General features: G+C 43.3%; 52 protein-coding genes. 33 read left to right on the top strand and 19 right to left on the bottom strand.

What is annotated here, in order from left to right:
- The first annotated feature begins 133 nt into the window (after positions 1–133).
- Positions 134–1,222 (top strand): rod shape-determining protein RodA, encoded by a 1,089-nt coding sequence (rodA, locus tag FN961_RS20805; protein WP_244950673.1) that lies wholly within the window; start codon positions 134–136, stop codon positions 1,220–1,222.
- Positions 1,223–1,311: 89 nt separating this feature from the next.
- Here the strand turns inward: rodA and FN961_RS20800 are convergent, their stop codons facing one another.
- Together FN961_RS20800 and FN961_RS20795 are read right to left on the bottom strand one after the other, a co-directional pair.
- Positions 1,312–3,174, bottom strand: a complete 1,863-nt coding sequence (locus tag FN961_RS20800) for a sensor histidine kinase (RefSeq protein WP_144042090.1) — start codon at positions 3,172–3,174, stop codon at positions 1,312–1,314.
- On the bottom strand, positions 3,164–3,859 hold the full coding sequence (locus tag FN961_RS20795) for a response regulator transcription factor (RefSeq protein WP_185972862.1): 696 nt from the start codon (positions 3,857–3,859) through the stop codon (positions 3,164–3,166). Before FN961_RS20795 ends, FN961_RS20800 begins: the two co-directional genes overlap by 11 nt.
- Before the next feature lie 210 nt (positions 3,860–4,069).
- Between FN961_RS20795 and FN961_RS20790 the strand changes: the two genes are divergently transcribed.
- The 4 genes from FN961_RS20790 to FN961_RS20775 all read left to right on the top strand — a co-directional run bounded on the left by FN961_RS20790 (position 4,070) and on the right by FN961_RS20775 (position 9,703).
- A complete protein-coding gene (locus FN961_RS20790; protein ID WP_144042089.1) occupies positions 4,070–5,020 on the top strand; it encodes an alpha/beta hydrolase in 951 nt (316 codons plus the stop codon).
- A gap of 72 nt (positions 5,021–5,092) precedes the next feature.
- Positions 5,093–6,349: an efflux RND transporter periplasmic adaptor subunit gene (locus FN961_RS20785; protein ID WP_144042088.1), complete on the top strand. Its 1,257-nt coding sequence runs from the start codon at positions 5,093–5,095 to the stop codon at positions 6,347–6,349.
- 19 nt (positions 6,350–6,368) lie between these two features.
- Complete coding sequence (locus FN961_RS20780) at positions 6,369–7,154, top strand: ABC transporter ATP-binding protein (RefSeq protein ID WP_144042087.1); 786 nt, start codon at positions 6,369–6,371, stop codon at positions 7,152–7,154.
- A gap of 47 nt (positions 7,155–7,201) precedes the next feature.
- On the top strand, positions 7,202–9,703 hold the full coding sequence (locus FN961_RS20775; protein WP_144042086.1) for an ABC transporter permease: 2,502 nt from the start codon (positions 7,202–7,204) through the stop codon (positions 9,701–9,703).
- Between the two features lie 1,104 nt (positions 9,704–10,807).
- Here FN961_RS20775 and FN961_RS20770 read toward each other — a convergent pair.
- Positions 10,808–12,070, bottom strand: coding sequence for a valine--pyruvate transaminase (locus tag FN961_RS20770; RefSeq protein ID WP_144042085.1), 1,263 nt, complete (start codon positions 12,068–12,070; stop codon positions 10,808–10,810).
- Between the two features lie 720 nt (positions 12,071–12,790).
- Here FN961_RS20770 and FN961_RS20765 point away from each other — a divergent pair.
- The 4 genes from FN961_RS20765 (at position 12,791) to FN961_RS20750 (ending at position 21,149) form a co-directional block, all read left to right on the top strand.
- Entirely contained in the window at positions 12,791–14,740 is a 1,950-nt protein-coding gene (locus FN961_RS20765; RefSeq protein WP_144042084.1) for a TonB-dependent receptor plug domain-containing protein, read from the top strand.
- A gap of 609 nt (positions 14,741–15,349) precedes the next feature.
- Positions 15,350–16,495, top strand: coding sequence for an exonuclease SbcCD subunit D (locus FN961_RS20760; RefSeq protein ID WP_144042083.1), 1,146 nt, complete (start codon positions 15,350–15,352; stop codon positions 16,493–16,495).
- The gene (locus tag FN961_RS20755; protein ID WP_144042082.1) at positions 16,492–19,548 is read left to right on the top strand and encodes an AAA family ATPase; all 3,057 of its coding nucleotides are present in this window, start codon (positions 16,492–16,494) and stop codon (positions 19,546–19,548) included. The genes FN961_RS20760 and FN961_RS20755 overlap by 4 nt, the downstream gene beginning before the upstream one ends.
- Before the next feature lie 329 nt (positions 19,549–19,877).
- Positions 19,878–21,149 (top strand): peptidoglycan DD-metalloendopeptidase family protein, encoded by a 1,272-nt coding sequence (locus FN961_RS20750; protein ID WP_185972863.1) that lies wholly within the window; start codon positions 19,878–19,880, stop codon positions 21,147–21,149.
- 339 nt (positions 21,150–21,488) lie between these two features.
- Here FN961_RS20750 and FN961_RS20745 read toward each other — a convergent pair whose 3' ends face one another.
- Both FN961_RS20745 and FN961_RS20740 read right to left on the bottom strand, forming a co-directional pair.
- A complete protein-coding gene (locus tag FN961_RS20745) occupies positions 21,489–21,995 on the bottom strand; it encodes a M48 metallopeptidase family protein (RefSeq protein WP_144042080.1) in 507 nt (168 codons plus the stop codon).
- 91 nt (positions 21,996–22,086) lie between these two features.
- Positions 22,087–22,533 (bottom strand): DUF3010 family protein, encoded by a 447-nt coding sequence (locus FN961_RS20740; protein ID WP_144042079.1) that lies wholly within the window; start codon positions 22,531–22,533, stop codon positions 22,087–22,089.
- Positions 22,534–23,002: 469 nt separating this feature from the next.
- Here FN961_RS20740 and FN961_RS20735 point away from each other — a divergent pair, with 469 nt between their 5' ends.
- Positions 23,003–23,455 (top strand): YHS domain-containing (seleno)protein, encoded by a 453-nt coding sequence (locus FN961_RS20735; RefSeq protein WP_229814759.1) that lies wholly within the window; start codon positions 23,003–23,005, stop codon positions 23,453–23,455.
- 73 nt (positions 23,456–23,528) lie between these two features.
- Here the strand turns inward: FN961_RS20735 and FN961_RS20730 are convergent, their stop codons facing one another.
- Positions 23,529–24,869, bottom strand: coding sequence for a DEAD/DEAH box helicase (locus FN961_RS20730; protein ID WP_144042078.1), 1,341 nt, complete (start codon positions 24,867–24,869; stop codon positions 23,529–23,531).
- 172 nt (positions 24,870–25,041) lie between these two features.
- On the opposite strand from FN961_RS20730, the gene rssA reads away from it, so the two are divergent.
- Together rssA and FN961_RS20720 are read left to right on the top strand one after the other, a co-directional pair.
- A complete protein-coding gene (rssA, locus tag FN961_RS20725) occupies positions 25,042–25,977 on the top strand; it encodes a patatin-like phospholipase RssA (RefSeq protein WP_144042077.1) in 936 nt (311 codons plus the stop codon).
- 226 nt (positions 25,978–26,203) lie between these two features.
- Complete coding sequence (locus FN961_RS20720; RefSeq protein WP_144042076.1) at positions 26,204–26,917, top strand: hypothetical protein; 714 nt, start codon at positions 26,204–26,206, stop codon at positions 26,915–26,917.
- Between the two features lie 83 nt (positions 26,918–27,000).
- Here the strand turns inward: FN961_RS20720 and FN961_RS25890 are convergent, their stop codons facing one another.
- Entirely contained in the window at positions 27,001–27,165 is a 165-nt protein-coding gene (locus FN961_RS25890) for a hypothetical protein (RefSeq protein ID WP_185972861.1), read from the bottom strand.
- Between the two features lie 29 nt (positions 27,166–27,194).
- Between FN961_RS25890 and nrdD the strand changes: the two genes are divergently transcribed.
- The 5 genes from nrdD to FN961_RS20695 all read left to right on the top strand — a co-directional run bounded on the left by nrdD (position 27,195) and on the right by FN961_RS20695 (position 32,349).
- Entirely contained in the window at positions 27,195–29,312 is a 2,118-nt protein-coding gene (nrdD, locus tag FN961_RS20715) for an anaerobic ribonucleoside-triphosphate reductase (protein WP_144042075.1), read from the top strand.
- A gap of 102 nt (positions 29,313–29,414) precedes the next feature.
- Entirely contained in the window at positions 29,415–29,879 is a 465-nt protein-coding gene (gene nrdG / locus FN961_RS20710; RefSeq protein ID WP_144042074.1) for an anaerobic ribonucleoside-triphosphate reductase-activating protein, read from the top strand.
- Positions 29,880–30,160: 281 nt separating this feature from the next.
- Complete coding sequence (locus FN961_RS20705; protein WP_144042073.1) at positions 30,161–30,517, top strand: YibL family ribosome-associated protein; 357 nt, start codon at positions 30,161–30,163, stop codon at positions 30,515–30,517.
- 298 nt (positions 30,518–30,815) lie between these two features.
- Positions 30,816–31,433, top strand: coding sequence for a GTP cyclohydrolase II (gene ribA / locus FN961_RS20700; protein ID WP_144042072.1), 618 nt, complete (start codon positions 30,816–30,818; stop codon positions 31,431–31,433).
- A 94-nt stretch (positions 31,434–31,527) separates the two neighbouring features.
- Positions 31,528–32,349 (top strand): hypothetical protein, encoded by an 822-nt coding sequence (locus FN961_RS20695; RefSeq protein WP_144042071.1) that lies wholly within the window; start codon positions 31,528–31,530, stop codon positions 32,347–32,349.
- An 84-nt stretch (positions 32,350–32,433) separates the two neighbouring features.
- Here FN961_RS20695 and FN961_RS20690 read toward each other — a convergent pair whose 3' ends face one another.
- On the bottom strand, positions 32,434–33,975 hold the full coding sequence (locus tag FN961_RS20690) for a DUF3612 domain-containing protein (RefSeq protein WP_144042070.1): 1,542 nt from the start codon (positions 33,973–33,975) through the stop codon (positions 32,434–32,436).
- Between the two features lie 174 nt (positions 33,976–34,149).
- Between FN961_RS20690 and FN961_RS20685 the strand changes: the two genes are divergently transcribed.
- On the top strand, positions 34,150–34,662 hold the full coding sequence (locus FN961_RS20685) for an aldolase/citrate lyase/malate synthase family protein (protein ID WP_144042069.1): 513 nt from the start codon (positions 34,150–34,152) through the stop codon (positions 34,660–34,662).
- Between the two features lie 99 nt (positions 34,663–34,761).
- On the opposite strand, the gene FN961_RS20680 is transcribed toward FN961_RS20685, so the two are convergent.
- The 3 genes from FN961_RS20680 to FN961_RS20670 all read right to left on the bottom strand — a co-directional run bounded on the left by FN961_RS20680 (position 34,762) and on the right by FN961_RS20670 (position 38,643).
- Positions 34,762–35,118: a VF530 family protein gene (locus FN961_RS20680; protein ID WP_144042068.1), complete on the bottom strand. Its 357-nt coding sequence runs from the start codon at positions 35,116–35,118 to the stop codon at positions 34,762–34,764.
- A gap of 140 nt (positions 35,119–35,258) precedes the next feature.
- A complete protein-coding gene (locus FN961_RS20675) occupies positions 35,259–37,679 on the bottom strand; it encodes a S8 family serine peptidase (RefSeq protein WP_144042067.1) in 2,421 nt (806 codons plus the stop codon).
- A gap of 577 nt (positions 37,680–38,256) precedes the next feature.
- On the bottom strand, positions 38,257–38,643 hold the full coding sequence (locus tag FN961_RS20670) for a rhodanese-like domain-containing protein (protein ID WP_144042066.1): 387 nt from the start codon (positions 38,641–38,643) through the stop codon (positions 38,257–38,259).
- 655 nt (positions 38,644–39,298) lie between these two features.
- Between FN961_RS20670 and FN961_RS20665 the strand changes: the two genes are divergently transcribed.
- The 4 genes from FN961_RS20665 to FN961_RS20650 all read left to right on the top strand — a co-directional run bounded on the left by FN961_RS20665 (position 39,299) and on the right by FN961_RS20650 (position 41,652).
- Positions 39,299–39,616: a putative signal transducing protein gene (locus FN961_RS20665; protein WP_144042065.1), complete on the top strand. Its 318-nt coding sequence runs from the start codon at positions 39,299–39,301 to the stop codon at positions 39,614–39,616.
- Positions 39,617–39,654: 38 nt separating this feature from the next.
- On the top strand, positions 39,655–40,017 hold the full coding sequence (locus tag FN961_RS20660; protein WP_144042064.1) for a rhodanese-like domain-containing protein: 363 nt from the start codon (positions 39,655–39,657) through the stop codon (positions 40,015–40,017).
- A 20-nt stretch (positions 40,018–40,037) separates the two neighbouring features.
- The gene (locus tag FN961_RS20655) at positions 40,038–40,949 is read left to right on the top strand and encodes a precorrin-2 dehydrogenase/sirohydrochlorin ferrochelatase family protein (RefSeq protein ID WP_144042063.1); all 912 of its coding nucleotides are present in this window, start codon (positions 40,038–40,040) and stop codon (positions 40,947–40,949) included.
- 163 nt (positions 40,950–41,112) lie between these two features.
- On the top strand, positions 41,113–41,652 hold the full coding sequence (locus FN961_RS20650) for a YaeQ family protein (RefSeq protein WP_144042062.1): 540 nt from the start codon (positions 41,113–41,115) through the stop codon (positions 41,650–41,652).
- A 108-nt stretch (positions 41,653–41,760) separates the two neighbouring features.
- Here the strand turns inward: FN961_RS20650 and FN961_RS20645 are convergent, their stop codons facing one another.
- From FN961_RS20645 to suhB, 8 genes are all read right to left on the bottom strand, one after another.
- Entirely contained in the window at positions 41,761–43,197 is a 1,437-nt protein-coding gene (locus FN961_RS20645; protein WP_144042061.1) for a carbon starvation CstA family protein, read from the bottom strand.
- Between the two features lie 163 nt (positions 43,198–43,360).
- The gene (gene btsR, locus FN961_RS20640; protein WP_144042060.1) at positions 43,361–44,071 is read right to left on the bottom strand and encodes a two-component system response regulator BtsR; all 711 of its coding nucleotides are present in this window, start codon (positions 44,069–44,071) and stop codon (positions 43,361–43,363) included.
- On the bottom strand, positions 44,068–45,744 hold the full coding sequence (locus tag FN961_RS20635) for a sensor histidine kinase (RefSeq protein WP_144042059.1): 1,677 nt from the start codon (positions 45,742–45,744) through the stop codon (positions 44,068–44,070). Before FN961_RS20635 ends, btsR begins: the two co-directional genes overlap by 4 nt.
- A 269-nt stretch (positions 45,745–46,013) precedes the next feature.
- Positions 46,014–46,361, bottom strand: a complete 348-nt coding sequence (locus FN961_RS20630) for a replication protein RepA (protein WP_144042058.1) — start codon at positions 46,359–46,361, stop codon at positions 46,014–46,016.
- Positions 46,348–47,016: an AAA family ATPase gene (locus FN961_RS20625; protein WP_144042057.1), complete on the bottom strand. Its 669-nt coding sequence runs from the start codon at positions 47,014–47,016 to the stop codon at positions 46,348–46,350. Before FN961_RS20625 ends, FN961_RS20630 begins: the two co-directional genes overlap by 14 nt.
- Positions 47,017–47,128: 112 nt before the next feature.
- Entirely contained in the window at positions 47,129–47,422 is a 294-nt protein-coding gene (locus tag FN961_RS20620) for a PilZ domain-containing protein (protein ID WP_144042056.1), read from the bottom strand.
- Positions 47,423–47,571: 149 nt separating this feature from the next.
- The gene (locus FN961_RS20615; protein ID WP_144042055.1) at positions 47,572–47,970 is read right to left on the bottom strand and encodes a phosphate-starvation-inducible protein PsiE; all 399 of its coding nucleotides are present in this window, start codon (positions 47,968–47,970) and stop codon (positions 47,572–47,574) included.
- 209 nt (positions 47,971–48,179) lie between these two features.
- Positions 48,180–48,983, bottom strand: coding sequence for an inositol-1-monophosphatase (suhB, locus tag FN961_RS20610; protein WP_144042054.1), 804 nt, complete (start codon positions 48,981–48,983; stop codon positions 48,180–48,182).
- Between the two features lie 214 nt (positions 48,984–49,197).
- Here suhB and trmJ point away from each other — a divergent pair, with 214 nt between their 5' ends.
- The 11 genes from trmJ (at position 49,198) to ndk (ending at position 57,338) form a co-directional block, all read left to right on the top strand.
- Entirely contained in the window at positions 49,198–49,962 is a 765-nt protein-coding gene (gene trmJ / locus FN961_RS20605) for a tRNA (cytosine(32)/uridine(32)-2'-O)-methyltransferase TrmJ (RefSeq protein WP_144042053.1), read from the top strand.
- Between the two features lie 13 nt (positions 49,963–49,975).
- Positions 49,976–50,797: a serine O-acetyltransferase gene (gene cysE / locus FN961_RS20600; protein ID WP_144042052.1), complete on the top strand. Its 822-nt coding sequence runs from the start codon at positions 49,976–49,978 to the stop codon at positions 50,795–50,797.
- 216 nt (positions 50,798–51,013) lie between these two features.
- Positions 51,014–51,475, top strand: coding sequence for a Fe-S cluster assembly transcriptional regulator IscR (gene iscR, locus FN961_RS20595; protein WP_144042051.1), 462 nt, complete (start codon positions 51,014–51,016; stop codon positions 51,473–51,475).
- Between the two features lie 75 nt (positions 51,476–51,550).
- On the top strand, positions 51,551–52,765 hold the full coding sequence (locus FN961_RS20590) for an IscS subfamily cysteine desulfurase (RefSeq protein ID WP_144042050.1): 1,215 nt from the start codon (positions 51,551–51,553) through the stop codon (positions 52,763–52,765).
- Between the two features lie 45 nt (positions 52,766–52,810).
- A complete protein-coding gene (iscU, locus tag FN961_RS20585) occupies positions 52,811–53,194 on the top strand; it encodes a Fe-S cluster assembly scaffold IscU (RefSeq protein WP_144042049.1) in 384 nt (127 codons plus the stop codon).
- A gap of 14 nt (positions 53,195–53,208) precedes the next feature.
- Positions 53,209–53,532 carry an iron-sulfur cluster assembly protein IscA gene (iscA, locus tag FN961_RS20580; RefSeq protein ID WP_144042048.1) on the top strand — a complete coding sequence of 108 codons (324 nt, stop codon included), beginning with the start codon at positions 53,209–53,211 and terminating at the stop codon, positions 53,530–53,532.
- Between the two features lie 19 nt (positions 53,533–53,551).
- Positions 53,552–54,076, top strand: coding sequence for a co-chaperone HscB (gene hscB / locus FN961_RS20575; RefSeq protein WP_144042047.1), 525 nt, complete (start codon positions 53,552–53,554; stop codon positions 54,074–54,076).
- A 76-nt stretch (positions 54,077–54,152) separates the two neighbouring features.
- Positions 54,153–56,015 (top strand): Fe-S protein assembly chaperone HscA, encoded by a 1,863-nt coding sequence (gene hscA, locus FN961_RS20570; protein WP_144042046.1) that lies wholly within the window; start codon positions 54,153–54,155, stop codon positions 56,013–56,015.
- Positions 56,016–56,038: 23 nt separating this feature from the next.
- Positions 56,039–56,377, top strand: coding sequence for an ISC system 2Fe-2S type ferredoxin (fdx, locus tag FN961_RS20565; protein ID WP_144042045.1), 339 nt, complete (start codon positions 56,039–56,041; stop codon positions 56,375–56,377).
- A 120-nt stretch (positions 56,378–56,497) separates the two neighbouring features.
- Positions 56,498–56,695, top strand: a complete 198-nt coding sequence (gene iscX / locus FN961_RS20560; protein ID WP_144042044.1) for a Fe-S cluster assembly protein IscX — start codon at positions 56,498–56,500, stop codon at positions 56,693–56,695.
- Positions 56,696–56,906: 211 nt separating this feature from the next.
- On the top strand, positions 56,907–57,338 hold the full coding sequence (gene ndk / locus FN961_RS20555; RefSeq protein ID WP_144042043.1) for a nucleoside-diphosphate kinase: 432 nt from the start codon (positions 56,907–56,909) through the stop codon (positions 57,336–57,338).
- The last annotated feature ends 333 nt before the right edge of the window (positions 57,339–57,671 follow it).

The following is a 57,671-nucleotide window of genomic DNA, read 5'->3' as shown; positions in this document are numbered from 1 at the left end:
GTGAACTAACAGCGATGCAAGCTGAATTTAAAGTAGAAAGCATTAAACAAGCTGATTTTAAAAATAAAAAAACCGTTTATACTATCCCGCTTTACGATCACGAGTTTGATGTTCATCAGTTTCATGATGAATAATGATAGATATGTTTAAATACACACCTCGAATAGACTACCCCTTATTGCTTGCTATTTCATTGTTAATACTACTGGGTTCACTAACTGTATGGAGCGCCAGTGGCTACAGTGAATCGATATTGGAGCGACATCTTGTACGAGCCTCTATAGCAATTGGATCAATTGTTGTCATGTCTGTTGTCTCACCTCTAAGTTATCAACGAGCAACCCCATATCTATATGCTTTAGCGGTAACTCTGCTGCTAGGTGTCATTTTTGCTGGAGATAGTACTAACGGGTCTCAACGCTGGTTGGTTATTGGTCCGATTCGCTTCCAACCCTCTGAGTTAGTAAAAGTCGCTATCCCCTTGATGGTTGCGTGGATTTTAGTTGCTGAAGCTGGACGTCCAAATGTTAAAAAAATCATCATCTGTTTACTGGTTACTTCAGTTCCTGCAGGATTGATATTTATTCAGCCTGATCTAGATGGTGCAATATTTGCTGTTATCTATGCTCTATTTGTTTTGTATTTTGCAGGAATGAGCTGGAGAATTATTGGGTCGTTTATTGGTGGAGTGGCGCTCACTGTTCCGATTTTGTGGTTTTTTGTTATGGAGGCCTATCAAAAAAAGCGTGTTACACAGTTTCTTGATCCTGAGTCCGATCCTCTTGGCGCTGGTTATCAAATAATTCAATCCTTGATCGCAATTGGTTCTGGAGGAATGCATGGAAAAGGTTGGACTAATGCGACACAGGGGCAACTAGGTTTCATTCCGGAAAGTCACACCGACTTTATTTTCTCGACCTATGCAGAGCAGTGGGGATTTATCGGATGTGTACTCTTACTTGGTCTTTATTTGTTTATTACAGGGAGAGTCATTTGGCTAGCCTACCAGTGTAAAACGCCATTTAATCGTTTAGTCAGTGCGACTTTTGCGCTAAGTTTCTTCTTATATGCATTTATTAATATGGGAATGGTAACGGGACTACTGCCTGTAATGGGCAGTCCATTACCTTTCTTTAGTTATGGTGGAACAGCCATGATCACTCAAGGAATTTGTTTCGGCATCATTATGTCTCTTTGTTTACAAAAACCTTTTAAATCTTAGCAATAATTTTATGATCAATTTCTTCCTTGGTATTCGTTAAGCTAACTGAATACCAAGGCAGATAGAGTGCTACCAACTTGATAGGATACTTAACACTTGTTATGGAGCAAGTTAGCCATTGGCGTAAGCCTTAATTTAGCTTGAAATGAAAGTAGCATAGCCAGTCCCGGCGCTTTTCTCTCAACCTTCACTTCCCCTTGTTGTGCCATTACCAGTTCATTGACTAAGGCTAAGCCTATGCCTGTACCTTGGGTCGTTCGGGTTAGTTCATTGCCGCCACGGTAAAATAACTCAAAAATCTTACTTTGTTGCTCTACGGTTATTCCTTCACCATAATCGCGTATTTCAAGTTGCACCATCTGCTTATTCTTGGGGTGATAGCGAAAGGTAAAATCAATTTTTTGTCTACTGGCATCATTAATTTTCTGCTGGTCAAAAAATTTAACCGTATTATCGGTAATATTGATGATCACCTGAGCAAAAGCATCTTGCTCAACCAGCAACAACACTTTCTCGGGATCCGCTATCTCCATGATCATGTTTTGTACAAAGCTATTCTTATCAATGATTGTCGAGGTTTTTGAGCGGATAATATCTTGTAAAATGGTCAGTTGAGTATATTCTGGTTGAACATTTTGCTGCTGATTATTCAGGGCCGATAGCTGCAAAATGTTATTGATTAAGCGCGTCAGTCGCTCACTCTCACCGTAGATAAATTGGTAATAGTCTTGCTGATGAGCGGTTGATATGACCGTTCCCTCTTTGAGCATTTCTGCATACATGCGAATTGACGTCAGCGGGGTCTTTAGTTCATGACTCACCGAGGAAACAAAATTAAGCCTTTGTTCGGCTAATGCCAGTTGTTTCACCCCTAAGCGATAAAAGCCATAACAAGCGGCCAATATCGTTATCATTAATAGCATAATAAAAACGCTGCTATACATCATCACTGATGTCATCGGTAAGGTGCTGGTAGAAAGCGAGACTGAATAACCACTATAAGGCCAGCGCAGCCTGCTGCTGTAAATAGCTTGTTGTTGAAGCTGTCTGTCTAACTGCAGTGGCTGGCTGACCTGTACCTGACCGTCAGCTGAGTTTTCATAGAAAAAGTATGCTATTTGGTGCGTATAATTGACCTCTTCTAACGTCAGTAATGTCGGGCTAGCAAAGCGACTTTGTTGCAGTAATTCAGTGAACAGTTGAGATAGGTGAGGTCGGCGATCGACCACGTACCCCTGGATACGGTTTTGCTGTGCTACGGATACAACACGATAGAAAATAAGATAATCAGCCACATCAAACGTCACATTAAACAGCTGTTTGTCTACTTTAAGTCCTTGGCGGAGCATTGTTTGTATTTCGTTAGATTGGGACACGATCTGATAGATGTTCAGTGCCGCACTTTTGCGCATGATTAATTCAGTATCTGGCTTTTGACTCAGGTCTGGCTTTAGCTCTGGAGTAGGCGCCTGCTGGTTAGCTCGGTCTTTATCAGCGCTGGCTCGCTCATCAGCCGATAAGGGATTGGGCCAGACTGGACTGTTAAATTGACCTTCACTGTCATACTGAAAGTAGCCAATTAGCCCCTTGATGGCTAGCCAACTGATTGGCTGGGCAGTCTCTAATTGAGATAGGGGGGAAAGCACTCGCTGCGACTGCCTGGTGATCGGATTAAAAACCTGCTGATAGTAGTCAAATGCCTCCACCGGTAGCGTGTTCGTCAGCATCCTTCTTTTAAATAAAATCCGATTGGTGATCTCAATCAGGCTGCTTGCTTCAACTTGGTACTGGTTGAGGTTATTTTTTTCCAGCTGCTGATACCCTAGGTACATTAGCGCCCCAAAGGGGACTAATAATATCATTAAAAATCCGCTGGCAACATGGCGTAATCGGCGCAAACGCTGGGCATAGTTAACAATAGGTTTATCTGAAAATAGCATCTTAGACCACATAAAGCTGATAGCCCTCACCGCGATGCGTGACTAAGTGTGTGGGTAATTTAGGATTTATCTCTATTTTTTTTCGAATTTTTGCCATATGTATATCAACGGTACGGGTATCGATATCCTTGGCTTCTTTATAGCCCCACACTTCCCTGAGTAACTCATTTCGAGAAATGGGCTTCTGCTCACGCTGAAGATAGGCCAATATTTCCACTTCCCGGCGAGTATATTTCATACTCTTGTGGTAAGAGGTGCCCATTAAGGTGCGCGTACAAATTGACACTTGCGGGCTCAATACGAGGGTGTTATCGGCGCCCGTCCTGCCTGAGCGCCTGACCAACGCATTGACGCGCAATACCAGCTCAGAGGTTGAAAAGGGTTTGGCAACATAGTCATCAGCCCCTAAGGTCAGGCCGTTAATAATATCTTCTTCTGCATTCTTGGCCGTCAACATCATAATGGGCTGAGTAAGAGAGTATTGCCTCAGCGTATTACAGATCTCAAACCCATTTATAGAAGGCAACATGACATCCAGGATAATACAGGCATATTGCCCAGCCAATGCCCGCGACAAGCCCAGCTGACCGTCAGTTTCACTGTCAACCTCATACCCGTGGAATATAAATAGATCCGTAAGACCCCTTAAAATAGCAGGTTCATCTTCTACGATGAGCAGTTTAGGTTTGATACTCACGCTTTTCCCTTATTGATAATGTGCTGCTGTCATGGAGACAGATCCTGAGGCTATCCCCTTACTGTGTAAAATACAGGATATTTGTAAATAAAAATGCAAACTTTTGTAAAAACTTGCCCGTTGAATGTTTACATTACCTGTCTGTTTTAGCACCACACATATTTCTATATTAGTCACAAGCGCTAAGCGCAACTCACTATAGGGATACTGATGATGGCTAACGACATAAAAACACTCATATTACTGATTCTGCTCCTCCTCTCCACAGACGCCATTGCCGCTCCTGCCGACATCAAGCGGGTGGCTGATGTTCAATATGGTCAGGATACCGATCAGACGTTAGATGTTTATATGCCCACAAGGGCAAAAAATGCGCCTGTGATATTCATGATCCATGGCGGCGCGTGGAGTGGCGGCGATAAGGCCAGTAAAGCGGAGTTTGAAAATAAGGTGGCTCATTGGGTGAAACGAGGCTTCATTTTTATTTCTACCAATTACCGAACCCTGCCCAAAATCAGGCCGATAGAACAAGCCAAAGATATCGAAGCGGCGTTACTTTTTGCCCAGCGAAACATTAGCCAGTGGGGAGGGGCAGCAGATAAATTTATCCTCATGGGACACTCCTCAGGCGCCCATTTAGTGTCGCTACTGTCCTCGCAGTACACGACGGCCGTCGCCAATGGAATAACCCCCTGGTTAGGCACAATATCGCTTGATATCTCAGGCTATAACATCGTCAAAATTCTCACCGCCTCGACACCGTCTGCATTTTACTTAGAAAAGTTTGGTGACAACCCGGATTATTGGCAAGCAGCCTCTCCCTTCTATGCATTGGATAATAAAATACCGCCATTTTTAGCCATCTGCTCACTGCGCAGTGATACCGCCTGTGAGCAGGCAACACATTTCACTCAAAAAGCGCAACGCCTTGGCGCCTACGCACAAGTGCTCGCCGTAGACTTATCCCATGGAGAGATAAACTCTCAACTAGGTAAAAACTCTTGTTATACCAGTTATGTGGATGACTTTATCAAAACACTAAGCCCGAGTATGCCGTTAATGTTCACAGGCCAAGGTGTTCGCATGAAGGCTAATTGTGCCAGCAATCAGGTTGCGCCGAGCTTGGCGAGTACTGGTTCTGCCGCAAGGGTTCTAGATTAGCCACGATCAGCAAAGACATCACCATTTTTACCAAGCTGAAAACACCTACCTAAAAGATGAATCGAGTAGATTATGGATATCGTTCGACCAAATAAGAAACCTAAGTTAACCAGAACAACTCAGTTAATAGCTATCTTAGTGGTTGTTACATTGGGTTTATTTTTCTTGTTTAACACAAGTCGTGCCTCATTTCTGGCAAGTAGAGACAGCTTTTTAATCGGTACTGTGCAGCGAGGAGATTTGAATATTTCAGTGCGTGGCACGGGTGTATTGGCACCGGAAGATATCCGCTGGATAGCCACTAATGTTCCAGGTCGAATCGAGCGTGTGCTGAGAAAAGCTGGTGCTATCGTTAAAAAAGGCGACTTACTGCTGGCGCTAAGCAATCCACAATTGCAACAAGCGTTAACTGAATCTCAGTGGGAACTTAAGGCATTAGCAGCACAAACACAGGCGCAGAAAGTCTCCTTAGAGTCTGATCTTTTAGATCAGGAAATCGCGGTGATCAATGAAAAACTCAATCTCGACAAAGCTCAATTAACCTTAGATGCACTGAGTAAGCTGCTAGCACAAGATATAGACGTCATTTCAAAAATCGCCTATGAAGAGGTCAAAATTGATGTGATGCAATTTAGGCAGCGGTGGCAACTTCAACAACAACGATTAGATAAAAGACGGCAAAACTTACACGCACAAGTTGACGCCAGTGAAGCCAGACTCAACATTATGCGCAAAAGCGTGCAGCGAATTGAGCAGCAAGTAGACAGCTTGAACGTCAGAGCAACCATGGACAGCATCGTGCAGGAGATGCCCATGGAATTAGGTCAACAAGTCAGCGCAGGCACTAACTTAGCGATGCTGGCGAGAAGCGATCGCTATATTGCCGAACTTAGGATCCCCGAGAAACAAATTAAGGACGTGATCATTGGCCAAAAGGTCACCTTAGATACCCGCAGCAGTAAAATCGCTGGGGTAGTGCAACGCATTGACCCCGCCGTGATTAACAGCTCAGTGCAAGTTGATGTCCAGCTGCTTGGCTCGCTCCCTAAAGAAGTGCGTCCTGAACTCACCGTCGATGGTGTCATTGAAATTGCCACAATAGGTGACACCTTATTTGTTAAGCGCCCTATGTTCGTCAATGGCTTCAATCAAGCAAGCATTTACCTTATCGATCATGAAGGCAGCTATGCCAATAAACTCCCAGTGAAATTTGGCCATATGTCCAGTCAATATATCCAAATTGAACAGGGCCTGAAGGAAGGCGATAGTATCATAGTGTCAGACAGTTCGAGCTGGGAAACACATCCACAAATTCGGATCACCAATTAACATCGCCAAGGAGCATTGAATGGAAACTAGCAGCAAAAATAGAGCCGTCACGAACCTGGAAAAACCCGCGGTATTAGTGGAGCTAAAAGACCTTAACAAGGTATTTGTTACCGACGAAGTCGAAACCAAAGCCCTCAACAATATCAATCTAAGCATTGTTGCCGGAGAATACCTGGCGATTACCGGGCCGTCGGGCTGTGGTAAATCCACGCTACTTTCTTTGCTCGGTTTGCTCGATACGCCATCAAGTGGGCAGTATCAACTGGCTGGACACCATACTGCCAGTATTGATAAGGATGAAAGGGCCAGGATAAGGAATAAAGAGATTGGGTTTATCTTCCAATCATTTAATTTGATCAGTGACTTAACGGTGGCAGAAAATATTGCGCTGCCGTTGACCTATAGAACAGATCTCAGTCACCGCCAGCGTCAGCAAATGGTGCTTGCATCACTTGAAAAAGTCGATTTGACTCATCGTGCTGGCCACTATCCCTCACAGCTCTCCGGTGGACAACAGCAGCGGGTTGCCGTTGCGCGTGCGATAGCTGGCAAACCCGCCATTATCCTTGCCGATGAGCCAACAGGGAATCTCGACTCTAACAATGCCGAGGCGGTAATGACACTGCTTGATGAATTACATCACGATGGTGCCACCATCTGCATGGTGACACATGATCTTGCTTCTGCTGCTCGCAGCCAGCGAATAATCAAAGTCTTTGATGGGCAACTGATCGCTGATAAGCCGACCTCGGATAACGCCACCATCAATTCAACCCTCATTGAAACGTCTGCCGTCGCTGTATAGCGATTGCCGCATAACTATTGCGATATAACTAAGGTAAAGGAAAACCTATGTCTTTAGGGATTGATATTACATACGCTGCCAGGCTGTTACTGAAAAAGCCCGTATTTACACTGACCTCGGTACTGATTGTCGCCATCGGTTTGGGGTTGACCCTGTATACCTACTCGTTACTCAGCCAGTTGATCTTTACACCGCTGACCCTCAACAGTGATACCCCGCTCATTGCCATTGAAGGTGAATTTAATGATGCCCATGGCAGAGGACAAGGTGCAGATCCCTACCATTTAAATCAGATAAAAGCAGAGTCAGAGCTGCTACAAGGGATGAGTCTGTACCTTTCTATTGTCAGAACAATAAGCGGCGTAAGCCTGGAGGTTGGCTCAAGAAAAGTTCACCTCACTTATGGTGAATGGGATTTTTTTGAAGTGGCCGGCGTGCAGCCGATATTAGGGCGAGGTTTTAACCCACAAGATTCTGATAGCGGCGCAGAACCTGTCATTGTACTCAGCCACGACATCTGGCAAAGCCTATTTTCGGGCAACTACGATATTATCGGCACGATGGTACAGGTCGAGGCTATGTCTAAACGTGTCATCGGAGTCATGCCAGAAGGATTTGCCTTTCCCGCCATTGCCCAAATCTGGCTGCCTTTTCCCGCAGACAGAGTTAACGCTACCCAAGCCTCAAACGACAATGAGCGAAGGGCGTTTGGACGTTTAAAACCGGACGTCTCCTTGGTGCAGTTTCAGCAGGAGGCGCGGGGTATATTACATCGACATTTTCAAGCGCTAACGCAAGAGTTTTCCTGGCGTGCGGCGTCCCCAGGGGGATACATAAGAGCCTTTCCTTATAAGCTCACCAATGAAGCGGTAAATCATCATTATTCCGTTTTTGTTGCCATGTTCATTGTCGTACTGCTTATTTTACTGTTGACCTGTATTAACCTGGGAAATTTACTCTTGGCCCGTGTCAATGAACGCATAAAAGAGGTCGCGATACGTATCGCCTTGGGGATCCCGAGAAAGCGCTTGGTGCTGCAAATGCTATGGGAAAGTATCTTTATCTGTTGTCTGGGCGGCTTCGTGGCATTTTTTCTCGCCAGTTGGAGCGTTGATGCAACCAATAGCGCATTTGATCAGATTTTTGCTGTCAATGGAGAGCGACCTTTTTGGTGGCAACTGAGTTTAGCCGCAGACGCGATGATCGTGCTACTGATCGCCTTGCTCTTTATGGTGTTGCTAACCGGTTTGCTCCCTGCCTGGCGCGCACTGTCGGCAGACTTTAACGCTGTTTTGAGAGACGGTACCCGTGGCGCTTTGGGACAAAAGGCAGGGCGAGCCAATAAAGCACTGGTTGTAACAGAGATCACCTTATCCTGTGTGGTATTAGTGGTTGCCACTATGCTGCTCTGTAGCAGCTATTCGGCACAAAAAGCCGATTATGGGGTCGATACAGACAACAGAATTACCGCCGCGGTAAGATTGTCCTGGGGGAGTTACCCTTGGAATGACGGCGCGCCTGAGGCCAGAAAAAAGCGCAATGATTTTTACTATCGCTTAAAAGATGAATTACAGCAGCGACCCAATATTCATAGTCTGGCCTATTTCAGCAGTTTGCCCGGCACGGGAGGCGGCAGTTCTCATTTTGAAATTCAGGGCAAAGCAGCAGCTGTATTTAACGAAAACCCAATGTGGAATTTTGAAGTTGTCAGTCGTGATGCCTGGCGTACCGTTGGGATGAAAATAATAGAAGGCCGCGATTTTACTCTCAGTGACTTAGGCGGCGACCTCGCGAACACTGAGTCCCCTGTTATTATCAATGCCGCCATGGCCAGAGACCTATTCCCCAATGGCGATGCCATTGGTCAGCGCGTCCGCACTATTGATGGTGAAGGCTTTCAAACAGAGTGGCGAAGCATCATCGGTATTGTGTCTGACAGTGTGCATGGCTCAACCATGGCATCGACCAGTGCTCAGCATACCGGTTATGGCATGATGGATAGGCATCGTTGGGGCGTCAATATTGTCATTCACTATTCAGGTACTCAGTCTCAGGCTGAAACTGCACTCATACAAGCCATCAAAAGCATGGACGCAGACGTCACTATCTATCATCTGCAGAGCTATGACAATTTGATTGCGCAACCCATGTTATTGGTCAACGCCGTTAACAACATCTTTTTATGGTGTGGTCTGGTAGCCTTAGTGCTCGCTGCCAGTGGTATTTATGCCGTTGCTGCTAATAGTATTGCTCTGCGAAGTCAGGAAATTGCAACTCGGCGTGCACTGGGTGCTAGTAATAGCCAAGTCATAAAGCTGTTCTTGGGGCAAGCAGGTATACAGCTGATTGTGGGTCTAACTCTGGGGATATCACTGTCGCTTTGTCTGGTGAGTCAGCTCACTGAATCTATGGTGATAGCGAGTAGTAGCTATATGATTGGGCTTGTGGGCATACCTATATTCATCATAGCTATGGTCTTAATCGCCACTTATATCCCAAGCAATAAAATTATTAAGCAGGAGCCTAGTGAAGGGCTACGGCAACTTTAAAGTCATTAAGGTGGCGATATAGTTTTGCTTATCTAAGTTCAAATTTATGCCCAGTCTATGTTGCACTTATTATTGTTTAGTGGAGCCTCTATCATGCTAGCTCATAGGACGTTCACAATGACCAGTTTTAATCGGGGTTAAATGTGGTATCAAAAGATGATCTCATTACTTTCTTTAAAAGTGATTATCCTCAAGCAGACTTTTCATAGAAGAAGTCTGCGATAGCACGGCGTCAGTTAGAAGGAAAATTATTTAGCAAGGTTTAAGGCTGGTGGACTGGAGCGAATTCAGTGCTAATGGCGATGTCACTCTGTATTTGTTGCAGTGTAATTAGGGTCTGAGTAAAATTTATCAGAATAGGGCAGATTGTTCGGCTCAAAGAAGGATTTTTGGATAAATTAAGATACTTTTTATAATCAACATTAGGTCAATTAGAGCTAACGTTCTAACCAGTTTTTGTCCAAAAATGAGTTAGCTACTCGAAGAACCTAAATGTGATCACATCACTTTAAGTAAAATCGAAGAGATAAATAATCAGGTGTAGATGCGGGTGAGGGCGTTGGTGGCATGGATGCCACCGTCGAGCTTACAGGGATTGTATTTGCAGCGTCCCTCAGAAGTATCTGCACATCAGCCTGCTGCAAGCAATAAACACCAATTTAGGTATGATATTAGTTCAATTGCCCAAGTACCAATCCAGCCCAATGAAATCAATTCCGGAAAAGGTATTTAAAATTTGCGATCATGCAAGTCAGCACGTTTTTGTCCAAAAATACGTTTGGCTAACCCATTTAAACTCTAATCGAAGAGAGAACTTTCTCGAAATCATAACAGGTGTAAATACGGCTGTGACCGTCCGTGACTGGGCCTAAAATGTTCCATACATTTTATGGCATTTCCACCATCCATGGCGGTCAGATGTCACGGCCGAACTTACATGGATGTACTTGCAGTGTGTCACAGAAGTGTTTGCACTTCTGCCTGCTGTAGGCAATTGATAACAATGAAGTAGCGCTTTACCAGAAAATACTCAAATATAAAGTTAGTCTAATGAACCCAACTCAAAAGAGACTTCAGTAACTTGTTATCCGACAAGTAAGCTGATTAGGTCTCAGCGTAAGCCTTAATCACTTCATCTGCGATAATTGCGATACCATCACGCATCTTGGTTTCATCTTGCACATAGTTCATGCGCAGACATTGGTGAGCATGTTGCCATTTTTCCTCAGATTGCTCTTTCTGACCAAAGAAGAAATAATCTCCTGGAACGATCAATACCCCTCTTGCTTTTAATCGTTCATACAATTCCATCGTTGAGATAGGGAGCTCATCAAACCAAAGCCAGAGGAAGATGGCACCTTCAGGTTTGTGAATTTTAAAGCGGTCATCGCTGATAGACTCTTGCAGTAAGCTCACTGCAAACTCAGCACGTTCGAGGTAGAAAGGTTTAATGACAGACTCGCTCAAGCGCAGTAAATCGCCAGAATCGATCATATGCTTGGCTATTGCTGGGCCAAATCCACCGGGAGCGAGACTGATAATTCCGTTCAAATTAGTCAGTGCTTGAGTGACTTCTTCATTGGCAATCACAATGCCACAGCGTACGCCAGGAAGCCCGAGTTTAGACAAACTCATGCACAGTATGGTGTTACTGTTCCAAAATGGAGTGACTTCTTCAAAGATAATATTAGGGAAGGGAGTGCCGTAGGCATTATCAATGATAAGGGGGATCCCTTTGGATCGAGCTAATTTATCAAGCTTGAAGATCTCTGTATCGGTCAGCACGTTCCCAGTAGGGTTGGTGGGTCTAGACACACAGATAGCCGCGATTGAATCATCGACCTCCAGTTGTTCAAAATCCACATGGTATTTAAACATGCGGTTATCCAACAATTCGATATCAGGCCTATATGAAACAAATATGTCATCATCCAAACCCGCATCACTGTAGCCTATGTATTCAGGCGCCAGTGGTAGAAGGATTTTCTTGTGGCTGCCATCTAATTGTTTCCCTGCCAACAAGTTAAATAAGTAGAAGAAGGCGCACTGGCTGCCGTTAGTTAGGCTAATGTTTTTCTCACTGATATCCCAACCATAAGTGTCACGTAACAGATCCGCTAATGCTGTTAAGAAGGTATTTTTACCTTGTGGTCCATCATAATTACCCAAGGCTGAAACCAATTCGCCATTTTCGAGCATTTCAGCAGTCGCCTTGTGAAAATAATCCTGCATTGCCGGAATTGCCGCGGGATTCCCCCCACCTAGCATAATGGCCCCTGGTGTGCGAAGACCCTCATTGAGATCATCCATTAAACGGGTAATACCGGAGTAACGATTAAATTTTTCACCAAACTTTGAAAACTGCATGAAAGCTGTACCTGAAAACGACAATTGCTAAGAGTGCCTGTAGTATCAATATTTAGCGAGAAACGCACCCATTTTCTCTCTTTTTAGGGAATATTTTTGTCTTTATTAAAGATATGTCAATAAATAGAAAAATAATTGTTCCACCGCATTCACTTAAATGCTGAAGGTAACTGACACACTTTGCTATAGATAAGGAAATCTGTCGTTAATAAGTTTTTCAAACTCGGACAATCTCATCTCTTACGCCCTCCAGTTATTCAGCGCAAGAAACGGGTGCGCATCAAAGTTTTGGATAAACGTCTGTTACTCACATTGATACGGAAGGACATAATGTCTCACCTTGGCCAATATGGTGTGACAATATAATCCGTTCAATATCATGATAAAAATGTCGAAGGTTTATATTTAAATATCACTGTCATAGGCTTAATGTGTTATTAATCAGTTATTTAATTCGATTTGTCGAATGGTAATCTTATCTAAACAATACTTAACCGTGTATTGATGTTAATTGTTTTACTTTAATTCAGTATGGCTAATATGCGCAAATTTTTAAAGTGGACTTATTGTCTGTGACTTACTGCAACTTAAGGGAGTAATAGGTCGTTTAGATCCCTATTGTGGCATTGGGAGCTTGACCGATATTGGTGAGATGTTAATAATCGCCTCGAAAATGGATATAACAATAACAGTCTAACCAAGTCTAACGAGAATAAATTAATGTCTACAACCCGAAATATCTTCACTTTAAGTAGCCTAACGCTTGCGATGGGATTGGCCTGTCCAGCTTTAGCTGATGACATCGAACGCGATCGCATTTTTGATATTGCTGAAGTGATTGTTGTTAAAGGCCAACATCTTCAAGCAAGTGAAATGTCCACCACTAAGTGGGTGATTGATGCTGAAGAGATCGCCGCATCAGGTGCACAAACATTCGATCAAGTGATCGAAAATGTACCAGGCGTATATGTACGAGTCGGTGGAGATTCAACCCCACGTGTTGATATTCGAGGTTTAAAAACTCGCCACATTACTTTTTTAATTAACGGCGTTCCTGCAAGTAGCACTGAAGATGGTCAGTTTGATCCAAGTGTTATTCCAACGAATCAAATTGCACAAGTTGAAGTCTCCGTGGGTCCTAGTTCAGTATTGTATGGTCCCGGCGGCAGTGCTGGCGTCATCAACATTATTACCAAACAAGGTGATGACTTATCATCACTGTCAGGTAAAGTTGAATCTGCAGCAGACAATACCCTCAATGCAGATATAAGTGCGGCGGGTTCTGGTGAAAACTGGCAAGGTATTATGAGTGTCACGCATCAAGAAACTGATGGCACGCCCATGTCAGATGATTTTGAAGATACACGTAATCAAATCGGTGACGTGCGTTTTAACTCGGACAGAAAACTAACTAACTATTATGCTCAAGGTAGTTACTTTATTAATGATTCAACTAAGCTGATGGCCAACTACACCCAACGTGATGGTGAGTGGGGGAAATCACCCACAGTTGATCGTAAAAAAGCCCCATCAAGAGTTGAAGATTATAATGAACAAAGTATGCAACTTGGCGCAGCACATGAAATAAATGAGCAGTATGCCGTTCGTGGTTTTGTTTACTATAACCAAACAGATATGGTTGAGAATTTCTATAACCATAAAATGAATAATTTAAATAGTATTGTCGAAAGCACTTCGACAGTCAGTGGCACTAACATTCAATTTATTAGTGAATTTGATTACGGTGCTGTGTTGACCACGTCTGTCATTGTGGAAAAACAAGATTGGTTCTCTCATACAAATAAACTTCGCAGTGTTAAAGCAGGGGGAGACGGATCGGGCTCAGGTGGTGGTCAAGGCGGATCCGGCGATATCGATGAAAGCATCGTTGTTTATACTGGTGCGGCAGAGTATCAATATCAAGACGAGGGTAAATATGGTTACAGCTTAGGTGCGGCTGTGCATAATTATGATCGTGATGTTAATAGTGAAACAGATGTTTCAGCACAAGCATCAGCATTTTATCAAGTCACAGACTCAAGCCGCATCCATACCGGTCTTGCACGAAAAGTACGTTACCCATCGATCAGTGATCTATACGCGGTTGATGGCGGTAATATAAACCTTAAAGCGGAAGTCGCTAATCAGTTTGAACTTGGTTTACTGCAAACTTTACCTTTCGATAGCCAATTAGACATCAGCAGTTATATTACTGAAGCTAATGATTACATTGCTAAAGATGACAACAACCAAGAGCAAAATATTGGTGACTATCGCTTTATGGGCGTCGATTTACAGTTAACTAATCGTTATTTTGATAGCCTAGGATTAACGTTTGCTTATAGTTATATCGATACTGAAGATCGTGTAACGAATGAACGTTTACAATATCGTCCTACTCATAACCTACGTTTACAAGCGAGCTATGATTTCTCATTTGGTCTAACGACACGTTTAAATGCGGAACGCATCATCGATCAAGTGAATGGCAAAGGGGTTCAATTAAACAACTACACATTAGTTGATTTCAGCGTGAGCCAGCAAATACTGCATGACAATTTAGAGCTCTATGTTAGAGCAACTAACTTGTTTGATGAGCTTTATTATCAAAGTGACTTTATGCCACAAGCCGGTCGCCAAGTATTTGTAGGCATTAACTGGCAACTATAGTGAATAGTTAGTAACTGCCTAGTAGATAAAAACAGCTATTCAAGATTTAACGCCTAAGCCCTTATTTGATAGTAAGGGCTTTTTTGTTGTCGTTTTATGTGAGGGTAGGACGGCACCTTGTGCCTGCGAGTTTGTTCGCAAGCTCACTGCTAGAGCGCTTTGCTGCGATAAGTTCAAAAGCTTTTACATTTTTTTTATTTATCTTGGTTCCTATTAGAAGGACCAATCGAAGAGATTGATAACCAGGTGGAGATGTGGCTAAGGGTATCGAAAACAGGGGTGTTTTCGTTAAGTGGCTACAGCGCCCTCAGAAATATCTGCACGTTCTGCCTGCTGCAAGCAATTAATACCAATAAAGGCATGGCAACCAACAATCCACATAAACACCAATTTCATCCAATGAAACCATAAGAAAGAGACTTGAAACTTGTTATCGGACAAGTCCCCAGTTTGTTATCCAATAAGTGACAATATTTTCATCTGGCTTCGCCTTTGTTCTTGTGAAAAAGCTTGAGTTTTCTTACTATAGAAAACTAGATTACCCACATACCCAATCTACTTGGAAGTACAGGATTCGGTGGGTATTTACTCATTTCTAAACGAGAATGCATGAAATTTATCCATACTTCGGATTGGCATATTGGCCGTCAACTTCATAACCAGAGTTTGCTTGAAGATCAGCGTCATGTGTTGGCGCAAATTGTTGAGCTGGCAGTGACCCATGATGTCGATGCTGTGATCATTGCTGGTGACATCTATGATCGCTCCGTTCCCCCCGCCAATGCTGTGGCGTTACTTGATGAAGTGGTGAACCGTTTAGTCAATGAGTTGAAAATCCCGGTGATTATGATTGCGGGCAACCATGATGGTCATGAACGTTTAGGTTTTGCCTCCAGGCAGATGAGAGAGAGTGGTCTGCACATTATCGGTCCACTCAATAACACTCTAGTGCCAATAGAAATAGTAGGAAAATCAGGTAATGCCATGTTCTATGGTTTGCCCTATGCCGATCCTGCGACTGTTCGTCATGTGTTTGACTCAGAGGTGAACACCCATGAACAAGCCATGGTACAACTGCTTGAACAGGTTAGTGAGCATGACAGCCAAGGTTTACCTAAAGTGGTGATCAGTCACTGTTTCCTTGATGGTGGCAGTGAGTCAGAATCAGAGCGTCCTTTGAGTATTGGCGGTGCAGATAAAATTTCCTCCACCGTGTTTACTCCCTTTAGTTACGCAGCTTTGGGTCATCTTCATGGCCCACAATATAAAGGCGAGGAGCATGTACGCTATTCGGGCTCCATTTTAAAATATTCATTTAGTGAACAACATCAAAATAAGTCCGTCACGTTAGTGGAACTGACGCCAGAAGGGGTGGCGAGTATTGAATTGTTACCTCTAAGCGCAATGCGTGATGTGCGTATTATCGAAGGTGAACTCGATGCGCTACTCGAGGCGGGTAAAACGGACTTGCAGCGTGAAGATTACCTGATGGTTAGGTTACTGGATAAGAAGGCAATTTTAGATCCCATGGGGAAACTCAGAGCGGTTTATCCTAATGTACTGCATCTGGAACGTACCGGTTTAATGGCCAATAATAGCCAGCTTGCTATCGGTCGCGACCATATTAAAAAGGGCGAACTCGACATGTTTACTGATTTCTTCTCTCAAGTATCTGGTGAGCCGATGAGTGAAGAGCAGCAAGCGGTGATGGTCAATGCCATCGATGAGTTACATAGAGTGGAGCGTACATCATGAGACCGCTCATTCTGAATATGTCGGCATTTGGTCCGTTTGCTTCAACTCAAGAGGTTGATTTTTCAGCTTTAGGCACCAACCCACTTTTTTTAATCAATGGTCCGACTGGCGCGGGTAAAACCACCATTCTCGATGCCATCTGTTTTGCTCTTTACGGCAAAACCACAGGTGATGAACGTGAAGGCAGTCAGATGCGCTGCGATGTGGCTGATGACAATCTACTGACCGAAGTGACCTTTAGTTTCAGCTTAGGTGACATGCAGTATCGCATTCGTCGAGTACCGGAGCAGGATAGAGCCAAGAAAAGTGGCGAAGGCTTTACGGTGCAAAAGCCGGAAGCTCAGCTGTACCGCATAGACAAAGATGGCACAGAGCATCTGCTGGTGGCGAGTAAGGTTTCAGAGGCGACGGCGGAAATAGAGCTGTTAACCGGTCTTGATGCCGATCAATTTCGTCAGGTGATGGTGTTGCCTCAGGGCAAATTCCGTGAATTGCTGATGGCAGACTCTAAAGACAGAGAGAAGATATTTAGCCAGCTGTTTCAGACACAAATCTATCGCAAGATTGAAGACAAGTTAAAGCTGCAAGCCTCGGCTATCCGAAATGAAGTGCGTGATGGGCGTAATAAACGTGACGGCATACTTCAAAGCGTCGAATTAGGCTCTGATGAAGCCTTGACTGCTGAGTTGACAGAGATATCGCCTAAGCTCGCCAGTGCTTCTGAGAGCAAAGAGCTGGCGACGTCGGCATTGATTGAAATTAATAAACAGTTTGAATCTGCCAAAGTGCTGATCAGCGATTTTGAACAAGAAGGTAAGCTCAAACAGGTTGCTGCTTCATTAGCCGCGCAAAAAGAGGGGGTTGTTCAATCTCAGGTTCGGCTCGATAACGCGCAAAAGGCGGAGCAGGTAAAGCCGGTTTATGATCAACTGCTTGCCAGAGAGGCCGAAGCGACACAAGCTCAAGTTAATGTCACGCAAATGACCTCGGCTAAAACGGCTGCTGAGGAGAAATTAGCGCTCTGCCAAACTCAATTTGCGGCTCTTAGCGAATTGGATCAAGTATTACATCAGGCACAAAGCGAGGAGCAAGCACTCACTCAGTTAGAGCCTCAACTTCAGGGGCTAGATAGATTACAAAAAGAGGTACAGATCTCAAACATTGGACTCAATCAAGCAAAAGAGCGTGGCGTTCAGGCCAAGGGGAATCTTGACAAATTATTAGCCGATAAACTTGCTGCTGAGCAGCAGTTGCCTCTATTAGAGAGGCAAGCAGCTGAGTTGATGGATGTGCAGCAGGCCTTGACGACCCACAGTGACATCATTGAGCGTTATCAGCAGTGGCAAGTTGCCATTGGCGAGGTTGAAAAAACGACGTTGGGACTGGCCCATGCCAAAGACAAAGGTCAGCTGTTACGTGAAGGTTTTAAAGAGTCCCAGACCAGTCATCGACAATTACAGCTCATTTGGCATCGCGGTCAATCTGCAAGTTTGGCACAGCAACTCAGTCTCGGTGAGCCTTGCCCTGTATGTGGCAGTGAAGAGCATCCTAATCCGGCTCAAAGTGAGCAATTACTGCCGACAGAGGATGAGCTACAGTCAGCCCAACGTAATGAAGAGCTGGCAAATGAAGCATTAAGTCAGGCTAGAGCTGAGTATTCAAGTTTGATGACTAAATTGCAGGAGCAAACAAGAGTCAGGGATGAATATCAACAAAAGCTGGGTGATTGTGCACTTCAAACTTTTGAATCACTGCAGTCTCATCAGCAACAGCTTAAGCAACAAGTACAAGGTGCGAATGCTGCGACGCAACAATTAGCAAAACTGAGGCAAGAGTTACAGGCTTGGCAGGTTAAAGAACAGGATCTGCGAGTTCAATTAGAGGCTGAGCGTGAGCGTTATCATGATATTCAAACCCGTACAGCCTCGCTTCAAGGTCAATTGGATCAAGCGTTGGCGTCCATTCCTGAGCAATATCGCAGTTTAGAGATACTGACAGCAGCGATAACGCAGATACAAGGGCGCGTTACTGATTATCTTCAGCAGATCCAAAATGTACGTCAGACTCATAGCCATGCGGTTGAACAAGATGCTGCATGCGGTGCATCTCTGCAAGCGGCACAATTGAGCTTAACGCAGGCACAGGCTCAGCGTGAAAATGCTCAATCAACCTTAGTTTCCAAGCTGGAAACCTCAGGTTTTAGTGACAAGGATGCTTTGATTCAATCTCTGTTAAGCAATGATGAATCAAAATCCTTAGCGGATGATATCGCCAAGTACGCCCAAGAGTGTGCTGCGAATCAAGCGACCTTGTCGCAACTGAGTGATAAGTTAAGTCATCAAGTTAAACCTGAGCTACCCGTTATTGAAGCAACACTGAAATCTACACAGTTGCAGCAACGAGAAGCTGAACAGCTATGGCAAGGTTTACATGCCCGAGTGACGCAACTGACTCAAACACAGAAACAGTTGAAGGATGCCGATGCTCAGGCAAAGAAGCTCGAGGATGAATACGCGATTATCGGCACCTTAGCGGATGTGGCCAATGGCCAGACAGGTAACAAGATCAGTTTACAGCGGTTCGTGCTTAGTGTGTTACTCGATGATGTGTTGCTCGAAGCGAGTCATCGTTTGCAGTTGATGAGCAAAGGGCGTTACCGATTAATTCGCAAGGAAGACCGATCTAAAGGCAATAAGGCTTCAGGGCTTGAGCTTGAAGTTGAAGATGCTTACACCTCCAAGGTGCGTCCAGTTGCCACCTTAAGTGGTGGCGAGAGCTTTATGGCTGCATTGTCGATGGCTTTAGGGTTATCAGATGTGGTGCAGGCTTACGCGGGCGGCATTAAGCTCGATACGCTGTTTATCGATGAAGGGTTTGGCAGCTTAGATCAAGACTCATTGGATTTAGCCATTCGCACCTTAATGGATTTGCAGTCTGCCGGTCGTATGATAGGGGTTATCTCCCATGTGTCAGAGATGAAAGAGCAGATTGGTACACGTATCGATATTATTAAAACCGCTAATGGCAGCAAGACTGTGATCGTATTGCCATAGCGTTTAATCTTACTGATTGGAAGCTAAAAGCTCAGACGCGAGTCTGGGCTTGGCCCTTTATTAAAAATAATTATTCATTTTGTTTAGTAGAACAGTTTGTAAATCGGTATTTTTTTGGTATAAATTGTCCTGCTAGAATAATTTTAAGAATTAACATTTCAAATTTTTACACTTGTAACTAAACCGTAAGAGTCACTGAGGGAATTGTAATCTTATTGCGATTGTAGGTGACGTTTTTATGTCAGGATTGCTCCGGTTTTATTAGATGTGAAACATAATAAAGTTAGATGGGGCTAAAGTTGCATACTCGTAAATCGTCATTTTTTAAGATGCTGCCGTTAAATTTTCAGGTATTATCATTTTCGCAAAAATCGAATTTTCATAAAAAACTTATTTTGGGCGCAGGGCTGATGATTGGCGCTGCCATTTTATGGCCCAACCAGCAGGAATTTTCACCACAACGTATTCCCATCGATCTCGACATTGATACCTTAGTCGCACAGTTAACCCCCTCAACTCCTTTTGAAGCGTCAAGCAGTAAGCCTGATTATGTCAAAAACATCGCTTCTGGTGACACCTTAAGTGGCCTGTTTTCTGAAGCGGGTGTGGATCAAAACACCATGCATCATGTTCTGGAGGCTGATCTTGATGTCCTAGCATTGGACACAATGAAGCCCGGTAATAAGATCAGTTTTTGGTTGGATGATAAAGGTGAGCTGCAAAAGCTTGAGTTGTACTTTTCTGCTGCCCGACAAGTGGTGTTTAGCCGTTTTGATAACGGTGATTACAAAGTTGATGAGATCGATATCGACGGGATCTGGCAAAATCGTACCGTTGCCGGCGATATCCAAGGCTCTTTTTATCTCTCAGCGAAAAAAGCTGGGTTGAATGCGGCTGAAATTCAGCGTGTAGAATCCTTGCTAAAAGAGAAGCTCAATTTTGCTAGAGATCTAAGAGCGGGTGATACTTTTTCGGTTTTGATGAACGATCAGTTTATCGACGGTAATGCGACAGGAACGAGTGAAATCTTAGGGCTTACCATTCACCGTGGCCAAAGTGATATCAATGCTTATCAAAACAGTGATGGGAATTATTATGATGACCAAGGCCGCAGTTTATCACGGGCTTTTCAGCGTACACCTTTACAGGCTAAATACCGTATAAGCTCGAGCTTTGACCGTAATCGTCATCACCCAGTGACCGGGCGTGTCACACACCATAATGGTACGGACTTTGCGACGCCAATAGGTACAAAAATTGTCGCTCCTGGTGATGGTATCGTCTCATTGGTGACCAAACACAGATTTGCCGGCACTTACGTGGTGATTGAGCATGGGAATAAGTACCGTACCCGTTATCTTCATCTTTCTAAGGCATTGGTGCATAAAGGGCAACGGGTTTCTCGTGGTCAAGTGATCGCCTTATCTGGCAACACTGGGCGGGTAACTGGACCTCATCTTCACTATGAGTTCCATGTTAATGGTCGTCCGGTTAATCCGATGAAAGCCAATATTCCTATGGCAAGTAAGCTGTCGAATAAAGAGATGAACGAGTTTCAACAGCTGGTCAGAGTGCGCCAGATGATGATGGGAATGAGCTAATACCAATTACATTGAATATGTTATCAATTCAGAGGCGCTCAAACTTTTCAATTCAAGGCGCATTGATGAAAGAATGGCTATTCCCTTGTAAGTCAATGCAAAGCAGAAGTGGAATGTTTGAGAGCCTCCCGCAGGGCGGGTTTCAAAGCCCTGGATGCTGTGTTGAATGATTTAGATATAGAATAACTATTAGCTTCAATCATCCGCCTTGCCTTCAGCGCTTTGAATTCCCGCTGAATGAACAGATACTTAATGTAATTGGTATAATATCTTATTGCTCATTACAAACAGAAACGCCAGCAGAGATGCTGGCGTTTTTGGTTTCAGCACATAGCGCTGCTAAGTGTATGGATTCGAGTGATGATCGATTTGGGTTAATAACAAACGTAAATCAAATTCGAGCTGGTGGTAATCACCTTCCATATGACAGCAAAGTTGATAGAAAGCTTTGTTATGATCTTTCTCTTTCAGGTGTGCCAGCTCATGGACGACTAGCATACGCAGAAAAGGCTCAGGCACGCGCTTTAATCGTGACGATATGCGGATCTCATTTTTAGCCTTAGTCTTACTTCCCTGCACACGAGATACATAAGAGTGTAAACCCAGTGCTTGGTGGCTCAGGCTAATTTTATCATCAAAGAGAATTTTGGACAGCGGTTGTGACTTACGCAAATATTGGTTTTTAATCGCCATGGTGTAGTCATACAAGGCTTTGTCAGTTCGAATTTCATGGGGCTTAGGGTAGCGCTTGAGCAAGACATCTTTGAGCTTATCGTCGCTGAGTAGACTTGATACTTGATCTTGTATCTCTTGCTGATAGCCGGTGAGGTATTTGAGTGGGGTCATAATGAATTTGATTACTATCAATATATCGAGAGCATAGCTTGGTGAGGTGAGAAAGCCGAACCTAGCAGACACTAGGTTCGCGCTCAGTTACTTAAACATTATCCCACACATTGAAGATATGCTGGTTGTGATAAGCATAGGCAACATCAAATGCAGGCTTTTGGAAGCGCTTAAGATCTAAACCATCAAAGTCGACAAGAGGTGGATTGCGCTTTAGACGCTCTTTCACTGTCACAGGTGACATCAATATCACAGGTAGTTCAAGTAACTGGATGGCGGCTTCAGCTTTGAAACTGGTCGCACTACCGGCCAATTTGCCTTTTTGCTCGCGGGCAATAATGACGATTTTATCGACATGGTAATCTTGCATCAGTTTACTGAATGCGAAGTGAAAATCACGGATTGACTCTGTCGCTTCTGAGTGTGAAATTACAAATGATTGTTGGCGACAATCAGGCACGTTAAAAGTCTCACCTTCATAGCTCAACAAGCAGACAACGGCTTCGCCACCTTTTAATTCAACGCCACAAACTCTCATGTTACACCTTAAATAAAACAATATTGTGCGCATTGTACAGTGAAATGTGTCGAGGGTCAGCGTTTAGATTTCACTGAATGGTATTTTCATTGATAAAGCCTCAAAAGTACCGGGGTGTAGATTTGATGATGAAATTAACTTTGCGATTGGAAGGTCTTTTATTACCAGAGAATAAGTATTAAAGAAGATTATACCAATTCCATTAAATAAGTGATCAATTCAGAGCCGCTCAGGTTTTTCAATTCAAGGCGCATTGATGAAGAAATGGTTATTCCCTTTTAAGTTAATGCAAAGCAGAAGTGGAATGCCTGAGAGGCTCACGTAGTGCGGGTTTCAAAGCCCTTTATGCTACGTTAGAGGCTTTCGATATAGAATAACTATTAGCTTCAAGCTTCCGCCTTGCCTACAGGGCTTTGAACTCCCGCTGAAAGATCACATTGTTAGTGGAATTGGTATTAAGAAAGGATAAATGATGATTAAGATTCAATATGGTTATGTGGTGGCCGCTTTACTGCTTTTTTTGTCTGGGTGTACCAGCTTAGACAAACATCCTGTTTATGCTGAGGAGGGGGTGGCCATCAATGGCTATGATCCTGTGGCCTATTTTGTAAAAAATGCCCCAGTAAAGGGAAGTGAGCAATTTAAAACAGAATACGAGAAGGCGGTGTGGCTGTTTAGCTCTGCTGAGAATAAAGCTAAGTTTGAAGATAAGCCCGAGCAATATTTGCCGCAATATGGTGGTTACTGCGCTTATGCTATGTCTCATGGATTTGTGGTCGATACGATCCCTGAAGCCTTTACTGTGCTTAATGATAAGTTGTACCTCAATTACAGCTTAGGGGTCAGAGAAAATTGGCTTGAAGATACCAAAAACTATATCGATCGCGCAGATAAACAGTGGGACAAGAAGTTAACTAAATAAATGCCTATAACAAAAAAGCCCTATCGCGGTTACAGCAGTAGGGCTTTTTTAATGGTGATCATATTAAAGATAATTAATCTTCAGGTGTGTCTTGCAGCTTAGATTTAGGCTTTCTTAGCATAGGAGCATCACCAATATCGATACCTGTGATAAAGCGTTTATCTTTAGCCACTTTAGCTTTCGGCTTCGCATTCTTCTTAGGTAATACTTTAGTACGTTTGGCATTGGCTGGTGCATTCTTGCCTGCTTTAGGCTTGTCTTTCAGGCCCGAGAACTTGCCTTTAAGACCTTCAATTGTGCTCAATTCGAAGCTTCTGTTCAAAAATTGCTGCACTTGCTTAAAGTTAACCCAATCTTTAGGTCCAACTAAAGATACTGCATCCCCCTTAGCGCCAGCACGTGCTGTACGACCAATTCGGTGTACGTATTCTTCTGGAAGCTTAGGCATATCGAAGTTGATGACCAAAGAGACGTTCAATAAGTCGAGTCCACGAGATGCAACATCGGTTGTCACCAAGATGTCCTGCATGCCTCGGCTAAATTGATCCATTATCTGATTACGCGCGTTTTGGTTAAGATCGCCACTCAGAGAGGCGGTATTAAAGCCTTCTTCAGCCAATTTCTTAGCTAAACGATCGGTATCTTGGCGCGTTGCGGTAAAGATAATGACCTGCTTTTGATTACCACTCTTGAGAATGTTAAGTAATAAGGCTTCTTTATGGTCTAGGTGATCACACAGGTAGATTTTCTGAGTGATGTCTAGGTTTTCAATATTGCCCGCACCGACAGCGACGTGCTTAGGCTCTTTCAATAATTCTGCGGCAATTTCATTGATTTCACCGTGATCTAATGTGGCTGAAAACATCAAAGTTTGACGGCGTTTATGATCCGCAGCAGCATTGATGGCTTTAAGCTGTTGGGCAAAACCTAAGTCGAGCATACGGTCCGCTTCATCGAGAATAAGCAGTTCTAGACCATTTAGGTGTATATGATGCTGGGCTAAGTGATCCGCAAGTCGGCCCGGTGTTGCCACAATAAAGTGAGGGTCTCGGGATAATAACTTAGCTTGATCGTTAAAGTTCTCACCACCAAGAATCTTCATGGCTTTATATTGAGTATTAGCCACTAAAAGGCGTAACTGGCTGTAGACCTGATTAGCAAGTTCACGGGTTGGCAGTAAAATCAGTACTCTTGGGTCACGCTTACTCAAGGCCCTGCTTGAAATGACTCTCTGCATTGCCGGTAACAAAAACGCTAAGGTTTTACCTGAGCCTGTTTTTGATGACGCCATAAGATCTTTGCCTGCAAGACCTACGGGAATCGCCTTCTCCTGAATCTCAGTAGGTGTCGTGATACCCATATGATCGAGAGTCTGTAATAGACGTGTGTCCAGGGAAAATTCGGTAAATTGCAAAGGGGGTGCTCCAAGATTAGTTTGACCGAGCATTATAACCTAAGTTTATGTGGTTCAGCCATAGAGAACACTGATTCATCTCATTGTGCTCTTGGAACGATGATCTTTAGCTATTGCGAATATTTGTTTGTCGCGATATAAGGGGGGCATTGATAGATGTTGAGAGTCGAAAATGGCTAAGATCGGAATTGCGTTGGGCAGTGGTGCCGCTAAAGGTTGGGCACATATTGGTGTGTTAAATGGGTTGGCTGAGATGGGCATTAAACCCGATAAAATCTCTGGCTGCTCAATTGGTTCGCTGGTGGGAGCAGCTTACGCGAATGACCAACTGCATGAACTTGAGACTTGGGTGCGCAGTTTCTCTAGTTGGGATGTGCTCGGCTTGATGGATTTGAGTTGGCGTAAAGGTGGCTTGATTGGCGGAGAGAAAGTATTTGATGTTCTGCAAAGTCGGATTGGCGATCTGCAGATAGAGCAACTTAAGCGTCCCTTAATTGCGGTGGCTACCGATCTTTATTCTGGACAGGAGATCTGGTTTAAAGAGGGTGATCTGCGTCATGCGATTCGAGCTTCTTGCTCTATGCCGGGCATTTTACCCCCTGTGAAGTTAGGTGATCGTTGGCTGGTAGATGGTGCCGTGGTCAATCCTGTGCCTGTTTCAGTTAGCCGCTCTATGGATGTTGATGTGGTGATCGCGGTCGACCTGAGTGGTCAAAAGCGTGGCCGTATGCAGGTTCTTCCTATTGATATGGCGTGCAGTAAGCCTTCGGTTGAAGAGCGAGTACAAGCTGAAGCACATCAAGATACCGGCTTTATGGATCTGTTGGCCCGTGGTAGAGATTATGTCACTAACATGACGGATAAGTTTTCATTAGGAAGCCGCTCACACCCCGGTATGTTAGCTGTTATGTCACAATCGATGGACATTCTCGAGCAGCGTTATAAGCGAGCAAGGTTAATGGGCGATCCACCTGATATTTGTCTCATTCCTAATGTGGGTCATATTGGTACTATGGAGTTTCATCGGGCTGAAGAGGCGATTGCTGCGGGTGAGTTAGCAGTCAAACTTGCACGTCACCAGATAGAAGCAAGATTAGAGAGTTACTGATCATCTGCTTTAGTGTCTAGCCTGTCATCTGTATAAACAGCGTACTTTTCGTACTGTCATGAGTTTGTTAGAGGAGGGCAACTCTACAGTTGCTTTTTTCTAGCTAATTTGAGGCTAGTTTTACCTTCATTTCGTTTTAAATTCCCATCTCTGTTCAGATCATATATTTCGGCGTGATAAATGCATGCAATTAAGCACATGTTCCCTATACGCCGAATTTTTGACAATGAATCCAATCGCTAATACGACAAGCACTGCAAGTCAACTGACGAACACTAGCCTTGCTGATAAATACGGTATCAACAGTAATCAAGCTGAAGCCGGTAAGCATAGTGATAAAGTGACCTTAGGCCAGACGGGTAATGCGTCGAAGGCTGGGAGCAAGGAGCATGTCAAGGATGAGTCGGTTTCTTTATCACCTAGAGCGCTACGCGCACAGAAGATTGAGATCATGGCAAAAGACTTTTTTGCTGATGGTAATTTCTCAAGTGCCGATCTACCCAAGTTGGTTCAGAGGTTGTATCAAGATGGCATCTTGTCGGAAACGCAATTAAACCGTCTGTCAGAGGGAGGCATAGATCTGCCAAAGTCAGAGGGGAAAGTCGACGACATGAAGACATTTATCCAAACCAAGCGTAACGAGCTTGAAAAAACGGCCCAAGATGACGAGTCTATGTCAAATGTGCTGATTAAACTCTTAGATGACGCCGAAGGCGTATTAGATAATATGGACAGTGTTCAGACGAAGGAGATCAGCAAAGAAGCTGCGCGGGTATCTTCTCAGTTGAATGTTTTCTTACAGGGAGACGTTGAGATGAGCAGTGAAGACAGGAAGCAATGGCAAGGGCTCAAATCCGTTATGCAGTTGGCTTCTTCCATGGGGGAAAGTCAGCAAGCTGGGGGGCAACTTAATAGTTACTTAGCCTTAGGTAAATATTGATATTCGCAACAGTTCTCTTTCATCATTCTTATCCACAACTTTTACCTTTTTTATCCCTTGGCTAGCCCGCTTTAACGGTATGGTCAAGGGGCAAATATGAGATCAGTGGCTTCACTGGCACTTATGTTTTGTTCTTCTCCCACTTGTGCAATATCATGATCGAGATCAATGTTCTCATCGTTAGTTTGTAGCTTAATACGCAACATATTGTGCTTAACAGCCAAACTAATACTATATGTGGTGTTCAAAACAACATCACGTGAGGAGATTGTAGACAATGCCAGTGGTTATTAAGCGAGATGGTTATCGCACGCCTTTTGACGAAACAAGGATTAGAGATGCGGTTGCCGCAGCGGCAATCTCAGCCGGTATTGATGATGTTAATTACTCTGTTCAAGTGGCGAGTAAAATTGCTGAATGTGTCGCTGATAAACATGAGATTGAGATTCACGACCTGCAAGATGTGGTTGAAAATGAGCTTATGGAAGGGCCTTATAAGTCTTTAGCCCGCGTGTATATCGAATACCGTCATGACAGAGATCTTCATCGCGAAACCAGCAGTCGTTTAAACCGTGAGATCCGCGGTTTAGTCGAGCAAAGTAATGCAGCACTTCTTAACGAAAATGCCAATAAAGATGCTAAAGTGATCCCGACTCAACGGGACTTATTAGCAGGGATTGTGGCGAAGCATTACGCGACCAGACACATATTGCCAAAAGATGTGGTTGCAGCCCACGAGTCGGGTGAAATTCATTATCACGACCTTGATTACGCGCCATTTTTCCCAATGTTCAACTGCATGTTGATTGATCTTGCTGGCATGTTAACCCAAGGTTTTAAAATGGGTAATGCAGAGATTGAAACACCTAAATCAATTTCGACAGCGACAGCCGTCACTGCACAAATCATTGCGCAAGTCGCCAGTCATATCTATGGCGGTACGACCATTAATCGCATCGATGAAGTGTTGGCCCCTTTTGTCACTAAGAGTTATGACAAGCATTACCAAGTTGCCCTGAACTGGGAGATCAAAGATCCCAAAGCGTTCGCCACGGCGCAAACTGAGAAGGAGTGTCATGATGCCTTCCAGTCGCTTGAGTATGAGGTAAATACCTTACATACCGCCAATGGTCAAACTCCCTTTGTTACCTTTGGGTTTGGTTTAGGGATCTCTTGGGAATCTCGACTTATCCAGTCATCTATGATGGCTGTGCGTATTGCAGGATTAGGCAAAAACCGTAAAACGGCGGTATTTCCTAAGCTGGTTTTTGCAATTCGTGATGGCGTTAACCACAAAGTGGGTGATTGTAACTACGACATTAAGAAGCTGGCATTGAAGTGCGCCACGATGCGTATGTACCCAGACATTCTTAACTACGAACAAGTTGAGAAGGTGACTGGTTCATTCAAAACCCCTATGGGGTGTCGAAGCTTCCTTGGCACTTATGAAGAAAACGGTGAGTTAATTCATGAAGGACGTAATAACTTAGGTGTTGTTAGTCTTAATCTTCCTCGTGTAGCTTTAGAATCTAAAGGTGATGAAACTGAGTTTTATCGTATTTTGGATCAACGTTTAGTCATTGCCCGTAAAGCCCTTGATACCCGTGTCGAACGTCTTGAAGGCGTGAAAGCCAGAGTGGCTCCTATCCTGTATATGGAAGGTGCTTGTGGTGTTCGTTTAGGTGCTGATGAAGAGATTTCAAGCATCTTTAAAAATGGCCGAGCGTCTATTTCTCTGGGCTATATTGGCCTACATGAAACCATCAATGCCTTGTTTGGTTCAGATAAGCATGTGTATGACTGCGAAATACTGCGTCAAAAAGCCATTGAGATCATCAAGTACATGAAGGCCGCTACAGAGAAGTGGACTGAAGAAACGGGCTATGCGTTTAGTCTTTACAGTACACCGAGCGAGAACCTTTGCAGTCGTTTCTGTAAATTGGACACTCAAGTATTCGGCGTCGTTGAAGGTGTGACTCAAAAAGGGTATTACACCAACAGCTTCCATCTTGATGTTGAGAAAGCTGTTAATCCTTATGACAAGTTGGATTTTGAGCAACCGTATCCAGAGTTAACAAGTGGTGGCTTTATCTGTTACGGGGAATACCCGAATATGCAGCATAATATTGAAGCGCTAGAAGATGTGTGGGATTACAGTTTTAGCCGCGTTCCATACTATGGCACCAACACGCCGATTGATGAATGTTACGATTGCGGTTTTACGGGTGAGTTTGCCTGTACCAGCAAGGGGTTTACTTGCCCTAAGTGTGGTAATCATGAGCCGAGTCGAGTCTCTGTTACACGCCGAGTGTGCGGATATTTAGGCAGCCCAGATGCGCGACCATTTAACTTCGGTAAGCAAGAAGAGGTTAAGCGCAGAGTAAAGCACTTATAACGGAACTGCTTATCGGCTCTATTCTAAGATGAATATGCGGGCTTGTTTTCGAACTTTGCCCGCTTTTTATTTTACAGTTCAATTAACTCTTAAGAAAATGCGATGAATTATCACCAATACTTTCCAGTCGATGTGATTAATGGACCGGGTACCCGCGCAACCTTATTTGTCTCTGGTTGTGTGCATCAGTGTCGTGGTTGTTATAATCAATCGACGTGGAACCCTTGCCACGGGCATGAGTTTGATCTGCAGATGCAAGATCAAGTATTGCGTGATTTAAAAGACACTCGCATTAAGCGCAGAGGGTTATCCCTGTCCGGTGGTGATCCGCTTTTCCCTGCTAATTTAACGGCCATATTGGCCTTAGTTAAACGGGTTAAAACCGAGTGTCCTGAGAAGGATATCTGGCTTTGGTCTGGTTATCGACTTGATGAGTTGAGCGATGCGCAAAAAGCGGTGATTGCTTATGTTGATGTGCTGGTGGATGGTAAATTTGAACAGGCATTAGCCGATCCTAGTTTACAATTTAAGGGAAGCAGTAATCAGGTTATCCATTGCCTAACTTAACGGTGATATTTTATGCATAAAGTCTGTTTTTAACCGGTTTTAGTCATAGCTTCGCCTTCTTCGTGCATATAGACAGTACATTTAGTCTTCGAATCACGTTGAAAAGCGGTAACTGTATTTGCTCTGATGCTGTTATAATGCCGCCATCAGATCCAATTGATTATTATAAAACAGCCATTATATGTCTCAAACAACTTCTAAATAGAGGGTTAACCTTAATTAAGAAGTCGTTCAGGTACCGAGGCTGTTTTTGCATTTTATAGAATTTTTAAGGCACGAAAATGAATTTAAAAGAAGAGCTTCATGGACTTAGCGATAAGCTAGAACAGTTCCGTCGCAAATTAGCCGCTGCAGAAAAGCGTGGTGATAAAGGCGTTATGTTGCAATTTAGACAAGAGATAAACGCAGTGACTAAGCGTATTGCGAGTGCTAAAGCACAGCAAACACGTGAACTAAGCAAGCAAGGCGGTACGGTCATGGGCTTGAAGTTCAGTCGTCCTCTGACTAAAGCTGAACAAGCTGATATGGGTAAGTTCAAGAAATCGATTAAAGGTCTTGTTGTCGTCCATCCCCTGACGGCACTTGGTCGTGAAATGGGCATTAAAGTTGTTACAGGCTTCGCAGCTAAAGAGTTCTAATAATTAATCAGTTAGTAGACTAGTGATTAATTATTAGTGAGCGACTTCAAATTATTTTGTTGTCGCTAAGCGTATCCTCTTATGCGCTGGTGCAGTCGGTCAACTATCCTTAAGGTGAAGTAATAGCCGATTAAATCGCTAAGGTATTTCACTTATCGATAAAAAGCGATAAAATCCGACCCATTATTGAGAGATACAAAATGTACTATTTTGGTTCTCAAGTTCATTGTTAAGCATTTATCTCGTTGTTTTCTTGATTTTTTGTCATCTCAGGGAAGAGAGTTGTTAAGGTTATTTCATGTCGATTAAGTATGTCGCTTCTTCAACGTTACCCACCTCTTGGGGTGTGTTTGATATGCATGGTTTTGAAGATACAGAGACAGGTAAGGAGCATGTGGCACTGACATTCGGTGTTCTCGATGCTGAGCTTCCTACGTTAGGCAGAATTCATTCCGAATGCTTAACGGGCGATGCACTGTTTAGCTTACGCTGTGATTGTGGATTCCAGTTACAAACAGCAATGCAAAATATTGCGGAAGCTGGGCAAGGTTTTATTCTGTATCTTCGTCAAGAGGGGCGTGGTATTGGCTTGTTGAATAAGATCCGTGCTTATGAGTTGCAAGATCAAGGTGCAAATACGGTAGAAGCCAATGAGAAATTAGGCTTTGCTGCTGACATGCGTAAATACGACATGATTTTACCTATGATGGAAAAGATTGGTATTAAGCAAGTTAAGCTAATGACCAATAACCCCCGTAAAGTCAAGGCGATGCAGGAGTTGGGCATTCAAGTTGTTGAGCGTATTCCCTTGCAAGTCGGTAAAAATCGCTATAATGAAGCTTATCTTAAAACGAAGTCTACAGAGCTTGGGCACATGATGTCTGAACATTACTTCGTTGTTGATGGTGAGTCATAGGTTTTATTGAACGTTCGAGTTAGACGTTCTTCTAGATTTTTACCCCGCTACACGCTATATTCAGAGCCATATGAATACACTTATTTGCTAATGTATGGCCCTGAATAAATTCCCTTTTATTATATTATCTTCTATTTCACTTTCATCGCCTATTCAAGCAACAGAAGAAGATTTTTCCCATTACGCCTTTGCTAATTATCTTGGCAGTGGCCTTTATCGTACCTCTGGGCAGAATGCCACTGTTGTAAACCTACCTTTGAGTTTTAACCTTCAGCAAAGTGATACAGATTCATTAACTCTTCGCACGCCAATTTCACTCGGTTTTTTCAACTTTAAGTGGGACGATCTTCCTGGTGGTGACTTTCCGTCGAGCGTTGGAACCGTGACGTTAACCCCCGGCATCGAATATCGCACGCGTACGGCAGAGGATCATGAATTTCAAACGTATTTCGATTTGGGTTATGGCAAGAATTTAAATTCTGGTGCCAATGTCGCCATTATGTCCGCAGGTGTGTCGAGCCTTTTGGATCTAAATGTTAAGCAAAATACGCCAGTTTGGGTCAACCGTTTATTTTTTGCGGGTTACAAAAGTTTTGATGGTGCTCAGTCTGAAACTTATTCAGCAATACAGTCCGGGATTGACATCGGTACCGATATTCACTGGCGTTGGGATTGGTTGGGTGTTGATGTTGAGCCCAGAGTGTTTGCTGCTGGTTACTGGTATTTTGACAAGTTACGTTTTGTGACCCCTTTTAATGATGATGTACTTGTGTCACACAGTGTTGAATTTGGTGCGACCTTGGCTTTTTCTAAACCAATACTCTGGGAATGGATGGGGATAGACAGGTTAGGATTAAGTGTAAGATCTGGCGATGGGATCCAAGTGTGGCGGTTAATATTTGAGTTTCCAATCTAGTTTGAAAAAACAACCCACCATCGAGCAACATATTGATTGCGTCAGACTTGTGGTGGGCATTATCTCTAAATATGATCTAGACGATTATTCAACCATGGTTTCACATTCTGCTTTTCCTGATGCGTAGCAACTTGGCTGACGTGGGCAGGCTGCGCCTCTTGAACAGATCAATCTGGCTTCGTTCTCAATCCCGCGTTCTATCCAATTAATGTTCAAAATCTTGGCGACACTCATTAGACTTTTCTTGATTGATCTTGGGATTTGAACAGAGCCGTCTTTACCGACACATGCTTGCTTAAGCTCTGAGGCAATGGACTGCGCGTCTCCGCCTTGGGCATCAATAGCTGGGTTGAGATCGATACCAGCGCAAAGTACATGATTATTTCCTGCTAAATCTTCCACCTTTATCGATTCACAGCAGTATATTCTAGGTTCATCAGCCACATTGAGGATGGATATCTGCGCCGAGGTGCCTTGGGTTGGCTCATTTATCATTCTAAATACAGCCCAGTGCTGACAGGGATCTTGCACTTGCCTCATATTTCCCCAGGGGAGTGGGATCCCATTGCCGCGGTACACTGCTTTCAGTTTTCCTGGCGCGTAGGCATCGAAATAGTGCCAGTGAGGGTAGGGTGACACAACGGTCATTCGGCGCATGGCGACAGAGGCGGAGATCCCCAGTTTTTGATGAACGTCAATCTCATAACCATGACGGTCGAGTAATTGTCTGAATGGCACCTTGGGGCAGAGGAGTGCGCCTGCAAAAAAACTGGATTCGAAGTCGCGCCATGCATGTAAAATATCTTGGGCGTTGACTGTTGAAGAGGCTGGTGTACCAAGCTCTTCAGATATACTGGTTTGGCTTCGACCTGTGGTTAATACTGACTTTAAGCCATCTTTATTGTGCAACGCACAGTGCCCTATATGCACTGCAAGGTCGTATTTAAGCCTAACGGGCACGTTTTTAAGGCGCTTATTGACATAAATGGTTGAGGGCGGCTCAAAGAAAGAGGTGATCACTTGTGTTGAAGTGACTCCCATCTCATCCATCACATCCTGTGGCGCCTGGTCGACCCACTTGATCGTCAAGCCCATGCCTTTGGCGATATCCATAATATCTTCTACAGCCAAAGGCATTCGCTTCATGCCTATCTCTTCAGCTGCTCGCTCAAGATCGGGGAAATGATTTTGGTGATGCTCCTGATGAGCGCGAATAAGTAGGTGAGCGAACTGTCTGCCTGTGATCCCTGTTTGTGACAACATTTCAGGAATAGCTATTTGCAGTATGTCTTTGGAAAATAGAAAGCTGGGCTCTAATGCCATGCCGCTAATTCCGCCTCGACGGCCCTTTTCAGGGGTGATCGATTGCACTTCTGGCACGTCATCTAAAAACCAATCGACCTCCTTTTGAAAAACTGTGGCGATAACGGCCATCATATTGGCACTCGGTACCCGCTTACCTCGCTCTATCATCGAAAGATAAGAGATAGAAGGAGCGGATTCCGGATCGACTCTCATGCATCTGGCAGAGAGATCTTCCATGGTGAGATGGTTACGTTTTCTTAGATTACGTATTTTGGTACCAAGAAAATGTGACTTGCGCAGTAGGCTCTGAGATTTGCTCATTTTGTAAAATTCACAATGTAAAATTTTAATTGTGAAATTGTAATGAAAAATTAGCTAGACTACAAATCAAGCAATCGGGAAAGTTAATAAAACAGTTTTTTGCAATTAGAACTAACTCGGTGATGCGGTAATAAACGAAAAATCAAACCCAAGATTGAGCGAGAGGATAAGGCTATGAACACATCAACAATGAGAAGCACTCAAAACGAACAACAGATGAATGACCTTATCAGTGCTGATGTCGTGTCTATGGATGCTTATACAGCATCTAAGAGTGAAGACACTATGGGCAATGCTAAAGGGTTTCTTGATAAAACGTTTCCATTAGCAACTGGATCTCACAATGATGTCAGCAGCTATGTTGTTTATTACCAGAATCTATTAATGTTTTTTAAAGATGGCACTCACAGTGGTCTACGTGATCCTCGTCAGTTTGTTGCACTTAATGGTCACAAAAGTGAGCCTTCAGCAATTCTACTAAAAGACAAGGGCACACATGTGGCGCTAACATTTGACCGTTGTGGTACTGAAGGTGCGCAAGATTTGGCTGATATTGATGATATCCAAATTGAAGGGCATAAGTACTGGATTAGCTTGCTCAATATCGATGAGCAAAATATGATTTCGACGTCAGTACAAGATCAAGTGTTTACCGCTAAAGATGGCAATGACTATTTGTTAAAGTAACCACTATTACAGTATTCGTTAACTAAAAAGGCTGCAAGCGATAAGCTTGCAGCCTTTTTATTGTCTATATTAAGCCAATTTCAGTCGCCCTTGTTCAGGTTAGTTGCCCCAGATATTGGAGTTCACCTGTACGTCATCGTTCGAGTCTTTGCTTTGTTTCGCTGCCGCTTTGTCATTTGCAGCACGACGGGTTTTATCGGTTGCTTGATAGCCATCATCTCTCGGCTTGTGTGCAGGAAGAGGTAATTTATTCATCTTAAGGTAAAGATATTCAACTTTTTCTCTGGCCCAGAGAGTCTTACGCAAAAAACGTAAGCTGGACTTAATGCTTGGGTCATTCTTAAAGCAGCGAACATCGATTCTATCTCCGAGTTCTTCCCACCCGTAATGTTCGACCAGATCTGTAAGTAGGGCTTCTAGCTTGATACCGTGGAGTGGATTATTTGCTTGTGTCATGAGTTTACTGAATCAGTTGAAATTAGATCAATTATACCAGTAAATCGAGTTGGGGATAAAGGCAGCAATAAAAAGAGGGCGTTAAACGCCCCCTTTTATCTATCAGTTGTGATACTGAGTGAGTTTGATATCAGCTTTTATTACTGAAAGCTGAGTGTCCATGAGTTTATTGTTCCGGTATCACGTCTAGCACTATCAACCGCTTTCAGTGTCCATTGACCTGCTGACTCTACGCCAGTCATGTCAACACTGTAAGTTTTGTTGATGTCGTTAGCACTTCCACCTGTGTTGTCATGAAGTATGGCAACTTGGCCTGTTGGGCTGCGTAGCTCAACTTGTAGATCGCCAATATAGGTATGTGAAATATCAACACTTACCGACACCGTACCTGAGTCACCAGTTCGCGTTGCCGAGATTGCGCTACTAACACCAGCAGATGCATTATCAGGGATCGAATAGCCAGTGTTATTGGTGTAAGTTGCCGCGCCGCCACCAGGGTTTCCACCACCGGTAGACTCAGTGTAATTAGCCACTAAGCTTACGCCGCTAAATGCGCTGTAACCTTGAACCATGACGTAGTAAGTGCCTGTTTGGACGTTCGTGATAGGGCAAGACTCGCTGTTTCCGCCTTTCCATGGACGACAATCGTAGCTGCCTGTCGTTGGTGCTGCGCCATATTGTACATATAGATCCGCATCACCGCTGCCACCACTCATCGTAAAGCTTAAGTCTGAAGCATCAGCTGGGACATCGATTGAGAAGTGAAGCTCTTCATTTTTCGCACCCGCAAGGCTTGCTTTAGGTGTAGCGTTAACCAGCACATTGTCACCAGGCCCAGTTCCTGGATCGGTTGGCCCATCACATGACTGAGCTAAATAAGCGTTTGCAGCTAACGCATCGATAAGACCATGACCTGTTTTATCGTCACGACCTGCAGCACCGAGATCTTCTGCTGTGGCATGAAGTGCAGAGCGAATTTGTGCTGCGCTACAGTCGGTATGATGACTCCAGACTAACGTGGCAACACCTGAAACATGGGGCGTAGCCATGGACGTACCGTTGTAGTAGGCATAATCTTCATTATTAGTGTTGGCAAGAGTAACCGTTGAGCCTACTTGCCCTTGAAGTGCTTGACCTGTCGCACGACTAACAGAAACTGACACTAAAGGTGCATCATTGTTAGTATCAACTAAGAATGGATTTTGTAGACCTGGTAGCGCGGTATTACTGTAAACGATAACGCCGCTAGCACCTGCGCTGTTACAGGCTTTAACCGCATCAATGTCTGGATAAGTCGCGCCTTGATTTCCGATTCGTTCAATAAGACAAACCTTATTGCTCATGTTGCCACAATTAAAGCTTGTGCCTGATACCGTACACTCGGCTAATTCTGCTGTAACGCTGCCGAAAACCGGAGTGCCTACGTGACTTGTTCCTGATTTCACGTAGCGATTATGAGGCACGACGCCTTGTGAAAAATAGGATTGACCGCCAACAGTGATATCAGCAAGTCGGCCTTCACCAACGGATACGGTAGAAAGAATTGCCTCACCTGGGCCTGAGATCTCAACTTGATCGGTATATTGTGAAAAAGCAGCATGGTCTTTATTGCTATCGACTGCAGCGACAGACATAACAGCATCGTATGATGCCGGATAGCTGTGTGTGCTATCACCATCATTACCAGCAGCTGCAATAAGTAACACACCGTTGCTTTCATGTGCATTGAGGGCGTTACGCTCAGTCGTACTAGAGGCACCACCACCCAAACTCATGGTCACAACGTTCGCGCCGTTGTTCACACACGTGTCGATAGCAGAAACAAGAGAGGATGAATATCCCCAACCTGCTTCATTGAATACCTTAATCACATGAATATTGGCATTTTGATTTGGCATGACACCGATAACACCATTATTGTTCGCTATGGCTGCAATGGTGCCAGCTACGTGCGTTCCGTGGGCGTTGTTGTTACCTGGATCATACCAGTTACCCGTGCCTGAGTTGTTGCTACCAGTGACGTTATTACCGCTGAGATCGCTATGATCACGATCGTAACCAGAATCAATAATACAGATAGTACGGTTGCCAGCTAATGAGTCACTTAAGCTTGTAGCACCAACATAAGTTTGGCCCCAAGGTGTCGTTTCACTAAGTAATCTTCTTGGAACATCTTCTTCAACATATTCAACATCTGAACGAAGTTGAAGTGCTTTAAGGCCTTTAGCATTGAGTTTGGCTGTGTAGCTATTACTGCGACCGATTCGTTTCATCTCTTTGGCAGAGGCACTGTTCATTGCTCTGTGGTGCGAGAAGACTTCGTTTGATCTTGGCTCATAAAGCGCATCATTGAACTCATTTGATTGAGACTGAAAGCTGGCAAGCGCATTTGCATTTCTAAACTTTACGATGTAACGCTTTGGAAGTGGTGAGGCCTGTTCAATGCCTGAGTTTAGAGATTGTAATCCGGGGGTAAAGACGGGAGCAGCAGTGACAGTGGCTGATATCGCCATTGCTAATACTGATAAGCTTAAAGCCACAGTCGTTGTTTTTGTTGTCATAATTGCCTTCTATTTGTTAATTAATATTAATCATTATTATTAGATGGTTTTTAAGTCATTCTGCTAGAAAACCTTGTTACTCGATAAAGAATGTATCTAGGTGTGAAACAATTGTAAATGAAATGTTTAATTTGGGGTTTTGGTATGAAATAGGTTTGTACTGGTCAGAGGAGACTGAATTAATATTTAGTTTAAAACGCATAATATTCAATATATATCGGCGTTCAGCTGAATTGATATGCTAATTAATTAGGTAAATAGTTAAGAGGGAGGAGAGTGAAATCTATAAAAATAACAGAGCCGAAGGTCTGCGTTATTTTTGTAAGCGATTGAATTAATATCTTTTAAGTCAATTTTCATGAAGAAAATATAATATTAAAAATAATACGTGAGCGCTCATTTAATGCGCAGTTATTATGTGTAATGAGTTTCTTTGTTAGCAGTAAATGCCTTGAAGACAATATTGATAAATGGATATTAGAAGAGTGGCTTTGTGTTCAATGTTTCTGAGGATTCTAATTGAACGTAGCCAATTCAAAATATGAATGGCTACATTTTATAATTAACGTTTAAAGCATTACTTGTTTGTATGAGCGTTTAACTTTTCATATCCGCCGCCATTGTAAGTGTTGCTGTAACCTTCTTTAATTAACGTTTCGTTAGCGACACCACTACGACGGCCGCTTCTGCAATAAACGACGATAGATTTGTCTTTGCTTATGTGTCGTTTTTCAAGACCTGTTGCGATTTTTTTAAAAGGGATGTTAATGGCATTTTTCAAATGCCCAGCAGCGAACTCTTCAGCAGTACGCACATCAACGACTAATGCGCCTGAATCAATTTTATCCCAAGCTGTTTGTGCATTTTGATCATGAGCAAGTGAGCTTTGACTGACCGATAGCATCAGTAAAATAGTAAAGATGAAGTAACTTGGCGCTTTAAATGCTTTATTGAAAAATTTCATTTTATTTGATTACCTTAAGGTTCGTTTCAAGCCTGCTATTACTTATTCTAGGGTAAGTAAGGCGATCTGAGTGTGCTTATTGGATACTGTCCATCAGTATAACGACAGTATGGGGTAGGGTAAATGACCTTGTATAGCGAGTGGTGTAAAAAAGTAATTAATTGATTATATTATTAAAAAATAATATTCATATTATTGTGTCGGCATTTTTAGCCATGTTCTTCTGTATATTAAGTGGATAAGTTGGGTTGCCATAATTCAACTTTATTTCCCTCGGGATCAAATCCAGACGAGGTTAATCAGGAACAATAATAGCTTAGTAAACTGGCTATGGATGTTCTAACAATGTGCTAGTTTGGACTGATTGGCAGACAATAGGGTATCGAATCTTTTTTTACAGTTGCAACTTACCGCTTTTTTTAAACGTAATTTTTCACATATAATCATGTTTCGCAGAGTATGGTGCGCAATGCGATTAGCTCTGGGCTACGTCGATTGTTATAAAACCGATATCAGTTGCAGAGTTAAAAATAAGCAGAGTAATAGCCCTCGACAGTCTTCCCTATTTGGCAGTAGGATGTTAAACAATCATTCTCGTTGTGAGATGAAACCTATAAATTTGCCAGAAGAGCAAGAAGATGTTGGGGGATAACAAATGGAAAAGCGTAATCGATTGGTCGCGGGTGGGAATCTACTTCAAGCTCATACCTGGAAAGGGTTGCTGGAGGCCTGCGGAATAGAGGTTCAACTAAAAGGTGAAGCTTTACTTGGTGGGATTGGAGAGTTACCTGTAGATCTACAAAATGTTGAACTTTGGGTGTGCGAGTCAGAGTATGAAAAAGCCAAAGCTCAACTCGAATCACTGAATACCGAAAGTCCTCAATGGCAGTGTGTTCAATGCCATGAAATAAATGAAGATAGCTTTGAGCTTTGCTGGCAATGCAGTGCTGAAAGGTGTGTTCAACACAATTAGTCGTAATTCCTGTAGTCCGTTATTTTGGAGTGTTTGTCGTGCAACACAATGCTGCATTTTTAGCTCTGGTAGAGAGCATATTGCCTCAAATCACAGAAGTGTCGGTTGAAGAGTATCAAAGTGATACTAGCTGGCAACTTATCGATGTTAGAGAAGATCATGAATGGTTAAAAGATCACCTTCCCAATGCGAGTCACTTGGGCCGAGGGATTATTGAGCGTGATATTGAGACTCAAATTCCTGATAAAACAACCCCAATTTTGCTCTATTGTGGTGGCGGTTACCGCTCAGCGTTAGCTGCAATGAACTTACAGATAATGGGTTACACTCACGTGGGATCATTAACGGGTGGTTATAAAGCATGGGTTCAACATCAGCTGCCGTTAATGAAGCCCAAATGACAATAATAGGAGTTGCATGAATGCAGTATTTTCCTTTATTTGTTGATACCGCAAAGCTAAAAGTCTTGCTGATTGGTGCTGGTGAGGTTGCGAGTCGAAAGTTAGACCTTTTAGCCAGGACTGAGGCGTGTATCAGTGTTGTTGCGCTTGATGTTTCATCTGAGGTACAAGCTTATGCGGATAAAAATCGTATATCTCTTGCCCTGCGTACAGTCGCCGATGAGGATATAGCCGATGTCGATCTTATCTACCTAGCCACTGCTGATAATGAGCTGAATACGCGTTTAGCGCATTTGGCAACAGAGCGGGGGATTTGGGTTAATGTGGTTGATCGCCCAGATCTTTGCCGTTTCATTACCCCATCGATTGTCGATAGAGGTCGATTACAGATAGCGATAAGCACAGCAGGAGCTGCTCCGGTTTTTGCTCGTGAGTTACGCTCTCGTTTAGAGTCTTGGTTACCTCATTCGCTCACTGACTTATTTGATTTTGTCGCAGCGCGGCGTAAAGAAGTACAAGATAGATTGCCCGCGTTTAAGGAACGCAAATTGTTCTGGGAGCATTTTTTTCGCGCTAACGGTGATCATTTTGATGACAGAACAGAACAATATTATGAGGAGTCGTTTCAAAATCTCGTTAGCGTAGGTGAGATTTTATTGATTGACGATAAAACATCAATAGCTATGTTGCCGATAGCAGCCATGCCTTTAATGCAGAAGCTGGATCATATTTTTGCTAATGAAGTGTTGCCGCTCACTCTCAATGAATTGGTAAGGCGAGACGCAACTCGAGCGCCGTTATTGTCGATGGATGAATTAACTCAGTTGCTTAACGCGGGTAAGCGTAGTCTTGTTTATGCAGATACGGATAAAATTGCACAGTTAAAAGCTCAATTTCCTCAGGCTAAACACCTTAAATCAGGTTCTTTATAAACAGCCTTACGAAGTTTATGCTTCCATATCGGAAGCATAAATTATTTTAAGTCTATAATATTTATATCATTACCTTTAGTTATGCTCTTTGGAACTTCTCAATCCTATACTTGATGAAGTTTTAGGGTACACTAACGCCAATAATCTAAAGATAAAAGCAGTTATGTCACCTAAAGCAACGGTTTATAAAGTAAATTTGCAGATAGCCGATATTGATCGTGGCTACTATCAAGATCACCAGTTTACTCTGGCTCAACATCCTTCAGAAACTGATTCAAGAATGATGTTGCGTTTACTGGCATTTGCAATGAATGCCAGTGACACCTTAGAGTTCAGTAAAGGCCTCTGTGTTGAAGATGAGCCTGAATTATGGGAAAAGTCGTTAATTGGCGACATCGAACTCTGGATTGAGTTTGGTCAAAGTGATGAAAAGTGGATTCGAAAAGCCTGTGGTCGCTCAAAACAGGTACAGCTATTTGCCTATGGCGGGCGCAGTGTGCCAATCTGGTGGCAACAGAATGAGCAAAATTTCTCTCGTTATCAAAATCTTAAAGTTTGGAATATTCCCGAAGAAGCCGTTAAAGAGATGGGCGAGCTTGTTAGCAGGAGTATGAAAATACAATACAACATTAGCGAAGGTCAGGTGTGGGTGTCCACAGATGAAGCGAGCGTGTTGGTAGAGCCTGAAGTACTAAAAGAGTAACGCGTCTCTTGTACTGATTGGTATTGCACCAATTGCATACAGAAAAGAGTCAATAAAAAAGCCAGTCATTAAGACTGGCTTTTTAGTGGGCGAAGATATCGGATAGGCTTATGCCTCTTCGATTACCCCTTCATCACCTTTGCCTTTGGTTTTCAGAATAACTAAGGCGGTAATGATTGCAGTTGACACTAAGCCTGCAATTGTTGATAGCGTCATGGGTAAGCCAGCACCGAGCGTTTGTGAACTGAGTAGGAAGCTAATCACGACCGTTGTCATAAACATTGCTGGAATCGTACAGATCCAATGTAGCTTGTTGTGACGTAGTAGATAAGCAGAAGCTGTCCATAACATCATCACTGCTGTTGCTTGGTTGGCAACACCAAAGTAGCGCCAGATAACACCAAAATCTACTTGGGTTAAAATGGCACCCATAATGAACAGTGGAATAGCAAGTAACAAACGCTTTGGTAGCTCAGTTTGTGGCATCTTAAAGAATTCAGCTAATATAAGACGAGCTGAGCGGAAAGCGGTATCACCAGAGGTAATAGGGAGAACAATCACACCTAAAATAGCCATAAAGCCGCCGACAGCACCAAGCAGTCCAGTAGATGCTTCATACACTACGTTTGCTGGATTGCCAGCCATACCTTCATTCAATCCTTGTACGCCGCCGAAGAAAGAGAGTGCGATAGCGCACCAGATAAGGGCGATGACGCCTTCACCAATCATGGCGCCAAAGAAAACAAAGCGACCGTTTGATTCATTTTCAACACAACGAGCCATTAATGGGGATTGAGTTGCGTGGAAACCTGATACAGCACCACAAGCAATGGTGATAAACAGTGCTGGCCACAGTGGCATATCATTCGGGTTTAGGTTGGTTAGGAAATCTTTAGCTTCAAAACCTGGAAGCAAGGTGTGCTCGCTTGATACGACGATAGCAAGCGTCAGTCCGATTGACATAAAGAAGAGTAAAGCACCGAAGAATGGGTACAGTCTGCCAATGATCTTATCGACCGGGACAACGGTGGCAATAAGATAGTAAACGAAAATAATACCAACGAAAATGGATACATCCCATCCTGTTAGTTTACCTAATAACCCCGCTGGAGCAGAGATAAAGACTACGCCAACAAGCAGTAACAGAATGATAGCGAAAATATTCATAAAGTGCTTAGCACCTTTACCTAAATATTTCCCCGCTAGATGAGGAACAGATTTACCACCGTTACGAACCGATAGCATACCGGAGAAGTAATCATGTGTTGCGCCGGCAAAGATACAGCCGAATACAATCCATAACATGGCAGCAGGGCCGTACAGAGCACCCAAGATGGGTCCGAATATTGGGCCAACACCAGCGATGTTCAATAGTTGAATAAGGTAAACTTTACCTTTAGACATTGGCACGAAATCGACACCATCGGTTTTTTCAAATGCTGGAGTTTGGCGTTGAGAATTGATGCCAAATACTTTTTCAACAAATTTACCGTAGATGAAGTATCCGCCAATAAGTAGGCCAACACACATTAAAAACCACGTCATAATTACAATCTCTCATTTTCAGTTGAAGAGATTGTAAAGATTTACTCAAAATAGATAAGTGTAAAAGTAGTGAGTGGTCGATTTTGGCGACTAAGCGGTGTCAAAGCTCAGTTGAGTGGTATCCAGTTTTGGCTATTTGGGGCTTAAGTTATTCAGGCTTTTCTTATTGAAATCCAAATAGCTGTTTTAATGGTTTAAGGTAGCGTCTCGATACAGGCACTTTAGCACCAGATAGGGTGGTCACTTCGGCGCCAGTCTCCAGTGCTTCAATTTCAGATACGGCATCGGGTTTGATCAGATATTGTCTGTGGCATCTTACGAGTGTGGTTTTCTCTTCAAGCACTTTAAGGGTTAAGTGGGTGTGTACCAGCCCCTTACTGGTCGCGACATGGATGCCACTTAAATCGCTGAAAATATATTCAACCTCACTTAAGGCTAGTACTTTCAGTTTTGTACCTGAGTAGCAGGGGAGGTGAGTAAGCTCTTTTGGGGCAAGTATGTTAACAGGCTTAGGGCTAATATCTTTTCTTATCCTGTTTAATGTTTGTGTGAGTCGCATCTCATCGATAGGTTTTAGCAAGTAATCAAAGGCATGGTTATCGAAAGCTTTAACAGCAAATTCATCAAATGCAGTGACAAATACCACGTAGGGCATGGTATCGGGATCGAGCATGCCGACCAGCTCCATGCCTGTTATTTTTGGCATTTGTATGTCTAAGAAAACCAGTTGAGGTTTGAGTTTAGTGATGACTTGCAGTGCTTCGATGGCATTACTGCATTGGCCAATGACCTCGATATCTTGGTGTTCACTCAGCAAGTCTGCAAGTTCTTCACGTGCAAAGAGTTCATCGTCAACGATGATGGCGGTGATCATTTTTCTGCTCCAGTGAAAGGTAATTGGATACTCACTTTAGTGTAAACCTCTTTTTCACAGTCAACTTTAAGACCATATTCTGAGCCAAATTGATTTTGTATTCGTTTATGAACGAGATTCATCCCCAGTCCTTCAGAGTTTTCTTTAACTTGATAAAGACCTGCATTATCGGTCACCTCTAAGCATAATTGCTCCTCAATGATCACTGCGGTGACCTCGATAATGCCTTTGTCGAGCATGTGAGCTGTGCCATGTTTGACCGCATTTTCAATGATGGGTTGTAATGTAAATGCAGGAAGACGGTAGTGATGAAGCTCCAGGGGAATATCAATGGTGACTGTTAATCTGTCAATAAATCGCGCTTTTTCTATGGTTAAATAAGATTCTATGTGTTCCAGCTCATCATCGAGTGTCACCAATCCTGTTGTGCGTTTTAAATTGATCCTCAGAAACTGAGCTAACTGCTGGATGAGTTGTCGTGCTTTTAGCGGGTCTCTTTTTATAATTGCCGCGATGGTATTGAGCGCATTAAACAAAAAGTGAGGGTTGACTTGAGCTTGCAGTAACTTTAACTCGGATTGAGTCAGCAGGTTTTGTTGTTGCTCAAATCGACCAAATAGAATTTGATTAGACAGCAATCGGCCTATTCCTTCGCCTAGTGTGCGATTAATATTGAGGAATAGTTTGTTTTTTGGCTCATAAAGCTTAATGGTGCCAATCACCTCCGTTTCACTGCGAAGTGGGATGACTAAGCTTGAGCCTAATTTACACTGAGGCGAGATGGAGCAGGCATAGGCGACATCAACTCCATCTGCGAACATGACACAATTATTGTTGATGGCATCTTGGGTAATTTTGGATGATATCGGCGTACCGGGAATATGGTGATCAGCCCCTGCACCAATAAAGGCCAATAATTTTTCGGTATCTGTGATGGCAACTGCGCCGACATTTGTTTCCTCTAAGATGATTTTAGCTATCTCAGAGCTGCTTTTTTGATTGAAGCCTTTGGATAATATACCGACGCTACGCTCAGCAATTTTGAGCGCTTTGGTTGAAAATACCGATGACATCTTATCAAACATGGCCTTTTGATCTCGTACCATGCTCATAAAGAGGGCTGCGCCGATCGAGTTGACGAGCAACATGGGTATGATGATCTGTTTCACTAAGGACCAGGCATCTGTAAAAGGCTGGGCAACGAGTAATATCACGCCCATTTGCAGCATTTCGGCGGCAAAAGTGACTAAGCAAACTACAAGTGGAGAGTAGATGAGTTCACTTTTCCCCAGTTTTCTAAGATAGAGACTAACGATTCCCGCTGATAATCCCTCAAGAGTTGTAGAAATTGCGCAGGCTAGATCGGTAAAGCCGCCCATGCTATATCGATGTAATCCACCAGTGAGCCCGACTAAAAAACCTGTCACTGGGCCGCCGAGTAAACCACCGAGCACAGCGCCCATTGCACGAGTATTCGCTAAGGCATCATTTGTGTGCTCACCAAAGTAGGTGGCCATAACACAAAAGCTTGAAAAAGTTAGGTAGATAAATATTTTATGGGGAAGTCGAGTGGCTGCTTCTGAAAAAAACTTAAACAGAGGCGTCTTGCTGACAAGGTACACTATCACCAGATAAAGGCTCATCTGTTGTGTTAAAAGCAAGATTAATGACATCGGTATCTATCCTAAAATACAATGGGGTTATTTTGCCAGAGCATTGGATAATTACAAAATAGAGTATTAATGATTTTGCTCTGCAGTGAGGTGTTGATCATAGTCTCTGGTAAGCTAAAGTGGCGAGAGGCTGATTATTAAGCATTAAACCTAATGACTCGAGACTTCATTGTCATAAGATGATGACGTTAAAAGGGAGGCTGAAGCAACAGATTTTTTCAAATAAAAGCTGTTGGAAAGAAAAAGGTATTTTCGATGACTCTTGTCAGTTAATCCTCGCTATTACTGATTATTTGGCGTTTTTCGGTGTCACATTTATCAAAAAAATCGTGAATTAGAATTCGCAGTAACCGAGATTTTGCGATTTTTGATTGTGTCGCTAAATCATCTAAAACAATAATGGCATCTTCAGTCAGCGAAAATGTCGCATGTTTGAATATTTTTGTCGAATGTTTATCTAAGCCATTTAATTGCGCTTGTTTAAGCTTTTTTTTGTTACGACTGACGGCACTTTGCTGGCCAAAAGCGTAGTTGTTGGCATCTTCGATAAAGTCATCGACAGAGATAGAGTCCCGTGGTGACTTTTTCTTTCTCCGTTTGAGATCAGTTAAGCTCATAGCTGTTTTCTGGCTCTATTGCGAAAATTTCATCGGCAATGGCAATGATCTCTATCGCCGCTTTACCTTCTGGTTCAATCTCCATGACTGACGCACCTTGCTCTTCGCTGTCGTCATAGATGTTCCTGTTGAAAGTCACAGAGTTTAAGACCCTAAGTCCAAAGGATTGTACGACCTCTTTTGCTTCAATAATTCGCTTAAATTGGCTCGGAAGTGAAGGGCATTGGGTCATGACGATACAAGATATCATCTTAGGATTAACCATTTTACATGTACTGAGCATATCTTCCATGTGGGGAAGTGTTTTGAGATCACGGCGTTTGGGTCGCAAAGGAAGCAAAACATAAGTGGCTACTGACATCGCTGCTCGCATGGCAAGGTTGTCTTGGCCACCACAATCAACAATGACGTAATCAAACCTTTGATCTTGGCTGAGAAGGTCGTTACGGATTTTTCCATAGAGTTGAATACAGTTGATGGTAGGGAGTGTAGGGTCTTCATTACGGGCTTGGATCCAATCAGAGGTTGTTCGCTGGGGATCACAATCGACGATTAGAACATTAGCTTGATATTTCTGGGTAATATGAACGGCCAGATTTTGGGCTAAACAGCTTTTCCCTGCTCCCCCTTTTTCCCCACCCACGAGCATTATCATATACGCATCTCCACGTTCCTTCTTCTAATCATCCGAGGATTATTAAGTAGAACAAGTATAGAACAGACTCTTTGATGCTGCTGAATAGGAGTAGGTAAATGAATTAGAAGCGTTAATTTAGATCAATTAGCTGGACGGCAATTTGATAAATATGACCGATATTTGTGCTGCGACAGACTTGCCCCTTAACAGTATATCTACTGTCGTTGTGGGGGTTAAATGTAATATGAAGTAATGAACCTAGCGCAAAGTGTTCGCTGTATACAAAGAGCACGCCACGACGAGAAAGATCGACACAGGTCGCTTCAGCGACTTTTTCATGTTGATCATCAAGCCAGTCGATCACAATCTTATCGGACTCCATATCAATTCTTAAAGATTGACGTTTCTCTTCAATATCTTCCATTAGCACATCCTTGATAGAGCATAATTTATACTCTTTAAAAGTAGCATGCTTCTCAAGCTAAAAACAAAAAATAGTACAATAGGTGAGGGCTTATGGAGGGAAACCCAGCCAGAAAGAGGCTGAGTTTCTTTTTTGATGACGTACTGCGATTAATCTTCGATTTTGGGGTAGGGCAATTTTAACTGGCCCCATCGAATGATGATCACGGTCGATGCGAGTATTAAGGTTGCTACGGCGATGGCAATGATTCGCCAGTCACTCATTCCTTTCATGTCGAGAATAAGATAACGAGCAAGTGCAACGATAGCGATATACAGGGGCATACGAACAGGTAGCTTTCCTGACTCGATATAGTTGGCGACCATGGCCAATACTTCTAGGTAGATAAAAAGCAGGAGAAGATCGGCAAGTGCCACGCTGCCGACTTCGAAGATATGAAATACTTCTTGTCCGATAGCAACAATGGTAGCTAACGCGATAATCAACAACACGAAATGCTCAACGGCTTTCAAGCTTTTTGAACTATATTGCTTGTATACGGATCTCATGGGAGCCTCTGAATAATTTTTTTCAATGGTAGCAAGATCCACAATCGATGTCGGGTTATCTCTGTGACCTTTTTCACATTAATACTAATCCCTGACCTGAACAGCCCCTAGCATAGGGTTAGATAATTTTTCAAGCCGGATTTAAGGTACAAAAAAGCCACCCCTAAGGATGGCCTCTATGACACTATTTACATCTGTTTTATTGCAAATTAACGCTTAAGCGCTTCACTCAACAATGGACGAGCTGTTTTTACAATTGCTGACGTCACTTTAGGTGCACCTGCAATGATGTTACCAGAGGTCATGTATTCATGGTTACCGGTGAAGTCAGTAACGGTACCGCCAGCTTCACGTACCAAAAGGTCGCCCGCAGCGATATCCCAAGGCTTAAGACCAATTTCAAAGAAACCGTCAACACGGCCAGCAGCAACATAGGCTAGGTCAAGAGCTGCAGAACCAGCACGACGTAGATCAGCACATTGTGTGAATAATTCACCGAAAATCTTCATGTAAGTTTCAGTGTGTTGCTTTGCCTTGAAAGGAAAGCCTGTTGCGATAATGGTTTCGTTAAGCTCACCACGTTTAGAAACGCGCATACGGAAATCGTTGTACTTGGCGCCTTTACCACGAAGAGCTGAAAATAGTTCATCACGGATAGGGTCGTAAACAACTGCGACTTCGGTTTTGCCCTTGTATTGCAGCGCGATAGAAACGGCAAAGTGAGGAATGCCTCTAACAAAGTTGTTAGTGCCATCCAGAGGGTCAATAATCCAAACGTAATCTTTGTTTGAGCCTTTGTTCTCACCACCTTCTTCACCAACGATGGTGTGATCAGGGTAAGATTTACGGATCTGATAAATAATGGCTGACTCAGCCTCTTTGTCTACGTTAGTTACGTAGTCATTAATGCCTTTCGCTGTTACTTCGACTTTGTCGAGTTCAGCAAAGGCACGTATAATCGTTTGGCCGGCAGCGCGGGCAGCGCGCACAGCAATAGTTTGCATTGGATACATTGCAATCCCCTGGATGTTAAAGAACAGATATAAATAATCGGGGCGCATTATACCTTAGCCATGCTTAATAGCAAGCTAGGTGGCAAGGGACTTTGGCCTTACTCGGGTGTATTTGTGGTTCAATTATGTGAAATACTGATTTAAGTATTAAAATTTCACACTCCGCTGTGATAATATTATTTTCTGTGTTCCGTCATCAAAATTAAGTAGTTTCATGCTCAGCAATATACGTGTAGTACTCGTTGGTACATCTCATCCAGGGAACATAGGTTCCACAGCCCGTGCAATGAAAACCATGGGACTTTCCACTCTTTATCTCGCAGAGCCGCGAGTTGAACCCGATGGACAATCAATCGCCCTTGCGGCAGGTGCATCTGATATCCTAAAACATGCTGTCACTGTAGACAGTGTTGCTGAAGCGATTGCTGATTGCAGTTTAGTGATAGCGACAAGCGCTAGAAGTCGCACGCTAGATTGGCCGATGTTAGAACCTAGAGAGGCGGGTGAAAAACTGGTTTCTTCTGCGCTAACAGGGCCCGTTGCCATTGTGTTTGGTCGTGAAAATAATGGTCTAAGTAACGAGGAATTACAGAAGTGTAATTACCACGTTGCCATTCCTGCAAACCCTGAATATACCTCTTTGAACTTAGCGCAAGCAGTGCAGATTATCTGCTATGAGGCGAGAGTTGCTCATCTTGCTCAGGTTCAACGAGACTTTGAAAATGCCAAGCCCGCTGATTATGTTGAGCCTGTGGATGAGTATCCGTTCGCGCAAGAACGTGAAAACTTCTTTGAGCACCTTGAAGATACTCTGCTAAATACCGGATTTATTGTTAAGCAGCATCCAGGTCAAGTGATGACAAAGCTACGTCGTCTATTTAGTCGCGCTAGACTTGAAAGACAAGAGATGAATATTTTGCGCGGTATGTTGACCTCAATTGATAAAAAAATAGTTAAGAAAGACGAAGAGCAGTCATAAGGAACCGATAACAATGGGAGTGATGGCTAGGCTTAAGGATGATATTGCCTCGATATATCATCGCGATCCAGCGGCCCACGGTACGTTAGAAGTGTTGTTGAACTACCCAGGGATGCAAGCGATTTGGATCCACAGAATTAGTCATAAACTCTGGCAGCGTCAATGGCGACTTCCCTCTCGTTGTTTATCTACTTTTTCCCGCTGGTTAACAGGGGTTGAAATTCATCCTGGTGCACGTATTGGTGATCGTTTTTTTATTGATCACGGTATGGGTGTTGTTATCGGTGAGACTGCAGAGATCGGCAATGACTGTACGCTCTATCATGGAGTGACATTAGGTGGTACGACGTGGAAAGCGGGTAAGCGCCACCCTACGTTAGGCAATAATGTCGTCATTGGGGCTGGAGCTCAAATTCTGGGACCTATCACAATGCACGATGGTGCCCGAGTGGGCTCTAATTCCGTTGTGGTTAAAGACGTGCCAAAAGATACAACTGTTGTTGGGATCCCCGGTCGTGCGGTCTCTACACCCAATGATGTCAGTAAAGAGCAATCTCAAAGACGCACTGAAATGGCGAAGAAATATGGTTTCGATGCCTACGCGGTATCACCAGATAATCCAGACCCCGTTGCCAATGCAATCGGTCAAATGTTAGACCATATGCATTTGATGGATTCTAAGGTTCAGGAAGTGTGTCAGGCTGTTCAAACGCTTGGCGGTAGTGTGTGCACCGAAAAATTGCCAGAATTAGAAGTCGATGATTTCAGTGATGCTGAACGTGCAGCAGCTAAGAAGCGAAAAAAAGCGATTGATGAGTTTGATCCCATTATCTGAGATTTAGTGAGGATAATGGTAAAGATGCATTGAAAAAATTGAGTAAAACAGGTTAAATACCCCACCAAACTCGGGGGGGACTTTTGTTAAAGAATTGAATGACCGTCCGACAATAGTTGTGGGATAATACTTGACTAAAATACTAGGTTTAATACTTGACTAAACTACTCGGGTATGTTTGAATTAACTCAAGCATTTTTGGGAGCTGTAGTCGCTATGAAACTTACATCAAAAGGTCGGTATGCCGTTACAGCCATGTTAGATGTTGCTATGCATTCTACCTCTGGCCCGGTTCCGTTGGCCGATATTTCCGAGCGTCAAGGAATTTCACTTTCTTACCTCGAACAACTTTTCGCAAAACTTAGAAAACAAGGATTGGTTTCTAGTGTCAGAGGACCCGGCGGTGGTTACCGTTTAGGCGCTGATGCTGGTGAGATATCTGTTGGTATGGTGGTGCGTGCAGTGGATGAATCTGTTGACGCAACACGTTGTCAGGGACAAGGAAATTGTCAAAACGGCACTCGTTGTCTTACCCATTCACTTTGGGGTGACCTGAGTAAACAGATTTCAGATTTTTTAAATGGTATTAGTCTTGCGGGTTTAATGACTAAACGAGATGTACAATTTATCTCTATAAAACAAGACGAAATACAACAGGAACAAAGAGTAACAGTATAAGTTAACTTTGTTATTTAATAATATTTTTTGTACTTTGTTCGACCTTACTCAAGGTTACGCTGTACGGAGTGTGTAATGAAGCTTCCTATCTATTTAGATTACGCTGCGACGACGCCGGTTGATCCCCGTGTTGCAGAAAAAATGATGCAGTGCATGACTATGGACGGCATCTTTGGTAACCCAGCATCTCGTTCTCACCGTTACGGTTGGCAGGCTGAAGAAGCGGTTGATATTGCCCGTAACCAAGTTGCTGATCTAATTAATGCCGATCCACGCGAGATCGTATTTACTTCTGGTGCCACAGAGTCAATTAACCTAGCGATTAAAGGTGTTGCTCACTTCTATCAGAAGAAAGGCAAGCACATCATTACCAGCAAGACAGAACACAAAGCTGTACTCGACACATGTCGTCAGCTTGAGCGTGAAGGTTTTGAAGTCACTTATCTTGCTCCTGAAGCAAACGGAATTATCCCGTTAGCAACCATTGAAGCAGCGATGCGTGAAGATACGCTTATTGTCAGTATCATGCATGTTAACAATGAGATTGGTGTTATTCATGACATCAATGCTATCGGTGAGCTATGCCGTAGCAAGAAAGTTATTTTGCATGTCGATGCGGCGCAGAGTGCGGGTAAATTACCAATAGACGTTCAAGAAACTAAAGTTGATCTTATGTCTATTTCAGCCCATAAAATGTACGGCCCTAAAGGGATTGGTGCACTTTATGTAAGCCGTAAGCCACGTATTCGTCTAGAGGCAGCCATGCATGGTGGTGGACACGAGCGCGGTATGCGCAGTGGCACACTCGCGACACACCAGATTGTAGGTCTAGGCGAAGCTGCTGCTATCGCTAAAGCGGATATGGCGTCAGACAGTGCACGTATTGCAGGACTGCGCGATCGCTTATGGAATGGTGTTAAAGCCATCGAAGAAACCTATATCAACGGTGACGCTGAACAACGTTACTGTGGCAATCTCAATGTCAGTTTCAACTTTGTTGAAGGTGAGTCATTGATGATGGCACTTAAAGATCTTGCTGTTTCATCTGGTTCTGCCTGTACTTCTGCAAGCTTGGAACCAAGCTATGTACTTCGTGCACTAGGCTTAAACGATGAGATGGCCCACAGTTCAATTCGATTCTCTATCGGGCGTTTCACAACCGAAGAAGATATCGATCACGCAATTGAAACAATTAATAAATCTATTGATGGTTTACGGGAGATGTCTCCACTTTGGGAGATGTTTAAAGACGGTATAGACCTTGAACAGGTTCAATGGGCTCACCATTAATCCGTTTTAATCAATAAATAATCAATAGAATATTGGAGTAGTATCATGGCTTACAGCGAAAAAGTACTCGATCACTATGAAAACCCACGTAATGTAGGTTCTTTCGACAAAAATGATCCATCGGTTGTTACCGGTATGGTTGGTGCACCAGCTTGTGGTGACGTAATGAAGCTCCAACTTAAAATTGGTGCTGATGGCATAATTGAAGATGCTAAGTTTAAAACTTATGGTTGTGGTAGTGCGATAGCCTCAAGCTCACTTGTGACTGAGTGGGTTAAAGGGAAGACCATTGAAGAAGCTGGCGCTATCAAGAATACTGATATTGCTGAAGAGCTTGCGCTACCTCCAGTGAAAATTCACTGTTCAATTTTGGCCGAAGATGCAATTAAAGCGGCAATTGATGATTATAAGTTAAAGCAAAGTAAGTAATTTCCGGAGTTAACATGGCTATTTCAATGACTCCTGCGGCTGCCGAACGTGTTAAAAGCTTTCTGGACAGCCGTGGAAAGGGAATTGGTTTACGATTAGGGCTTAAAACATCAGGATGTTCTGGGATGGCTTACATCATTGAATTTGTTGATGATTTAAACCTTGATGATGAAGTCTACGAGATCGGTGATGTGAAAATCATTATCGATGCGAAAAGTTTTATCTACCTTCAAGGTATCGAGTTAGACTTCGTCAAAGAGGGACTCAATGAAGGTTTCCAGTTTAACAATCCCAATGCTAAAGGGGAGTGTGGCTGTGGTGAGAGCTTCACAGTCTAACAGTCTAAAGAATTAAACCATGAACTATTTTGAGCTGTTTAGTTTCACCCCCGCCTACCATATTGACACCGCCTTACTTGCAGAGCGCTACCGCGAACTGCAAAGGGCGGTTCATCCCGACAAATTTGCTAATGCCAGTGAGCAAGATAAGCGCATTGCCGTGCAACGAGCGGCACAAGTGAATGATGGTTTTTCAACGCTAAAAAACCCGATATTGAGAGCAGAACATATGCTTTCACTCAAGGGGGTTGATTTAAGCCATGAATCCACAACGGTTAAAGATACTCAGTTCTTGATGCAGCAGATAGAATGGCGTGAAGAGCTTGAAGACATTACTGACAGTAATGATCCCGATGCTTGTATCTCTGAGTTGCATGATTCATTTAGTCTTTATGCTAAGCAGATAGAAGATAATCTAAGTTATTTGTTAGCCGATCTTTCCGAAGACGGGCTACTACAAGCCGCCGATCTTATCCGTAAGCTTAAATTTATGGCAAAACTACAAGTTGAACTTGAGCGTATTGAAGATGCCTTGTTTGACTAACTAAATATGTCACAATATTAATTGTCTTTTAATTGATTAGCTTGTTACTTTTGGCTAATTTTTAGGTTGGAATTTTATGGCCCTATTGCAGATCGCCGAGCCAGGACAGAGTGCCGCTCCCCATCAACATCGTCTGGCTGTTGGTATTGATTTAGGTACGACTAACTCTTTAGTTGCTGCGGTCCGTAGCGGAGTTGCAAATACCTTACCCGATAACAAGTCACATCACTCTTTACCTTCGGTAGTCAGATACACTGAGTCGAATGTTGAAGTGGGTGTTGATGCGGAGTTGAACTCAGCTAAAGATCCACAAAATACCATTGTTTCCGTTAAACGCTTTATGGGACGCAGTCTGAGTGATATTCAGTCTGGTTCTCAAGATTTACCTTATCAATTTGAGACTAGCGAAAATGGGCTACCTCTATTTGTAACAAAGCAAGGTAAGGTTAACCCAATACAGGTTTCCGCTGAGATTTTAAAGCCGTTAATTTCCCGTGCAGAAAAAACCTTAGGTGGCGAATTGGAAGGGGTGGTTATTACTGTTCCTGCTTATTTCGATGATGCGCAGCGCCAAGGCACTAAAGATGCTGCCGGATTATTGGGCGTTAAAGTACTTAGACTACTGAATGAGCCAACTGCTGCCGCTATCGCTTATGGACTTGATTCTGGCCAGGAAGGGGTTATTGCCATCTATGATCTTGGTGGTGGAACCTTCGATATTTCTATACTGCGTTTGCATAAAGGTGTGTTCGAAGTATTAGCCACTGGTGGTGACTCGGCACTAGGTGGAGACGACTTTGATCACCTTTTACATCACTATTTATCAAGCGAGTGGCAGCTTAATGAGCTTTCAGCAACGCTAAGCCGTCAGCTTTTAATCGAAGCTAGAAGAGTTAAAGAGGCGTTGACGAGTGATGAGCAAGTTATTGCAACTTTGAATTTAGATGATGGAACTCAACTGAGTCACACAGTCACTAAAACGACATTTGAGACGTTGATCAGTGCGTTGGTTAAGAAAACCGTCAATAGCTGTCGTCGTGCGCTTCGTGATGCCGGAATTAAAGCCGATGAAGTACTTGAAACTGTCATGGTCGGTGGTTCAACTCGAGTACCGCTTGTGCGTGAGTTGGTTGAAAACTTCTTCGCTAAAAAGCCATTAACCACCATAGATCCTGATAGAGTTGTTGCCATTGGTGCGGCAATTCAAGCTGATATCCTTGTTGGTAATAAACCTGACTCAGATCTTTTACTTCTCGATGTTCTCCCGCTGTCATTAGGTATTGAGACCATGGGCGGACTTGTTGAAAAGATTGTATCGCGTAATACCACTATTCCAGTCGCTAAGGCTCAGGAGTTCACCACATTTAAAGATGGCCAAACGGCGATGGCGTTTCATGTGGTTCAAGGTGAGCGAGAACTTGTTGATGATTGCCGCTCTTTAGCAAGGTTTACCTTGAAAGGTATTCCTCCATTAGCAGCGGGTGCAGCGCATATTCGAGTCACTTTTCAAGTCGATGCTGATGGATTGCTGAGTGTTACCGCAATGGAAAAATCGACAGGTGTTCAATCTAGTATCCAAGTTAAGCCTTCTTTTGGGTTAACTGACGAAGAGATCGGCGCTATGCTCAAAGATTCTATGGCAAATGCCAAAGAGGACATCACAAGGCGTATGCTTGCTGAGCAGAAAGTGGAAGCGGCTAGGGTACTAGAGACCTTAAGTGCTGCGCTGCAAAAAGATGCAAACCTGTTGACTAAAGATGAACAGAACTTGATTGAGCAAAGCATGGCAGCTTTAGCGCAGATCAGTAGTCAAGATGACGCAGATGCAATAGAAAAAGCCATTGAGGCTGTAGATGCTAGTACGCAAGATTTTGCTGCTAAGCGTATGGATAATTCAATCAAATTGGCACTTAAAGGCCAATCAGTTGACAGTATTTAATTGGTAATCAATAGGTAAATAAGATGCCACAAATAGTATTTTTACCCCATGAAGAGTTATGCCCAGACGGTGCAGTGGTTGAAGCCGTTGAAGGTGAGACGGTATTGGATGTTGCGTTACGTAACGGTATTCACATCGAACATGCCTGTGAGAAGTCTTGTGCATGTACAACATGCCACGTGATCATAAGAGAAGGCTTTGATGAGCTTGAACAGAGCGACGAGTTAGAAGATGACATGCTAGACAAGGCATGGGGTTTGGAGCCTGAAAGTCGCCTATCTTGTCAGTCAAGAGTCACTGGGGCAGACCTTGTGGTCGACATTCCTAAATACACCATCAACATGGTGAGTGAAAGCCACTAAGCTGAGCCATTAAGTTAAGTTTTTCAAATTATCTATAAAAGATCAGTCTTAAATGGCTGGTCTTTTTTATTATAGTCCTATAATTTGTCTACAAATGTCAGTCACTAAAAGGGGGGCATTATGTCTCTTAAATGGACAGATTCTCTTGATATAGCCATAGAACTGCTAGAACAGTACCCAGAGAAAGATCCTGAAACTATTCGTTTTACTGATCTGCATGAGTGGGTACTGGCTTTGGATGCCTTTGATGATGATCCAAATCATTGTAATGAGAGAGTGCTAGAGGCGATACAGGCATGTTGGATTAGTGAATTATAGTTTAATACTCTTACTTTATATTGAGATTAAACGTTAGTCGTTAATGATTAAAGTTTGCACCTACTCTTGCGTATGTGACGCTCGTCACGATTAAATTCCCTGTTATTAGATCTTTGTCCCATTATATAGTCTTTAAAGATAGGATTCTGGTCAGAAATCTCGTATAATCCGCGCGAATTCAAAAACCTGTTTATTAAAAAGGAAGCTTTTCATGGCTATCGAACGTACTTTTTCTATCATTAAGCCTGATGCTGTTGCAAAAAATAACATCGGCGCTATCTATAACCGTTTTGAAACTGCTGGCCTGAAAATCATCGCATCTAAAATCGTTCACCTAAGCAAAGAGCAAGCTGAAGGCTTCTATGCTGAGCACAGTGAACGTCCTTTCTTCGGTGCACTTGTTGCATTTATGACATCTGGCCCTATCATGGTTCAGACGCTTGAAGGCGAAAATGCTGTATTAGCTCACCGTGAAATCTTAGGTGCTACAAATCCAGCTGATGCGGCTCCAGGTACTATCCGTGCTGATTTCGCTGAAAGCATCGATGAAAATGCTGCACACGGTTCAGATTCTGTAGAATCTGCCCAGCGTGAAGTTGCTTACTTCTTCAGCACTGAAGAGCTTTGCCCACGTACTCGTTAATTTGCCAATGCAAATTGTAAAGAGTGTGTAAGTCGATAAAAGGAGCCCATGGCTCCTTTTTTGTATTTGAAATACCCATAAACTGTATGACTATTGCCTTCACCGACACACCGACACACCGACACATCGACCATAGGCAGATGCGAAATGTCTTTAAGGCGTATGAACGCTTAAGGCCTAATACCAATCAGTATAAGAAGTTGATCTACTCAGAGTCTGAGGGATCCCCTCGAATTTAATAGCATGCTTGTGGCTCCAGAATTAAGCCTTGTAGTGTTTTAATGGCTGTTCGCCAATGCAACCTCAGTAGCTTCAATTTCCTATCTTTATATG

This window comes from Shewanella hanedai, assembly GCF_007197645.1.
Classification (GTDB): Bacteria; Pseudomonadota; Gammaproteobacteria; order Enterobacterales; family Shewanellaceae; genus Shewanella; species Shewanella hanedai.
The sequence above is the reverse complement of the archived record's forward strand: the minus strand, read 5'-3'. Positions and strand labels throughout refer to the sequence as shown.

Excerpts from the sequence above, each read along its gene's own strand:
- rssA (WP_144042077.1), top strand. The coding sequence starts at position 25,042 with ATGGCTAAGATCGGAATTGCGTTGGGCAGTGGTGCCGCTAAAGGTTGG.
- FN961_RS20740 (WP_144042079.1), bottom strand. The coding sequence starts at position 22,533 with ATGAGAGTTTGTGGCGTTGAATTAAAAGGTGGCGAAGCCGTTGTCTGC.
- iscA (WP_144042048.1), top strand. The coding sequence starts at position 53,209 with ATGGCTATTTCAATGACTCCTGCGGCTGCCGAACGTGTTAAAAGCTTT.
- hscA (WP_144042046.1), top strand. The coding sequence starts at position 54,153 with ATGGCCCTATTGCAGATCGCCGAGCCAGGACAGAGTGCCGCTCCCCAT.
- FN961_RS20655 (WP_144042063.1), top strand. The coding sequence starts at position 40,038 with ATGCAGTATTTTCCTTTATTTGTTGATACCGCAAAGCTAAAAGTCTTG.
- FN961_RS20760 (WP_144042083.1), top strand. The coding sequence starts at position 15,350 with ATGAAATTTATCCATACTTCGGATTGGCATATTGGCCGTCAACTTCAT.
- FN961_RS20665 (WP_144042065.1), top strand. The coding sequence starts at position 39,299 with ATGGAAAAGCGTAATCGATTGGTCGCGGGTGGGAATCTACTTCAAGCT.
- FN961_RS20790 (WP_144042089.1), top strand. The coding sequence starts at position 4,070 with ATGATGGCTAACGACATAAAAACACTCATATTACTGATTCTGCTCCTC.
- FN961_RS20680 (WP_144042068.1), bottom strand. The coding sequence starts at position 35,118 with ATGACACAAGCAAATAATCCACTCCACGGTATCAAGCTAGAAGCCCTA.
- FN961_RS20775 (WP_144042086.1), top strand. The coding sequence starts at position 7,202 with ATGTCTTTAGGGATTGATATTACATACGCTGCCAGGCTGTTACTGAAA.
- FN961_RS20590 (WP_144042050.1), top strand. The coding sequence starts at position 51,551 with ATGAAGCTTCCTATCTATTTAGATTACGCTGCGACGACGCCGGTTGAT.
- FN961_RS20800 (WP_144042090.1), bottom strand. The coding sequence starts at position 3,174 with ATGTGGTCTAAGATGCTATTTTCAGATAAACCTATTGTTAACTATGCC.
- fdx (WP_144042045.1), top strand. The coding sequence starts at position 56,039 with ATGCCACAAATAGTATTTTTACCCCATGAAGAGTTATGCCCAGACGGT.
- FN961_RS20765 (WP_144042084.1), top strand. The coding sequence starts at position 12,791 with ATGTCTACAACCCGAAATATCTTCACTTTAAGTAGCCTAACGCTTGCG.
- FN961_RS20635 (WP_144042059.1), bottom strand. The coding sequence starts at position 45,744 with ATGTCATTAATCTTGCTTTTAACACAACAGATGAGCCTTTATCTGGTG.
- iscR (WP_144042051.1), top strand. The coding sequence starts at position 51,014 with ATGAAACTTACATCAAAAGGTCGGTATGCCGTTACAGCCATGTTAGAT.
- hscB (WP_144042047.1), top strand. The coding sequence starts at position 53,552 with ATGAACTATTTTGAGCTGTTTAGTTTCACCCCCGCCTACCATATTGAC.
- nrdD (WP_144042075.1), top strand. The coding sequence starts at position 27,195 with ATGCCAGTGGTTATTAAGCGAGATGGTTATCGCACGCCTTTTGACGAA.
- FN961_RS20625 (WP_144042057.1), bottom strand. The coding sequence starts at position 47,016 with ATGATAATGCTCGTGGGTGGGGAAAAAGGGGGAGCAGGGAAAAGCTGT.
- FN961_RS20745 (WP_144042080.1), bottom strand. The coding sequence starts at position 21,995 with ATGACCCCACTCAAATACCTCACCGGCTATCAGCAAGAGATACAAGAT.
- FN961_RS20720 (WP_144042076.1), top strand. The coding sequence starts at position 26,204 with ATGAATCCAATCGCTAATACGACAAGCACTGCAAGTCAACTGACGAAC.
- btsR (WP_144042060.1), bottom strand. The coding sequence starts at position 44,071 with ATGATCACCGCCATCATCGTTGACGATGAACTCTTTGCACGTGAAGAA.
- FN961_RS20690 (WP_144042070.1), bottom strand. The coding sequence starts at position 33,975 with ATGAGCAAATCTCAGAGCCTACTGCGCAAGTCACATTTTCTTGGTACC.
- ribA (WP_144042072.1), top strand. The coding sequence starts at position 30,816 with ATGTCGATTAAGTATGTCGCTTCTTCAACGTTACCCACCTCTTGGGGT.
- FN961_RS20750 (WP_185972863.1), top strand. The coding sequence starts at position 19,878 with ATGCTGCCGTTAAATTTTCAGGTATTATCATTTTCGCAAAAATCGAAT.
- FN961_RS20645 (WP_144042061.1), bottom strand. The coding sequence starts at position 43,197 with ATGACGTGGTTTTTAATGTGTGTTGGCCTACTTATTGGCGGATACTTC.
- FN961_RS20620 (WP_144042056.1), bottom strand. The coding sequence starts at position 47,422 with ATGGAAGATATTGAAGAGAAACGTCAATCTTTAAGAATTGATATGGAG.
- cysE (WP_144042052.1), top strand. The coding sequence starts at position 49,976 with ATGGGAGTGATGGCTAGGCTTAAGGATGATATTGCCTCGATATATCAT.
- FN961_RS20675 (WP_144042067.1), bottom strand. The coding sequence starts at position 37,679 with ATGACAACAAAAACAACGACTGTGGCTTTAAGCTTATCAGTATTAGCA.
- FN961_RS20695 (WP_144042071.1), top strand. The coding sequence starts at position 31,528 with ATGGCCCTGAATAAATTCCCTTTTATTATATTATCTTCTATTTCACTT.
- FN961_RS20630 (WP_144042058.1), bottom strand. The coding sequence starts at position 46,361 with ATGAGCTTAACTGATCTCAAACGGAGAAAGAAAAAGTCACCACGGGAC.
- FN961_RS20670 (WP_144042066.1), bottom strand. The coding sequence starts at position 38,643 with ATGAAATTTTTCAATAAAGCATTTAAAGCGCCAAGTTACTTCATCTTT.
- FN961_RS20770 (WP_144042085.1), bottom strand. The coding sequence starts at position 12,070 with ATGCAGTTTTCAAAGTTTGGTGAAAAATTTAATCGTTACTCCGGTATT.
- FN961_RS20785 (WP_144042088.1), top strand. The coding sequence starts at position 5,093 with ATGGATATCGTTCGACCAAATAAGAAACCTAAGTTAACCAGAACAACT.
- suhB (WP_144042054.1), bottom strand. The coding sequence starts at position 48,983 with ATGTATCCAATGCAAACTATTGCTGTGCGCGCTGCCCGCGCTGCCGGC.
- FN961_RS20780 (WP_144042087.1), top strand. The coding sequence starts at position 6,369 with ATGGAAACTAGCAGCAAAAATAGAGCCGTCACGAACCTGGAAAAACCC.
- FN961_RS20735 (WP_229814759.1), top strand. The coding sequence starts at position 23,003 with ATGATGATTAAGATTCAATATGGTTATGTGGTGGCCGCTTTACTGCTT.
- FN961_RS20615 (WP_144042055.1), bottom strand. The coding sequence starts at position 47,970 with ATGAGATCCGTATACAAGCAATATAGTTCAAAAAGCTTGAAAGCCGTT.
- FN961_RS20650 (WP_144042062.1), top strand. The coding sequence starts at position 41,113 with ATGTCACCTAAAGCAACGGTTTATAAAGTAAATTTGCAGATAGCCGAT.
- ndk (WP_144042043.1), top strand. The coding sequence starts at position 56,907 with ATGGCTATCGAACGTACTTTTTCTATCATTAAGCCTGATGCTGTTGCA.
- trmJ (WP_144042053.1), top strand. The coding sequence starts at position 49,198 with ATGCTCAGCAATATACGTGTAGTACTCGTTGGTACATCTCATCCAGGG.
- FN961_RS20755 (WP_144042082.1), top strand. The coding sequence starts at position 16,492 with ATGAGACCGCTCATTCTGAATATGTCGGCATTTGGTCCGTTTGCTTCA.
- iscX (WP_144042044.1), top strand. The coding sequence starts at position 56,498 with ATGTCTCTTAAATGGACAGATTCTCTTGATATAGCCATAGAACTGCTA.
- iscU (WP_144042049.1), top strand. The coding sequence starts at position 52,811 with ATGGCTTACAGCGAAAAAGTACTCGATCACTATGAAAACCCACGTAAT.
- FN961_RS20705 (WP_144042073.1), top strand. The coding sequence starts at position 30,161 with ATGAATTTAAAAGAAGAGCTTCATGGACTTAGCGATAAGCTAGAACAG.
- nrdG (WP_144042074.1), top strand. The coding sequence starts at position 29,415 with ATGAATTATCACCAATACTTTCCAGTCGATGTGATTAATGGACCGGGT.
- FN961_RS20685 (WP_144042069.1), top strand. The coding sequence starts at position 34,150 with ATGAACACATCAACAATGAGAAGCACTCAAAACGAACAACAGATGAAT.
- rodA (WP_244950673.1), top strand. The coding sequence starts at position 134 with ATGATAGATATGTTTAAATACACACCTCGAATAGACTACCCCTTATTG.